General features: G+C 68.6%; 56 protein-coding genes and 2 pseudogenes (1 of these 58 only partly in view). 24 read left to right on the top strand and 34 right to left on the bottom strand.

What is annotated here, in order from left to right:
- Positions 1-244: 244 nt before the first annotated feature.
- Both G6N07_RS19680 and G6N07_RS04280 read right to left on the bottom strand, forming a co-directional pair.
- Positions 245-388, bottom strand: a complete 144-nt coding sequence (locus G6N07_RS19680) for an Rv1535 domain-containing protein (protein ID WP_165756760.1) — start codon at positions 386-388, stop codon at positions 245-247.
- Positions 389-644: 256 nt separating this feature from the next.
- Positions 645-1124 carry an Lrp/AsnC family transcriptional regulator gene (locus tag G6N07_RS04280; protein WP_085190318.1) on the bottom strand — a complete coding sequence of 160 codons (480 nt, stop codon included), beginning with the start codon at positions 1122-1124 and terminating at the stop codon, positions 645-647.
- A 117-nt stretch (positions 1125-1241) separates the two neighbouring features.
- Here G6N07_RS04280 and amaB point away from each other — a divergent pair, with 117 nt between their 5' ends.
- A complete protein-coding gene (amaB, locus tag G6N07_RS04275; protein ID WP_085190228.1) occupies positions 1242-2813 on the top strand; it encodes an L-piperidine-6-carboxylate dehydrogenase in 1572 nt (523 codons plus the stop codon).
- A gap of 181 nt (positions 2814-2994) precedes the next feature.
- Here the strand turns inward: amaB and G6N07_RS20150 are convergent, their stop codons facing one another.
- Positions 2995-3216, bottom strand: a complete 222-nt coding sequence (locus tag G6N07_RS20150; protein ID WP_235849692.1) for a hypothetical protein — start codon at positions 3214-3216, stop codon at positions 2995-2997.
- Positions 3217-3335: 119 nt separating this feature from the next.
- Here G6N07_RS20150 and G6N07_RS04265 point away from each other — a divergent pair, with 119 nt between their 5' ends.
- From G6N07_RS04265 to narI, 8 genes are all read left to right on the top strand, one after another.
- Positions 3336-4145 carry an SDR family oxidoreductase gene (locus tag G6N07_RS04265; RefSeq protein WP_085190239.1) on the top strand — a complete coding sequence of 270 codons (810 nt, stop codon included), beginning with the start codon at positions 3336-3338 and terminating at the stop codon, positions 4143-4145.
- Positions 4146-4189: 44 nt separating this feature from the next.
- A complete protein-coding gene (locus G6N07_RS04260) occupies positions 4190-8761 on the top strand; it encodes an ATP-dependent helicase (RefSeq protein ID WP_085190241.1) in 4572 nt (1523 codons plus the stop codon).
- 48 nt (positions 8762-8809) lie between these two features.
- A complete protein-coding gene (gene nei2 / locus G6N07_RS04255; protein ID WP_085190243.1) occupies positions 8810-9583 on the top strand; it encodes an endonuclease VIII Nei2 in 774 nt (257 codons plus the stop codon).
- Between the two features lie 79 nt (positions 9584-9662).
- On the top strand, positions 9663-10883 hold the full coding sequence (locus tag G6N07_RS04250) for a nitrate/nitrite transporter (RefSeq protein ID WP_085190245.1): 1221 nt from the start codon (positions 9663-9665) through the stop codon (positions 10881-10883).
- Positions 10880-14569: a nitrate reductase subunit alpha gene (locus G6N07_RS04245; RefSeq protein WP_085190247.1), complete on the top strand. Its 3690-nt coding sequence runs from the start codon at positions 10880-10882 to the stop codon at positions 14567-14569. Before G6N07_RS04250 ends, G6N07_RS04245 begins: the two co-directional genes overlap by 4 nt.
- Positions 14566-16221 carry a nitrate reductase subunit beta gene (gene narH, locus G6N07_RS04240; RefSeq protein ID WP_085190249.1) on the top strand — a complete coding sequence of 552 codons (1656 nt, stop codon included), beginning with the start codon at positions 14566-14568 and terminating at the stop codon, positions 16219-16221. The genes G6N07_RS04245 and narH overlap by 4 nt, the downstream gene beginning before the upstream one ends.
- Positions 16218-16868: a nitrate reductase molybdenum cofactor assembly chaperone gene (gene narJ, locus G6N07_RS04235; RefSeq protein ID WP_085190251.1), complete on the top strand. Its 651-nt coding sequence runs from the start codon at positions 16218-16220 to the stop codon at positions 16866-16868. The genes narH and narJ overlap by 4 nt, the downstream gene beginning before the upstream one ends.
- 1 nt (position 16869) lies before the next feature.
- Complete coding sequence (narI, locus tag G6N07_RS04230) at positions 16870-17601, top strand: respiratory nitrate reductase subunit gamma (protein WP_085190253.1); 732 nt, start codon at positions 16870-16872, stop codon at positions 17599-17601.
- Positions 17602-17613: 12 nt separating this feature from the next.
- On the opposite strand, the pseudogene G6N07_RS04225 reads toward narI, so the two are convergent.
- The 21 genes and pseudogenes from G6N07_RS04225 to G6N07_RS04130 form a co-directional block, all read right to left on the bottom strand.
- Positions 17614-18120, bottom strand: a pseudogene (locus G6N07_RS04225) (fatty acid desaturase); the annotation flags it as partial.
- Positions 18121-18130: 10 nt separating this feature from the next.
- The gene (locus G6N07_RS04220) at positions 18131-18307 is read right to left on the bottom strand and encodes a hypothetical protein (RefSeq protein WP_163784086.1); all 177 of its coding nucleotides are present in this window, start codon (positions 18305-18307) and stop codon (positions 18131-18133) included.
- Positions 18308-18430: 123 nt separating this feature from the next.
- Positions 18431-19618 carry an alpha-D-ribose 1-methylphosphonate 5-triphosphate diphosphatase gene (locus G6N07_RS04215; protein ID WP_085190254.1) on the bottom strand — a complete coding sequence of 396 codons (1188 nt, stop codon included), beginning with the start codon at positions 19616-19618 and terminating at the stop codon, positions 18431-18433.
- A complete protein-coding gene (locus G6N07_RS04210; protein WP_085190256.1) occupies positions 19603-20262 on the bottom strand; it encodes an ABC transporter ATP-binding protein in 660 nt (219 codons plus the stop codon). Before G6N07_RS04210 ends, G6N07_RS04215 begins: the two co-directional genes overlap by 16 nt.
- Positions 20259-21131, bottom strand: coding sequence for an ATP-binding cassette domain-containing protein (locus G6N07_RS04205; RefSeq protein ID WP_085190258.1), 873 nt, complete (start codon positions 21129-21131; stop codon positions 20259-20261). Before G6N07_RS04205 ends, G6N07_RS04210 begins: the two co-directional genes overlap by 4 nt.
- Positions 21128-22003 (bottom strand): alpha-D-ribose 1-methylphosphonate 5-phosphate C-P-lyase PhnJ, encoded by an 876-nt coding sequence (locus G6N07_RS04200; protein ID WP_085190260.1) that lies wholly within the window; start codon positions 22001-22003, stop codon positions 21128-21130. The genes G6N07_RS04205 and G6N07_RS04200 overlap by 4 nt, the downstream gene beginning before the upstream one ends.
- On the bottom strand, positions 22000-23028 hold the full coding sequence (locus G6N07_RS04195) for a carbon-phosphorus lyase complex subunit PhnI (protein WP_085190320.1): 1029 nt from the start codon (positions 23026-23028) through the stop codon (positions 22000-22002). The genes G6N07_RS04200 and G6N07_RS04195 overlap by 4 nt, the downstream gene beginning before the upstream one ends.
- The gene (locus tag G6N07_RS04190) at positions 23028-23591 is read right to left on the bottom strand and encodes a phosphonate C-P lyase system protein PhnH (protein WP_085190262.1); all 564 of its coding nucleotides are present in this window, start codon (positions 23589-23591) and stop codon (positions 23028-23030) included. The genes G6N07_RS04195 and G6N07_RS04190 overlap by 1 nt, the downstream gene beginning before the upstream one ends.
- A complete protein-coding gene (locus G6N07_RS04185; RefSeq protein ID WP_085190264.1) occupies positions 23588-24004 on the bottom strand; it encodes a phosphonate C-P lyase system protein PhnG in 417 nt (138 codons plus the stop codon). The genes G6N07_RS04190 and G6N07_RS04185 overlap by 4 nt, the downstream gene beginning before the upstream one ends.
- Positions 24001-24717 carry a GntR family transcriptional regulator gene (locus G6N07_RS04180; protein ID WP_235849698.1) on the bottom strand — a complete coding sequence of 239 codons (717 nt, stop codon included), beginning with the start codon at positions 24715-24717 and terminating at the stop codon, positions 24001-24003. Before G6N07_RS04180 ends, G6N07_RS04185 begins: the two co-directional genes overlap by 4 nt.
- 17 nt (positions 24718-24734) lie before the next feature.
- Positions 24735-25568, bottom strand: a complete 834-nt coding sequence (gene phnE, locus G6N07_RS04175) for a phosphonate ABC transporter, permease protein PhnE (RefSeq protein ID WP_235849700.1) — start codon at positions 25566-25568, stop codon at positions 24735-24737.
- A complete protein-coding gene (gene phnC / locus G6N07_RS04170; protein ID WP_085190270.1) occupies positions 25565-26368 on the bottom strand; it encodes a phosphonate ABC transporter ATP-binding protein in 804 nt (267 codons plus the stop codon). The genes phnE and phnC overlap by 4 nt, the downstream gene beginning before the upstream one ends.
- Position 26369: 1 nt before the next feature.
- Positions 26370-27368, bottom strand: a complete 999-nt coding sequence (locus tag G6N07_RS04165) for a phosphate/phosphite/phosphonate ABC transporter substrate-binding protein (protein WP_235849701.1) — start codon at positions 27366-27368, stop codon at positions 26370-26372.
- Positions 27369-27421: 53 nt separating this feature from the next.
- Positions 27422-27916 carry a metallophosphoesterase family protein gene (locus G6N07_RS04160; protein ID WP_085190274.1) on the bottom strand — a complete coding sequence of 165 codons (495 nt, stop codon included), beginning with the start codon at positions 27914-27916 and terminating at the stop codon, positions 27422-27424.
- 4 nt (positions 27917-27920) lie between these two features.
- A complete protein-coding gene (locus tag G6N07_RS20145) occupies positions 27921-28223 on the bottom strand; it encodes a zinc ribbon domain-containing protein (protein ID WP_263858021.1) in 303 nt (100 codons plus the stop codon).
- Positions 28224-28349: 126 nt separating this feature from the next.
- The gene (locus G6N07_RS04155) at positions 28350-29168 is read right to left on the bottom strand and encodes an RNA-guided endonuclease InsQ/TnpB family protein (protein WP_244949046.1); all 819 of its coding nucleotides are present in this window, start codon (positions 29166-29168) and stop codon (positions 28350-28352) included.
- Between the two features lie 4 nt (positions 29169-29172).
- Positions 29173-29571, bottom strand: a complete 399-nt coding sequence (gene tnpA, locus G6N07_RS04150; protein WP_163784081.1) for an IS200/IS605 family transposase — start codon at positions 29569-29571, stop codon at positions 29173-29175.
- A gap of 202 nt (positions 29572-29773) precedes the next feature.
- Positions 29774-30100: an RNA-binding protein gene (locus tag G6N07_RS04145; RefSeq protein WP_163784291.1), complete on the bottom strand. Its 327-nt coding sequence runs from the start codon at positions 30098-30100 to the stop codon at positions 29774-29776.
- A gap of 91 nt (positions 30101-30191) precedes the next feature.
- Positions 30192-31055 carry a pseudouridine synthase gene (locus G6N07_RS04140; RefSeq protein WP_085187070.1) on the bottom strand — a complete coding sequence of 288 codons (864 nt, stop codon included), beginning with the start codon at positions 31053-31055 and terminating at the stop codon, positions 30192-30194.
- Entirely contained in the window at positions 31052-32791 is a 1740-nt protein-coding gene (locus tag G6N07_RS04135) for a glycerol-3-phosphate dehydrogenase/oxidase (RefSeq protein ID WP_085187072.1), read from the bottom strand. The genes G6N07_RS04140 and G6N07_RS04135 overlap by 4 nt, the downstream gene beginning before the upstream one ends.
- A 20-nt stretch (positions 32792-32811) precedes the next feature.
- Positions 32812-34224 (bottom strand): NAD(P)H-quinone dehydrogenase, encoded by a 1413-nt coding sequence (locus G6N07_RS04130; RefSeq protein WP_085187147.1) that lies wholly within the window; start codon positions 34222-34224, stop codon positions 32812-32814.
- 76 nt (positions 34225-34300) lie between these two features.
- On the opposite strand from G6N07_RS04130, the gene G6N07_RS04125 reads away from it, so the two are divergent.
- Positions 34301-34780 carry a gamma-glutamylcyclotransferase family protein gene (locus G6N07_RS04125; protein ID WP_085187075.1) on the top strand — a complete coding sequence of 160 codons (480 nt, stop codon included), beginning with the start codon at positions 34301-34303 and terminating at the stop codon, positions 34778-34780.
- A 159-nt stretch (positions 34781-34939) separates the two neighbouring features.
- Here the strand turns inward: G6N07_RS04125 and G6N07_RS04120 are convergent, their stop codons facing one another.
- Both G6N07_RS04120 and G6N07_RS04115 read right to left on the bottom strand, forming a co-directional pair.
- Complete coding sequence (locus G6N07_RS04120) at positions 34940-36112, bottom strand: amidohydrolase (protein ID WP_085187078.1); 1173 nt, start codon at positions 36110-36112, stop codon at positions 34940-34942.
- A complete protein-coding gene (locus tag G6N07_RS04115) occupies positions 36109-37290 on the bottom strand; it encodes a M20 family metallopeptidase (RefSeq protein ID WP_085187081.1) in 1182 nt (393 codons plus the stop codon). The genes G6N07_RS04120 and G6N07_RS04115 overlap by 4 nt, the downstream gene beginning before the upstream one ends.
- Positions 37291-37346: 56 nt before the next feature.
- Between G6N07_RS04115 and G6N07_RS04110 the strand changes: the two genes are divergently transcribed.
- Together G6N07_RS04110 and G6N07_RS04105 are read left to right on the top strand one after the other, a co-directional pair.
- Complete coding sequence (locus G6N07_RS04110; RefSeq protein WP_085187084.1) at positions 37347-38141, top strand: purine-nucleoside phosphorylase; 795 nt, start codon at positions 37347-37349, stop codon at positions 38139-38141.
- Positions 38142-38243: 102 nt separating this feature from the next.
- Positions 38244-39881, top strand: a complete 1638-nt coding sequence (locus G6N07_RS04105; protein ID WP_085187087.1) for a phospho-sugar mutase — start codon at positions 38244-38246, stop codon at positions 39879-39881.
- Between the two features lie 4 nt (positions 39882-39885).
- Here G6N07_RS04105 and upp read toward each other — a convergent pair whose 3' ends face one another.
- The gene (upp, locus tag G6N07_RS04100; RefSeq protein WP_085187089.1) at positions 39886-40509 is read right to left on the bottom strand and encodes a uracil phosphoribosyltransferase; all 624 of its coding nucleotides are present in this window, start codon (positions 40507-40509) and stop codon (positions 39886-39888) included.
- A gap of 75 nt (positions 40510-40584) precedes the next feature.
- Between upp and G6N07_RS04095 the strand changes: the two genes are divergently transcribed.
- From G6N07_RS04095 to satS, 4 genes are read left to right on the top strand one after another with little or no spacing between them, the layout of a single operon-like run.
- On the top strand, positions 40585-40878 hold the full coding sequence (locus tag G6N07_RS04095) for a hypothetical protein (RefSeq protein WP_085187091.1): 294 nt from the start codon (positions 40585-40587) through the stop codon (positions 40876-40878).
- Between the two features lie 2 nt (positions 40879-40880).
- Entirely contained in the window at positions 40881-41972 is a 1092-nt protein-coding gene (locus G6N07_RS04090) for a C40 family peptidase (protein WP_085187094.1), read from the top strand.
- Positions 41929-42279, top strand: a complete 351-nt coding sequence (locus G6N07_RS04085) for a YbaB/EbfC family nucleoid-associated protein (RefSeq protein WP_085187097.1) — start codon at positions 41929-41931, stop codon at positions 42277-42279. Before G6N07_RS04090 ends, G6N07_RS04085 begins: the two co-directional genes overlap by 44 nt.
- 10 nt (positions 42280-42289) lie before the next feature.
- Positions 42290-43561, top strand: a complete 1272-nt coding sequence (gene satS, locus G6N07_RS04080) for a protein export chaperone SatS (RefSeq protein WP_085187100.1) — start codon at positions 42290-42292, stop codon at positions 43559-43561.
- Positions 43562-43708: 147 nt separating this feature from the next.
- Here satS and G6N07_RS04075 read toward each other — a convergent pair whose 3' ends face one another.
- Genes G6N07_RS04075 through G6N07_RS04065 form a run of 3 tightly spaced genes read right to left on the bottom strand, consistent with a single transcriptional unit; the run spans position 43709 to position 46640 of the window.
- Entirely contained in the window at positions 43709-44797 is a 1089-nt protein-coding gene (locus G6N07_RS04075; protein WP_085187150.1) for an adenosine deaminase, read from the bottom strand.
- A 26-nt stretch (positions 44798-44823) separates the two neighbouring features.
- On the bottom strand, positions 44824-46215 hold the full coding sequence (locus tag G6N07_RS04070) for a thymidine phosphorylase (protein ID WP_085187103.1): 1392 nt from the start codon (positions 46213-46215) through the stop codon (positions 44824-44826).
- Entirely contained in the window at positions 46212-46640 is a 429-nt protein-coding gene (locus G6N07_RS04065) for a cytidine deaminase (RefSeq protein ID WP_085187153.1), read from the bottom strand. The genes G6N07_RS04070 and G6N07_RS04065 overlap by 4 nt, the downstream gene beginning before the upstream one ends.
- A 230-nt stretch (positions 46641-46870) precedes the next feature.
- Here G6N07_RS04065 and sdhC point away from each other — a divergent pair, with 230 nt between their 5' ends.
- From sdhC to G6N07_RS04045, 4 genes are all read left to right on the top strand, one after another.
- Positions 46871-47299 carry a succinate dehydrogenase, cytochrome b556 subunit gene (sdhC, locus tag G6N07_RS04060; RefSeq protein WP_085187105.1) on the top strand — a complete coding sequence of 143 codons (429 nt, stop codon included), beginning with the start codon at positions 46871-46873 and terminating at the stop codon, positions 47297-47299.
- Positions 47300-47342: 43 nt separating this feature from the next.
- A complete protein-coding gene (locus G6N07_RS04055) occupies positions 47343-47819 on the top strand; it encodes a succinate dehydrogenase hydrophobic membrane anchor subunit (protein ID WP_085187108.1) in 477 nt (158 codons plus the stop codon).
- A gap of 13 nt (positions 47820-47832) precedes the next feature.
- Positions 47833-49626: a succinate dehydrogenase flavoprotein subunit gene (sdhA, locus tag G6N07_RS04050; protein ID WP_085187110.1), complete on the top strand. Its 1794-nt coding sequence runs from the start codon at positions 47833-47835 to the stop codon at positions 49624-49626.
- Between the two features lie 91 nt (positions 49627-49717).
- Positions 49718-50506, top strand: coding sequence for a succinate dehydrogenase iron-sulfur subunit (locus tag G6N07_RS04045; protein WP_085187113.1), 789 nt, complete (start codon positions 49718-49720; stop codon positions 50504-50506).
- A gap of 5 nt (positions 50507-50511) precedes the next feature.
- Here the strand turns inward: G6N07_RS04045 and G6N07_RS04040 are convergent, their stop codons facing one another.
- The gene (locus G6N07_RS04040) at positions 50512-51678 is read right to left on the bottom strand and encodes an AI-2E family transporter (RefSeq protein WP_085187115.1); all 1167 of its coding nucleotides are present in this window, start codon (positions 51676-51678) and stop codon (positions 50512-50514) included.
- Between the two features lie 108 nt (positions 51679-51786).
- Positions 51787-52179, bottom strand: a complete 393-nt coding sequence (locus tag G6N07_RS04035; RefSeq protein ID WP_085187118.1) for a hypothetical protein — start codon at positions 52177-52179, stop codon at positions 51787-51789.
- Positions 52180-52460: 281 nt separating this feature from the next.
- Here G6N07_RS04035 and G6N07_RS04030 point away from each other — a divergent pair, with 281 nt between their 5' ends.
- From G6N07_RS04030 to G6N07_RS04010, 4 genes and pseudogenes are all read left to right on the top strand, one after another.
- Entirely contained in the window at positions 52461-52982 is a 522-nt protein-coding gene (locus G6N07_RS04030; protein WP_085187121.1) for an Lrp/AsnC family transcriptional regulator, read from the top strand.
- Positions 52979-53494: pseudogene (locus tag G6N07_RS04025) on the top strand (aminotransferase class III-fold pyridoxal phosphate-dependent enzyme); the annotation flags it as partial. The gene G6N07_RS04030 and the pseudogene G6N07_RS04025, both read left to right, overlap by 4 nt.
- A gap of 201 nt (positions 53495-53695) precedes the next feature.
- Positions 53696-54703 (top strand): SMP-30/gluconolactonase/LRE family protein, encoded by a 1008-nt coding sequence (locus tag G6N07_RS04015; RefSeq protein WP_085187156.1) that lies wholly within the window; start codon positions 53696-53698, stop codon positions 54701-54703.
- A 96-nt stretch (positions 54704-54799) separates the two neighbouring features.
- Positions 54800-56029: a D-alanyl-D-alanine carboxypeptidase family protein gene (locus G6N07_RS04010; protein WP_085187124.1), complete on the top strand. Its 1230-nt coding sequence runs from the start codon at positions 54800-54802 to the stop codon at positions 56027-56029.
- A gap of 92 nt (positions 56030-56121) precedes the next feature.
- Here the strand turns inward: G6N07_RS04010 and G6N07_RS04005 are convergent, their stop codons facing one another.
- Together G6N07_RS04005 and G6N07_RS04000 are read right to left on the bottom strand one after the other, a co-directional pair.
- Entirely contained in the window at positions 56122-57306 is a 1185-nt protein-coding gene (locus G6N07_RS04005; protein ID WP_085187159.1) for an agmatinase family protein, read from the bottom strand.
- Between the two features lie 112 nt (positions 57307-57418).
- Positions 57419-57671 carry the 3' portion of an amino acid permease gene (locus tag G6N07_RS04000; RefSeq protein ID WP_085187127.1) on the bottom strand. Its footprint extends 1301 nt past the window's final position, so only the last 253 of its 1554 coding nucleotides appear in the window; its start codon lies beyond the right edge, outside the window; it ends in the stop codon at positions 57419-57421.

Here is a 57671-nt window from a genome sequence, read left to right as displayed (position 1 = left end):
AGGGGTAATCAGACCTCGCGGCGTCGGATTGTTGACCGCGCTACTGTCGCGCGCATTGTCGCTGCCGCAACTACTGACGCATTGTCGCTGCCGCAACTACTGACGCATTGTCGCTGCCGCAACTACTGAGCACCGCCGCTGCCGCAACTACTGAGCACCGCCGCTGCCGCACCTACTGAGCACCGCCGCTGCCGGCGCCCGCGATCGCGCCGGCGCTGCTGGAATGCCCCACCGGCACGCGGCGTCAGTCGTCGTCGATGACGACGACCCCGGCGCGGACGAGGACGGCGTAGATCTCGCACAGCGGCGGGGTGAGCACCCGGACAGCGCCGTCGAGCAGCGCATCCTGGCCACTGCTTCGAACGAGGCCGGCAAGTAGGTTCGCCATGACCGATGACGCTAGATCGAACCGACCAACGGAAGGTGACGCCGAGGTGGCCGGTGCCCCATTACATCGTGACGTCCAGGCTAGGGCGGCCGGTGCCGATCCCGCGCCCCGACCAGCTGCTATTTCTACGCCGCACTGGCGGGGCCGGGCGCGGTGGAACTCGGGGAGTGGCCGGTCGCCGTGGCGATCGGCGCAGGCATCCCCTGGTCAGCCAAAGTGGCGATAGGCGCGCCCCGGCTAGGCGGTGACGGAAATTTTATGGCACGTGCTGACGACCTTCGTAAAATGTCTGTAGGATGATCGTGCTTCGGGTCCGCACGTTCGCCGCCGTGCGGATCTGCTGCAGCAGATCCTCGAGCGCTCGCGCCGATCCGACCCGCACCAGCAGCACATAGCTCTCGTCGCCGGCCACCGAATGGCAGGACTCGATCGCCGCAATGTGCTCGAGCCGCGCGGGCGCATCATCGGGTTGAGACGGGTCGAGAGGGGTGATCGCGACGAACGCCGACAGTTGGTGTCCGACGGCTTCCGGGCTGAGCTTCGCCTGGTATCCGGTGACGACTCCGCGCGCCTCCAACCGGCGCACCCGTGACTGGACCGCCGACACCGACAGGCCGGCGCAGGCCGCCAGATGCGCCAGGGTGGCCCGCCCGTCGGTCACGAGTTCACGCGCCAGAATGCGGTCGATCTCGTCGAGCGGCGTTGCCGGATGCGGGTGCTCGTCGGGTTCCCCCATGGCGGCACTGTAGCCGAGCGCACGACACAGGAAATGCCCACGACCCTCCACCGACCACTCACCACTCACGACCACTCACCACTCACGACCACTCACCACTCACGACAAGGACCAGTGATGGCCACCACTTCCCCCGCGGCTTCCCGTGCGACCCAGGTGCTGCCCACCGCCGACGAGTTGAGGGATCGAGTGAGGGCCGCCTTCGAGGCGATCGGTGCGACGTCCCGTCTCGGCGCGCCCGGTGACGACGGCCTGCCCGCCAGTACCCCGATCACGGGCGAGGTCCTGTTCACCGTCGAGGAGAGTTCGCCCGCGCAGACCGAGGCTGCGATCGCGGCGGCGGCCGACGCGTTCACGCGGTGGCGGACCACCCCCGCGCCGGTACGCGGCGCGCTGGTCGCCCGGTTGGGCGAACTGCTCGTCGAACACAAGGCGGCGCTGGCGACCCTGGTCACCGTGGAGGCAGGCAAGATCACCTCCGAGGCGCTCGGTGAAGTGCAGGAGATGATCGACATCTGCCAGTTCGCCGTCGGCCTGTCGCGCCAGCTGTACGGCCGGACGATCGCCTCGGAGCGGCCCGGACACCGGTTGATGGAGACCTGGCATCCGCTGGGCGTCGTGGGGGTGATCACGGCGTTCAACTTCCCGGTGGCCGTGTGGTCGTGGAACACCGCCGTCGCCCTGGTGTGCGGAGATACGGTCGTGTGGAAGCCGTCCGAACTCACCCCCCTTACGGCGATCGCCTGTCAGGCCCTGCTGCTGCGGGCCGCCGCCGACGTCGGCGCGCCGGCCGCCGTCGGCAGGCTGGCGCTGGGTGGACGCGCCATCGGCGAGACGCTGGTCGACGATGCCAGGGTCGCGTTGCTGTCGGCGACCGGTTCGGTACGGATGGGCCAGCAGGTCGGCCCGCGGGTGGCGCAGCGGTTCGGTAAGGCGTTGCTGGAACTCGGCGGCAACAACGCCGCGATCGTGACGCCGTCGGCGGATCTCGACCTGGCGGTGCGGGCGATCGTCTTCTCGGCCGCGGGCACCGCAGGTCAGCGCTGCACCACTTTGCGCAGGCTGATCGTGCATCGGTCGGTGGCCGACGATGTCGTCGAACGGGTAGCGGCGGCCTATCGACAACTGCCGGTGGGTGATCCGGCTTGCGGGGGGACGCTGCTCGGGCCGCTGATCCACGAGACCGCATACCGTGACATGGTGGCCGCACTGGAGATGGCGCGCGCCGACGGCGGTGAGGTGATCGGCGGTGAGCGCCGCCACTTCCAGGGCGACAGCGCTGAGACGTCCTTCTACGTCACACCGGCGGTCGTGCGAATGCCCGCCCAGACGGCGGTGGTGCACACCGAGACGTTCGCCCCCATCCTCTACGTGCTGACCTACGACGACCTGGAACAAGCCATCGCCTTGAACAATGCGGTGCCGCAGGGACTTTCGTCGGCGATCTTCACCCTGGACGTGCGTGAGGCCGAGCAGTTCATGGCCGCCGACGGCTCGGACTGCGGGATCGCCAACGTCAACATCGGCACCTCGGGAGCCGAGATCGGCGGCGCGTTCGGCGGCGAGAAGCAGACCGGAGGCGGCCGCGAGTCCGGTTCGGATGCATGGAAGGCCTACATGCGCAGAGCCACCAATACGGTCAACTACTCCGCGGAGTTACCCCTGGCTCAAGGCGTGCACTTCGGGTAGACGACCGGCGGATCAGATGGCGTTCGGCCAGATCCGCTCCGCGCGACATCCCGCCGCCGGCGGCGAACCCCGCAGACACGGGCACTCCGCGAGCCAGCGCCTTCTGGGGGTGGCGCCCATACCGCCGTGGGTGATTGCACAGAGGACCGGTCAAGCACCGTCCCGTGCGGCAGAAAGCCGGTCACCGTGGCGTTGGCCGGACCGCGATTCCGGCGGGTACACCGGCGGGATAGGTCGCGATGACCTGGGTGTCGGACCGGGCGAACGCGGTCAGCGCGGTGGCGACGAGCCCGGAATCGGCCTGCTTCACCGACGATGTGGTGACCGGGACCACCGCATCCCAACCCGGGTGCGGGTACTCGAACGGTTCGCCGCCCACCAGCATCAGTGGCGCGCGGCGCACGACGGCGTCGACGTCGCGCAGGGCGGCGAGTCCGCGGCGTGCGCGGAAGCCCTTCCTCGAAAGGGCGCCGGAGCACCCCGGCGCACGGCCGCGCCACGCACGTTCGGCAGGATCGGGCCATGGACGTCGACAGCACCGTCGTGGCGATCACCGGCGCCGGTTCCGGGATCGGGCGCGCACTCGCGGAGTCGTTCGCCGCCGCAGGCGCCCGCCTGGTGCTCGGCGACGTCGACGAGCCGGCGCTGACGGAGACCGCGGAGCGTCTCACCCTTTCCGGGGCGGACGTCACCGCTCGGCAGGCGGACGCCAGTTCGGCCGACGACCTCGCGGCCATGATCGCCGGGCGACCGGTGGACGTCTTCGTCGCCAACGCCGGCGTCATGGGCGCACCGGGTCTGGGCGGCGAAGCGGACTGGGACCGCGTCCTCGAGATCAACCTGCGCGCACACGTCCGCGCCGCCACGCTGCTGGTGCCGCAGTGGCAGGCCCGCGGCCGCGGCCATTTCGTCGCGGTCGCCTCGGCCGCGGGGCTGCTCACCCAGATCGGTGCGGCGGGCTACGCGGTGAGCAAGCACGCCGCGGTGGGGTTCGCCGAATGGCTGGCCGTCACCTACGGCGACGACGGCATCGGCGTGACCTGTGTCTGTCCGATGGGCGTCGACACCGCGCTGCTGAACGCGATCCGCGATTCGACCGATGCCGCGGTGCGGTTGGGCGCGGACGCCGTGGTCAGCGCGGGCACCGTGCTGAGCCCGACTGAGGTGGCCGAACAGACCGTCGCCGCGGTGCGCGACGGCCGGTTCCTGGTGCTGCCCCACCCCGAGGTGGGCGACATGCTGGCCGGCAAGGTCGCCGATTACGACCGGTGGATCGCCGGTATGCAGCGCTACCAGCGGTCGCTGCGCGCCCAAGCCTCACCGTCGGCGTAACCGCGCCACCGCGATTTGTCGGTGGCAGTTGTCACCATGGAGGGGTGACGCAACCCCTGGCGGCCCGCGATGGCCTCTCCCGGTTCAGCCCGCTGACCCGGGAATGGTTCGCGGGTACCTTCGTCGAGCCGACGCCCGCGCAGGCGCAGGCCTGGTCGGCGATCGCCGACGGGGACAACACGCTGGTCATCGCACCCACCGGCTCGGGTAAGACGCTCGCGGCGTTCCTGTGGGCGATCGACCGGCTCGCGTCGTCGGAGCCAAGGCCGGCCGGCGCAGGCACCCGGGTGCTGTACGTGTCGCCGCTCAAGGCACTCGCGGCCGACGTCGAGCGCAACCTGCGCACCCCGCTGGTCGGTATCGCCCGCATCGCCGAACGCCACGGCCACACGCCGCCCGCCATCAGCGTCGGAGTGCGCTCCGGGGACACCACCCCCGCGCAGCGGCGGGAACTCGTCACCCGCCCGCCGGACGTTCTGATCACCACCCCCGAGTCGCTGTTCCTGATGCTGACCTCGGCGGCCCGCGACACCCTCGCCGAGGTGCAGACGGTCATCATCGACGAGGTGCACGCGCTGGCGGCCACCAAACGCGGCGCGCATCTGGCGCTGTCGCTGGAACGGCTCGACCAGTTGTTGGAGCGGCCGGCGCAGCGCATCGGACTGTCGGCGACAGTCCGGCCGCCCGAGGAGGTCGCCCGCTTCCTGTCTGGCCACGCCCCGACGACCATCGTCGCGCCGCCGGCGGCCAAGACGTTCGACCTGTCGGTGCAGGTGCCGGTGCCCGACATGGCGGACCTCGAGAACAACACCATCTGGCCCGATGTCGAGGAGCAGATCGTCGACCTCGTCGAAGCGCACCGCTCCTCGATCGTATTCGCGAATTCGCGGCGGCTCGCCGAGCGGCTGACGTCGAGGCTCAACGAGATCCACGCCGAGCGCACCGGCACCGAACTCGACGGCCGCAACGCCGGGGTCGGCGGCGGTGCGCCGGCCCAGCTGATGGGCAGCGGTCAGAGCTTCGGCGCCGAACCGCTGCTGGCCAAGGCCCATCACGGATCGGTCAGCAAGGAGCAGCGGGCCCTGGTCGAAGAGGACCTCAAGAGCGGGCGAATCAAGGCCGTAGTCGCCACGTCCAGCCTGGAACTCGGTATCGACATGGGCGCGGTGGACCTGGTCGTCCAGGTGGAGACCCCGCCGTCGGTGGCGAGCGGTCTGCAGCGGGTGGGCCGCGCTGGCCATCAGGTCGGCGAGATCTCCCAGGGCGTGTTGTTCCCCAAGCACCGCACTGACCTGATCGGCTGCGCTGTCACGGTGCAGCGCATGCTGACCGGCCAGATCGAGACCATGCGGGTGCCCGCCAACCCCCTCGACGTGCTGGCCCAGCACACGGTGGCGGCCGCCGCACTCGAACCGCTCGACGCCGACCGCTGGTTCGACGCGGTGCGGCGTAGCGCGCCGTTCGCGACGTTGCCCCGCAGCGCGTTCGAGGCAACCCTCGACCTGCTGTCGGGTAAGTACCCGTCGACCGAGTTCGCCGAACTGCGGCCGCGGCTGGTGTACGACCGCGACGCCGGGACGCTGACCGCGCGGCCGGGGGCCCAACGCCTCGCCGTCACCTCCGGCGGCGCGATCCCCGACCGCGGGATGTTCACCGTGTACCTCGCCACCGAATCCGAGAAGCCTTCGCGCGTCGGCGAACTTGACGAGGAAATGGTCTACGAATCCCGGCCCAGCGATGTGATCTCGCTGGGTGCGACGAGCTGGCGGATCACCGAGATCACCCACGACCGGGTGCTGGTCATCCCGGCACCGGGTCAGCCCGCACGGTTGCCGTTCTGGCGTGGCGACGGCGTGGGGCGGCCCGCCGAACTCGGTGCGGCGGTCGGCGCGTTCACCGGTGAACTCGCCGCGCTGGGAGCCGATGCGTTCGCCAACCGTTGCCGCACAATCGGTTTCAACGACTACGCCACCGACAACCTGCACCGGCTGCTCGACGATCAGCGGCAGGCCACCGGCACCGTGCCGACCGACACCACCTTAGTCGTCGAGCGGTTCCGCGACGAACTCGGAGACTGGCGGATCATCCTGCACTCCCCCTACGGCCTGCGGGTGCATGGCCCGTTGGCGCTCGCGGTGGGACGCCGGCTGCGTGAGCGCTACGGCATCGACGAGAAGCCGACCGCATCCGACGACGGCATCATCGTCCGGCTGCCGGACACCGACTTCGGATCCGGCGGTACGGCGACGTTCGCGGACCTGTTCGTGTTCGACGCCGAGGAGATCGAACCCATCGTCACCGCAGAGGTCGGCGGATCGGCGTTGTTCGCGTCCCGCTTCCGCGAATGTGCGGCACGTGCGCTGCTGCTGCCGCGGCGTCATCCCGGTAAGCGGTCCCCGCTGTGGCATCAGCGCCAGCGGGCGGCCCAACTGCTCGACGTGGCCCGCAAGTACCCGGACTTCCCGATCGTGCTCGAGGCCGTGCGGGAGTGCCTGCAGGACGTCTACGACGTTCCCGCCCTAGTCGAGCTGATGCACCGGATCGCCCAGCGCCGGCTGCGCATCGTCGAGGTGGAGACCACAACGCCGTCCCCGTTCGCGGCGTCACTGTTGTTCGGCTACGTCGGCGCGTTCATGTACGAGGGCGACAGTCCGCTGGCCGAGCGGCGCGCGGCCGCGCTGTCGTTGGACAGCACGCTGCTGGCCGAACTGCTCGGCCGGGTAGAACTGCGCGAGTTACTCGACGCCGACGTCATCGCCGCCACCTTCCGCCAACTGCAGCACCTCGCCAAGGACCGCCGCGCGAAGGACGCCGAGGGGGTCGCCGATCTGCTGCGCCTGTTGGGACCGCTGACCGCCGAGGAGATCGCCGAACGCTCCACCACAGACGACGTCGGCGGCTGGCTCGAGGGGCTGCTGACGGCGAAACGGGTGCTCACGGTGTCGTTCGCCGGACAGAACTGGTGGGTGGCGATCGAGGATGCGGGCCTGCTGCGCGACGGTGTCGGGATGGCGGTGCCGGTCGGTGTCCCGCTGTCGTTCCTCGATCCGGTGGTCGATCCGCTCGGTGAGCTGATCGGCCGCTACGCCCGCACCCACGGACCGTTCACCACCGTCGAGGCGGCCGCACGGTTCGGTCTGGGCCTGCGGGTCACCGCCGACGTGCTGGGCCGGCTGGCCGTCGACGGCCGGCTGCTGCGCGGTGAGTTCACCGACGTCCCCACGGGAGATTCCGCGGGCAACGAACAGTGGTGCGACGGCGACGTCCTGAAGATCCTGCGCCGCCGGTCACTGGCCGCGCTGCGCGCACAGGTCGAGCCGGTCAGCACCACCGCGTACGCCCGGTTCCTGCCGGCCTGGCAGCACGTCGGGTCGGCGCATAGCGCGGGGGTCGACGGGCTGGCCTCGACGATCGACCAACTCGCCGGTGTGCCGATCCCGGCATCGGCGGTCGAGCCGCTGGTGCTGTCGCAGCGGGTCGGTGACTACCAGCCCGCGATGCTCGACGAACTGCTGGCCAGCGGCGAAATCATGTGGTCCGGTGCGGGTTCGATCGGTGGCGGTGACGGCTGGATCGCCTTCCACCATGCCGACTCGGTGCCGTTGACGTTGACCGCCCCGGTGGAACTCGAGTTCACCGACACGCACCGCGCGATCATGGAGACGCTGGCCGCCGGCGGCGCCTTTTTCTTCCGTCAGCTCGCCGATGGCGATCCCGAGGCGTTCAAAACCGCGCTGTGGGAACTCCTCTGGGCCGGGTGGGTCACTGGTGACACCTTCGCCCCGGTCCGCGCGATGCTCTCGGGCAGCCGGCGGTCCACCGGCACGCGCGGCGCCCCGGCACACCGGCAGCGGGCCCGCCCGCCGCGGTTGAGCAGCTACAGCATCGCGCACGCCCAGACGCGCGTGAGTGATCCGACGGTGGCCGGGCGGTGGTCGGCGCTACCCGCCGCGGAGACCGATTCCACTGTGCGCGCACATTTCTCGGCTGAACTACTGCTGAACCGCTACGGCGTGCTCACCAAGGGCGCGGCCGTCGCCGCGGGCATATCGGGCGGGTTCGCGATGCTGTACAAAGTGCTGACCGCGTTCGAGGACGCGGGCCGGTGCCAACGCGGCTACTTCGTCGAATCGCTGGGCGGGGCGCAGTTCGCCGTCGCCTCGACGGTGGACCGCTTGCGGACCTATCTCGACGAGGTCGACCAGGAACGCCGTGAGTACCACGCCGTGGTGCTGGCGGCCGCCGACCCGGCCAACCCCTACGGCGCCGCGCTGCCGTGGCCGGCCCGCACCGCCGACGGCGAGGCAGAGGGTTCTCACCGCCCCGGCCGCAAGGCGGGAGCGCTGGTGGCGCTGGTCGACGGTGAGCTGGCCTGGTTCCTGGAACGGGGCGGCCGGTCGCTGCTCAGTTTCACCGACGACGCCGAGGCCCAAATGGCGGCCGCCTCGGCGTTGGCCGATCTGGTCGGCCGCGGCCGGGTGCAGTCGCTGCTGGTCGAGAAGGTCAACGGGGTGACGGTCTTGGAACCGGCGCAGGGCAAGGTGCGCGCTGCGGTGCACGACGCGCTGACCGGCGCCGGTTTCACGCGGACCCCGCGCGGCCTGCGGTTGCGGTGACGGTTGGTCCCTCGACCGGGTGCCGCGACGTGATTGGTTCAATGACATATGCCTGAAGGCGACACCGTCTACCGCACCGCGACCGCCCTGCGCGAAGGCCTCGAAGGCAAGACGCTCACCCGGTGCGATGTCCGCATACCCGGCTACGCCACCGTCGATCTCACCGGCCACGTCGTCGACGAAGTGGTCAGCCGCGGCAAGCACCTGTTCATCAGGGTCGGCCCGGCCAGCATCCATTCGCACCTGAAGATGGAGGGCAGCTGGAAGGTGGTCCCGGCGTCGCGGCCCAGCCGGGCCGGCTACCGCATCCGCATCATCCTCGAGGCCGGTGAGGGTGAGCAGGCGGTGCAGGCCGCGGGCATCGATCTCGGTGTGCTGGAGATCCTCGAACGGGAACACGACATGGACGCCGTCGCCCATCTCGGTCCAGACCTCCTCGGTGACGACTGGGAGCCCCGCGTCGCGGCACAGAACCTGAGCGCCGACCCGGACCGCCCACTGTCGGAGGCCCTGCTCGATCAGCGCCTGATGGCCGGTGTCGGCAACGTCTACGCCAACGAACTGTGCTTCGTCACCGGGCACCTGCCGACCGCACCGGTGGGATCGCTCAGGGATCCGCTGAGGATGGTGCAGCGCGCCCGGGACATGCTGTGGCTGAACCGGTCTCGCTGGAACCGCACTACCACCGGGGACACCCGTCCCGGCCGGGACGTGTGGGTGTACGGCCGGGCCGGGAAGCTGTGCCGGCGCTGCGGCACCCCGATCCGCCGTGACGGCAACGGCGATCGGGTGTCGTACTGGTGCCCGCACTGCCAACGCTGACCGGCGAACCGACTTCCTTTAACGCAGAAGTTTCCGCAATTCCATGTGAGTGCCACGGCCAGATGATTCCCTGGCTGGTGTGAACACGGCCACCACGCCGGACACAGGCGCACGCCGAGGCGTGAACCTCGTCCTGTCCACCTGGGTTTCCGCGATCAACTTCTGGGCCTGGAACATGATCGGCCCGCTCTCGACCACCTACGCCGGTGACCTGTCGCTGAGCAGCACCCAGGCCTCGATGCTGGTGGCGACTCCCATCCTGGTGGGATCGCTGGGCCGGATCGCCGTCGGCTCACTCACCGACCGGTTCGGCGGCCGGGTGATGTTCATCGCGGTCTCGGTCGCCTCGATCATGCCGGTGCTGGCCGTCGGCGTCGCCGGAAGCGCGGGGTCGTATCCGTTGCTGCTGGTGTTCGGCTTCTTCCTCGGTATCGCGGGCACCATATTCGCCGTCGGCATCCCGTTCGCCAACCACTGGTACGAAGCGTCGCGCCGCGGTTTCGCCACCGGCGTGTTCGGCATGGGCATGGTGGGAACCGCGATGTCGGCATTCTTCACCCCGCGATTCGTCAACTGGTTCGGCCTGTTCACCACCCACTTGATCATCGCGATCGCCCTGGCGCTGACCGCGGTGCTGTGCCTTTTCATGATGCACGACTCCCCCGATTTCACGCCCAACACCGATGCGGTGTTGCCGAAGTTGAAGGCGGCCGCCAAACTCCGCGTCACCTGGGAGATGTCGTTCCTCTACGCGGTGGTGTTCGGCGGGTTCGTCGCCTTCAGCAACTACTTGCCCACCTACATCAAGACCATTTACGACTTCTCCACGGTCGACGCAGGCGCGCGCACCGCCGGTTTCGCGCTGGCCGCCGTGCTGGCCAGGCCCGTGGGCGGTGCGCTCGCAGACCGCATTCCACCCAAATACGTCGTGCTCACCTCGTTCGCAGGCACCGCTGCGCTGGCGCTGGTCGCGGTGTTCCAGCCGCCGCCGGATCTCTGGTCGGCCGTAACGTTCATCACGTTGGCGGTGTTCCTCGGCGTCGGCACCGGCGGCGTGTTCGCCTGGGTGGCGCGCCGCTCACCGCCGAAGTCGGTCGGCTCCATCACCGGCATCGTCGCGGCCGCAGGCGGACTCGGCGGGTACTTCCCGCCGCTGGTGATGGGCGGCACCTACGACCAGGTCGACAACGACTACACGGTCGGGTTGCTGCTCCTGGTGGCCACCGCGCTGATCGCGCTCGCCTACACCGCGCTACGGCTGCACGCCCACGAACCGCAACCCAAGGAGGCCCCGACGTGAGCAGCCCTCATCGCACCGGCGGCAAGGTCGAAGAACTGCTGGAGCGCAGCGGCCGGTTCTTCACCCCCGGTGAGTTCTCCGATGATCTGCGTACCGTCACCCGCCGCGGCGGCCGCGAAGGCGACGTCTTCTACCGCGACCGGTGGAGCCACGACAAGGTGGTGCGCTCCACCCACGGCGTCAACTGCACCGGATCGTGCTCGTGGAAGATCTACGTCAAGGACGGGATCATCACCTGGGAGACCCAGCAGACCGACTATCCGTCGGTGGGTCCCGACCGCCCCGAGTACGAGCCGCGCGGGTGTCCGCGCGGGGCGGCGTTCTCGTGGTACACCTACTCCCCGACCCGGGTGCGCTACCCCTACGCGCGAGGCCTGCTGGTCCAGATGTACCGGGAAGCCAAGGAACGCCTTGGCGATCCGGTGCTGGCGTGGGCCGACATCCAGGCCGATCCGCAGCGCAGGCGCCGCTACCAGCAGGCCCGCGGTAAGGGCGGCCTGGTGCGGGTGACGTGGGGAGAGGCCACCGAGATGATCGCCGCCGCACACGTGCACACCATCAAGACCTACGGCCCCGACCGGGTCGCCGGGTTCAGCCCGATCCCAGCGATGTCGATGGTGAGCCACGCGGCGGGTTCGCGGTTCGTCGAGTTGATCGGCGGCGCGATGACGTCCTTCTACGACTGGTACGCCGATCTGCCGGTGGCCTCGCCGCAGGTGTTCGGCGACCAGACCGACGTCCCCGAGTCCGGTGACTGGTGGGATGCGTCGTACCTGATGATGTGGGGCTCCAACGTCCCGGTCACCCGGACCCCGGACGCGCACTGGATGACCGAGGTTCGCTACCGCGGCACCAAGGTGGTCAGCGTCAGCCCCGACTACGCCGACAACACCAAGTTCGCCGACGAGTGGATGCCGTGCGCGGCCGGTACCGACGGCGCGATGGCGATGGCGATGGGCCACGTCATCCTCACCGAGTTCTATGTGCGCCAGCGCCTTCCGTTTTTCGTCGACTACGTGCGCCAGTACACCGACCTGCCGTTCCTGATCAAGCTCGAGGAGCGCGACGGCGCCCTGGTGCCCGGCAAGATGCTCACCGCGGCGGATCTGGGCCGCCACGTGGAGAACGCGCCGTTCAAACCTGTACTGCTTGACGGGCCCACCGACGACGTGGCCGTCCCGCACGGCTCCCTCGGGTTCCGCTACGGCGACGACGGCATGGGCAAGTGGAACCTGGACCTCGGTGAGCTGTCCCCGGCGCTGACCGTCGCCGCCGACAGCGTTGAGACCGTGGCGATCACGCTGCCGCGCTTCGACACCGTCGACGGGCACGGCGCCACCCTGACCCGCGGCGTGCCGGTGCGTCGGGTTGGTGAGCACCTGGTGTGCACGGTGTTCGACCTGATGCTCGCCCAGTACGGGGTGGCGCGGCCCGGCCTGCCAGGCGACTGGCCCGGCGGCTACGAGGACGCCGAACAGCCGTACACCCCGGCGTGGCAGGAGCAGATTACCGGTGTCTCGGCCAACCAGGTGGTCCGGATAGCACGTGAATTCGCCCGCAACGCCGAAGAATCCGGCGGCCGGTCGATGATCATCATGGGTGCGGGCATCTGCCAGTGGTTCCACGGCGACGCCACCTATCGCGCCGTGCTCGCGATGCTGATGCTGACCGGGTCGATGGGCCGAAACGGCGGCGGTTGGGCGCACTACGTCGGCCAGGAAAAGTGCCGGCCGGTGACGGGTTGGGCGACCATGGCGATGGCGACGGACTGGGCGCGCCCCCCGCGGCAGATGCCCGGCACCTCGTACTGGTACGTCCACACCGACCAGTGGCGCTACGACGGCTACCGCGCCGATGCGCTGACCAGCCCGACCGCCCGTGGCCGATTCACCGGTAAACACACCATGGACGTACTCGCCGCGGCGACCGCGATGGGCTGGATGCCGTTCTACCCGCAGTTCGACCGGTCCAGCCTCGACGTCGCCGACGAGGCGCGGGCGGCAGGCCGCGAGATCGCCGAGTACGTCGCCGAACAACTGGCCGAAGGCGCCCTGAAACTGGCGGTCACCGATCCGGACAACCCGGCGAACTGGCCCCGCGTGCTCAACGTGTGGCGGGCCAACCTGCTTGGTTCATCGAGCAAGGGCAACGAGTACTTCCTCCGACACCTGCTGGGCACCGCATCGAATCTGCAGGCGACCCCGACCCCTGAGGCATTGCGGCCCAGTGAAATCTATTGGGGCGACGACATCCCGGAGGGCAAACTCGACCTGCTGATGTCGATCGACTTCCGGATGACGTCGACGACGTTGCTCTCCGACGTGGTGCTGCCCGCCGCAACCTGGTACGAGAAGGCCGACCTCAACACCACCGACATGCATCCCTACGTCCACGCGTTCACCGCCGCCATCGACCCGCCGTGGGAGACCCGGTCGGACTTCGAGGCGTTCGGCGCGATCGCGCGGGTGTTCTCCGCGCTGGCCAAGACGCATCTGGGCACCAGAACCGACGCGGTGCTCGGTGCCATGCAGCACGACACGCCGGGAGCGATGGCTTATCCCGCTGGGGTAGAGCACGATTGGCGCACTACGGGGGAGACACCGGTGCCGGGCAAGACGATCGGGCCCATCGCGGTGGTCGAGCGTGACTTCACCGCGATCGCCCACAAGTGGGGCAGCCTGGGGCCGCTGGTGGACCGGCTCGGCGTCACCACCAAGGGTGTGACCACCCATCCCGAATCCGAGGTGGCCGAACTGGCTGCCAAGTTCGGGGTGCTCGGTTCCGGTGCGGCCGCGGGCCGGCCGGCCATCACCACCGCCGAACGCATGTCCGACGTCATCCTGGCGCTGTCGGGCACCTCCAACGGCCGGCTCGCGGTGGAGGGGTTCCACGAACTGGAACGGCGTACCGGTCGACCGCTGGCGCACCTGGCCGAGGGCAGCGAGGAACGCCGCATCACCTACGCCGACACCCAGGCCCGTCCGGTGCCGGTCATCACCAGCCCGGAGTGGTCCGGCAGCGAGACCGGCGGCCGCCGCTATGCGCCGTTCACCGTGAACATCGAAGAGCTCAAACCGTTCCACACCCTGACCGGCCGCATGCACTTCTACCTCGACCACGACTGGCTCGAGGAACTCGGCGAGCAACTGCCCGTCTACCGGCCGCCGCTGGACATCCACCGGCTGTTCGGCGAACCGGAACTGGGCGCCGAGGGGACGGGCGGGGTCGGGCTGACCGTCCGGTACCTGACCCCGCACTCGAAGTGGTCGATTCACTCCGAGTATCAGGACAACCTGTTCATGCTCTCGCTGTCGCGCGGCGGGCCAACGATGTGGATGAGTCCGGCCGACGCCACGAAAGTAGAGGTCCGCGACAATGATTGGGTGGAGGCAGTCAACCGCAACGGTGTGCTGGTGTGCCGGGCGATCGTCAGCCACCGGATGCCCGAGGGCGTGGTGTTCGTCTATCACGCCCAGGAGCGGGTGATTGACGTGCCGCTGAGCGATACGACCGGAAAGCGGGGCGGCATCCACAACTCGCTGACCCGGTTGCTGATCAAACCGAGCCACCTGGCCGGCGGGTACGCCCAGATGGCGTTCGCGTTCAACTATCTCGGCCCGACAGGAAACCAGCGCGACGAGGTGACGGTGGTACGACGCCGATCACAGGAGGTGACCTACCAGTGAAAGTGATGGCCCAGATGGCGATGGTGATGAACCTCGACAAGTGCATCGGGTGCCACACCTGCTCGGTGACGTGCAAACAGGCCTGGACCAACCGGCCGGGCACCGAGTACGTGTGGTTCAACAACGTCGAAACGCGCCCGGGCCAAGGCTATCCGCGCACCTACGAGGATCAGGAACGCTGGCGGGGCGGTTGGGTGCGCGACAAGCGCGGCCGGCTGCGGTTGCGCGGCGGCGGTCGGTTGCACAAGCTGCTTAACATCTTCTCCAACCCGAAGCTGCCCAGTATCAACGACTACTACGAACCGTGGACCTACGACTACGAGAACCTCACCAACGCACCGCTGGGTGAACACATGCCCGTCGCGGCGCCGCGCAGCCTGATCAGCGGTGAGCCGATGAAAGTGGAGTGGTCGGCCAACTGGGACGACAACCTCGGCGGCTCAACGGAGATCGTGCCGGGCGACCCGGTACTCAAAGAGGTCAGCGAGCGGATCCAGCTCGAACTCGAGCAGACGTTCATGTTCTATCTGCCCAGGATCTGCGAGCACTGCCTCAACCCGTCGTGTGTAGCGTCGTGCCCGTCGGGAGCGATGTACAAGCGCTCCGAGGACGGGATCGTGCTGGTCGACCAGGACCGCTGCCGCGGCTGGCGGATGTGCGTGTCGGGCTGCCCGTACAAGAAGGTGTACTTCAACCACAAGACCGGCAAGGCCGAGAAGTGCACGCTGTGTTATCCGCGCCTCGAGGTCGGGTTGCCGACGGTGTGTTCGGAGACGTGTGTGGGCCGGCTGCGCTATCTGGGCTTGGTGCTCTACGACATGGACCGGGTCCTCGAGGCGGCGTCGGTCGAGGACGACAAGGACCTCTACGAGGCGCACAAGTCGATACTGCTCGATCCTCACGACCCCGAGGTGGTCGCCGGAGCGCGCGCCGAAGGCATCTCCGACGAGTGGATCGAGGCCGCGCAAGGCTCCCCCGTCTACGCGCTGATCCACACCTACCAGGTGGCGCTGCCGCTACATCCCGAGTACCGCACCGTGCCGATGGTCTGGTACATTCCGCCGCTGTCGCCGGTGGTCGACGCGGTCAGCCGCGACGGGCACGACGGGGAGGACATCGGCAACCTGTTCGGCGCGCTGGAGGCGCTGCGCATCCCCATCGACTATCTCGCCGGGCTGTTCACCGCCGGGGACACCGCCGTCGTCGACAACGTGCTGCGCCGGCTGGCCGCGATGCGCTCCTATATGCGGGACATCAACCTCGGGCGCGACACCCAGCCGCACATCCCGGAGTCGGTCCGGATGACCGAAGAGCAGATGTATAACATGTACCGCCTGCTGGCGCTGGCCAAGTACGACGAGCGCTACGTCATCCCCACCGCGTACGCGGCGGTGGAACCCTGGTCGCTGGAGGAGCCCGGGTGCTCGTTGTCGTTCGAGGGCGGCCCCGGGATGTACGCGTCCGGGCCGTTCGGTGAGGCCAGCGGGCAGCCGGTGCCGGTGGCCGTCGAGACCTTCCACGCGTTGCAGCAGCGGCAGACCTCCGAGGGCATTGCCGCCAACGAGAGTCGCCCGTCGCGGGTCAATCTGCTCAACTGGGATGGCCGCGGCAGCCCGGAGGGGATCTTCCCGCAGAACGGGGAACCGCGATGAGGCTGCTGCGCAAACACAGCACACCGGACCTCGATCAGCGGCTGGTGTGGCAATGCGCGTCGCTGCTGCTGAGCTATCCCGACGAGGGCCGGCTCGACACCGCCGGACAGCTGCTGGCGCAACTGGACGGGCCCGTCGCCGAACATCTTTCGCTCACCGTGACCGCGCTGCAGGCCGCCGACCCGCTGCAGGCCGCACAGGACTACGTCGCCAGCTTCGACCTGCGCCGCCGCGCCACGATGTACCTGACGTACTGGACGGCCGGCGACACCCGCAACCGCGGCGGCGCGATGCTGTCCTTCGCGCAGGTGTACCGGGGCGCCGGGGTCGCCCCACCGGCCGATGAGGCCCCCGACTACCTGCCCGTGGTGCTGGAGTTCGCCGCCACCGTCGACCCCGAGGCCGGGTTGCGTCTGCTCGCCGAACACCGCGTGCCGATCGACGTCCTGCATCAGGCCCTGTCGGAGAAATCGTCGCCGTACTCCCATGCCGTGGCCGCGGTACTCGCCACGCTGCCCGCCGCCACCGAGACCGACATGCGCCGGGCCCGCACGCTGGCCGCCGACGGACCTCCCGCCGAAGCCGTTGGGCTGCAACCATTCACGCTGACCGTGCCGCCCCGGCGGACCGGAGAGGAGAGCAGCTGAGATGTCGGGATGGGAAATCTTCTGGGACGTGGCGCCGTACGTCACCCTGGCCGTCGTCGCCGTGGGGATCTGGTGGCGTTACCGCTACGACAAATTCGGCTGGACCACCCGGTCGTCGCAGCTCTACGAGTCACGCCTGCTGCGCATCGGCAGCCCGATGTTCCACTTCGGCATCCTCGTCGTCATCGTGGGCCACGTCATCGGACTGTTCATCCCCGAATCGTGGACGTACGCGATCGGTGTGAGCCAACACGCCTACCACGTGCAGGCCCTGGCCCTCGGAGGCATCGCCGGCGTCACCACGTTGACGGGTATCGCGCTGCTGATCTATCGGCGCCGCACGACCGGTCCGGTGTTCATGGCCACCACGGTCAACGACAAGGTGATGTATCTGGTACTGGTCATGGCCATCATCGCGGGGTTGGCGTGCACGCTGATCGGCGCGACGCCGGTGGGCGCCGAACACGACTACCGCCAGACGGTCGCGCCGTGGTTCCGGTCGATCTGGATATTGCAGCCCCGCGGTGACCTGATGGCGTTGGCGCCGTTGTGGTTCCACATCCACGTGATCATCGCGCTCGTGCTGTTCTGCCTGTGGCCGTTCACGCGGCTGGTGCACGTGTTCAGCGCACCGATCGGCTACCTGTTCCGGCCCTACATCGTCTACCGCAGCCGCGACGTCGCCCGCAAGGGTGAGCTCGTTGGATCGCACCCGCCCCGCCGGGGCTGGTGACCTGGCCGCGGCGTTGTACGGCAACCCGTAGCGGCGGCAGATGTCACGCACCGCAGGAGCGAGTTCGGCGTGCCGGTGGGCGGGAACGTCCGGGAACAGGTGGTGTTCGATCTGGACCGACAGGTTGCCCGACAGCAGGGGGAAGAGCTTGCCGCCAATGAGGTTCGCCGAACCGAGCACCTGGCGGAAGTACCACTGGCCGCCGGTTTCGGCCTTGGCCGGTTTCGGCCTTGGCCTCCTCGATCGAGAACTCCTGCACGTCTTCGGGGAAGTGCCCGCGAAAGATGATCAGTCCGGCCATAGGTTGCGTATGAGGTTGACGGTCAGGTTTCCCGCGAACACCCACGGCGCGAACGGTCCGGCCAGCAGCGGGAAGGCCACATAGTTCTTGAGCGTCTGCTGCTTGGTGTTATGCCAGATGCCCTGCAGGATCTCGCGTTCTCGGCGATGCTGGTTCTCGCTCAGCCGCACGTCTTGCCGGCGACGGCCTTCTCGCCACCGTTGGGAGTGGGTTGCATGGTGGTGACGGTCATCTACTCCCCTCGAGTTCGCTCGCGCGCTCCCCGGCGGCCAGCGAGGTGTTCAGCGCGCGCTGCAGCTTGGCCGTCAGTTCGTCGGCCGACGGCACCGGCTGGGCGACGGCCACACCGGTTGCGGCGAAACCTCCGATGACCAGGGTGGCGGTCGCAATCATCAGGGCGCGCATGGACGCAAACTGTCGTTCGAGGACGGGTAGCACGCCTCACCAGATCATCACCCCGCCCGGCACGGGTCAAGACCTACGTCCGCGTGCCCACCTCGTCGTCATGATCGCCAGACTAACCCCCGACTACCGTGCGAGCGCCAATGTCCCCGACGGGTTCCGGCTGAACACCAGCCGTCCGTCTCGCCACAGCGCCGTTCCCACCTGGGCACCCTTTTCGGCGGCGCCCGGGGTGAAATGCTGTACTCGCCTAAGGGATGCGGTGAGGTGCTGACCGACGTCGATCGTCACCGGCGCCACTCCGAGCGCCTTCGCCGGATTCGTCGACACCAGATCGATGGCCTCGGTCAGTGGCACGTTGTGCTCACTGGCCAGTACGTGCGGCGCGGCGTGCATCGCCGACGGTAGATAGTCCGAGCAGAGCACATCGCACACTCCGGCGGCGATGGCGTCTGCAGCCAGCAGGTTGTCCGACGACGTCGACTTCCCGCGCACGGCGTTCGGAGCCCCCAGCACAACGGTCATGCCGAGTTCGTGCGCGCGGTGCGCGGCATCCATGGTGAGCGGGAACTCTGCGACGCGCGCTCCGAACGCGAACGCCTCGTCGATGTGTTGGGCGTTCCGATCGTCGTGGGAGGCAAGGACGACGTTGTGGTCCCGGGCCAGCGCTGCAACGGCTCTTCGGCGCTCCGCCACACGGCTGAGTTGCTGGTCGTCGACCGTGAACACCTCCGTGACCTCGGCCTCGGACACTCCCCAGTCCTGGGCGTAGAAGGCCTGGGTCTCGGCGAGGGTGGAGAACCTGCTCCGCTGGACGGAGGTTTCGATCATCGAGATCAGGGCGACTCGTGACGACACCGCGAGCACAGTGTGCAGCGCATCGACGGCGCCTTCGTCGGTGAGCTCGACTCGTGCGTGAATTCGCCAGTCGCAGCAGAGCATCGGTGCGAGTTCTTCGAGCACTCCGGCCAGCACGGCGGCATCGGTGATCGCGATGCCTTTGCGTGGTGAGTCCTCACAGCGTGCGGCTATGCAGACCGTGGCAATTCCGGCCGCCGCGCATTCTGCGTCGAGTACCGATATGACGGCCGCGTGGTCGAGGGACACGGTGGCGCGGGGCCGGCGTCGCTGCAACAGGTTGTCCAGGTGTAGGTCGACCGCGCCGGGGACCAGGTAGAGGTCTTGACCTGCGGCCGCGTCGGGGACGATCTCTTCGACCCGTCCTTGCGCATCGAGCGCCACGACCGCATTGGGGATCGCGTCGCGCCCAGCACCCGGTATGACCGTTACGCCCTCGATCACGTTGTATGCCAAGAGATCACTCCTTTTCGCAGATCGCCGATCGTGGTTGCGATCGACTCGAGCGGACTGTCCGTGGCGGCGGTGACGATCAGCGCCGCGCCAGCCGCGGTCGCCTCCAGCAGCCAGGTGGCCAGCGCATCAGACGGGATGTACTCGCCGGGACCGTCGAGCACGATGAAGGAACGTTCGGACAGCAGAGCGGCAACCAGTGCGACAGCGCGTCCTTCGGCGGCGCGCAGACGTCCCAGCGGCCGCTGTGCGACACCGGCGAGGCCGAGCCGGGCCAAACCGGTCACCGCCGCGGCAGACGTGCAGCCCGCTGCCCGCGCGACCGCGTCCTCGGCGCTCAGTGTCGGGGCGGTGGCGAGTGGACCGTCGAACGCGGCGATGTGGTGCGCGCGCAGCCACGCGACCGTGCGCGGGTCGGCGGCGGTCAGCTCGACTTCTCCTCGGCTGTCGAGCCGCAAAGTCACCTCGCCGGCGTCGGGTCGGTACACCCCCGTAAGGCACCTGGCCAGCGTGGTACGGCCCGAACCGGCCGAACCTCGGATCAGCGTCAGGCGGCCGCCGGTGGCGGTGAGCTCTGCGCCGTCGAGCACCTCGGGCCCGTCGTCGAACCGTTTCCGAAGCCGGGTGGTGGTGATCGTGGTGGTCACGTCAACCTCGAAGACACCAGCAGTTGGGTGTAGGGATGCTTTGGATCTTCGAGCACCTGCTCGGTGATCCCCTGCTCGATGATGCGTCCGTGGTGCAGCACGAGGACCCGTGAAGCCAGGATCCGCACGGCAGCCAGGTCGTGAGACACGACGATGGTCGCCGATCTCAGCGATTCGGTCACCCGGGCCACGACTCCTAGCAGGTCGGCCTGCACCGACGGGTCGAGCCCGGTGGTGGGCTCGTCGAGCAGCAACAGTTGTGGTGGATCGACGAGCGCGCGTGCGAGCTGCACTCGTTGTTGCATGCCGCCGGAAAACGTCATCAGTGCGTCGTTGTGCCGTTCCGGTCGCAAGCCGAGTTCGCCGAGGAGTTCACCCGCTTTGGCATGGATGTCCTCGAACCGACGTGCCCCCCCGCCGAGCAGTCGTTCGGCCACGTTGGTTGTCGCGGCCAGCCGAGGGTGAAGCCCTGCGGCCAAGGCGTTCTGGTGCACCATCACCACGGTGGAGCGCTTGAGTTCGGAAGTGTGGCCGGCACGGAACAGGTCGCCGTGCTCGCCGACGATCATGGAACCGTTGTCGGGTGCGAGGTCGAGGTGAAGGCAGCGCAACAGCGTGGTCTTGCCGGATCCGGACTCTCCCACGACACCCAGCACCTCGTGGGCACCGATCTCGAACGATGCGTCGTGCACCGCCACAACTGCCCCGCAGTTCCGGCATCGATTGGTGCCGGACTCTTCCCCGGTGAGCTCGACGCACCGGCCGCAGCCCGGCCCGAAGCGGTGTGACACACCGATGACGGAGACCACCGGTGGCGGAGGATGCAGGGCGGGCGCGATCGTCCGGCTCGGCAGGGCGTCGGCGGTCATATCGCTGTCGCCTCACGGCTGCGGCAGGCGTCGGTGTCGCTGCAGCACCACACCAGCACGCCCGAGCTCTCGGTGGGCACCCGGAAGGACGTCTCGCTGCCGCAGTGCTGGCAGGGGCCTCCGGCTTCCTCCGGCGCCAACGCGACGTCGTCGAAAGCCAGTGGCTGCACCGAGGTGTACGGCGGCAAGGCGGTGAGCCGGGCTCGCCGACCGGCGCCGAGCAGGATGGGATGTGGTCGCCGGTCCAGTCGCAGGACGTCGTAACGCGGGATGGGGCTTGGACTCATGAGCCGGGTGTCGGCAACCAGCACCGGGTGGTCGGCTCCGGTGCGCGGGCCGCCGAGACGGGCCTGGGCGTCGTAGAGATCCAGCCAGGCGGGCGTGTAATCACCTTCGGCGTGACAGTTCAGCGCCGCCAGCTCGTCGGGCACGACGCGCCGCAACGGCTCGGGATGGGGCACCTGGAGCACCAGAAGCTGGTCGGGCCTCAGACCGATCTCCGGGATGCGGTGGCGGCTCTGGATGATCGTGGCTGCGGAGGTGCTAGTGGTGGCCGCACACTGCGCCGATGTGCTGATCAGAGCGCGCATGCCGGCTGCGTTGACCGACATGTCGTCACCCTGATCGATCACCTTGACGGTGTCGGTGGGCCCGACCACTGACAGCGTCACCTGCAGTCCGCCGCTCCCCCAGCCACGTGCCACCGGCATCTCGCGGGACGCGAAGGGCACCTGCCACCCGGGTATGGCGAGTGCCTTCAGGATTGCCCGTCGCACATTGCGTTTGGTGTCTTCGTCGAGATATGCGTATGCCTCGCGCCGTCCGTGCGCGGCGGCGAGCGAGGCCACCGTCGTCGGCGGATCGGTCGTCATCGTCGCTCCTTCGTGGCGGCTTGCGCGAGGTAAGCGGTGAAGCCGGCGTAGTGGGGTAGCCGGAGGTGCTCCACGAACCCGTTGGTGGCGGGGCCGTCGGTGGCCGCGATGATGGTCTGCGCGTCGAGCATCAACGGCTCGGCGAAGTCACCGTCGGCAAGGATGGCCGCGTCCAGCAGGGCAAGCGAGATGGCGCGGCGTTCCACAGTTCCCAACGTGGCGCCCCACCCGAGCGCCAGGCCGGGGCGGCCGTCGACATCGGCATCGATCATCACTTCGACCTCGGTGATCGGAAGCGTGGCGACGGCAATCGGAATACCGCTGCGAGGATGCGGGATTCGCACGGTGGCCACCGCGACGGTCAATTCGACCAGCACCGCCTCTTGCCGTCGTCCCAGGATCATCGCGGCCAGCGCGACCAGAGCACCGGTTTCACCGCGGGTGAGCATGGCGAGCCGGTTGGTTCTGCTGTACGGCGGCACCAGCACCGCACGTGCCGGGTCGCCACCGGCCCCCTCCGCCGGGGGTGTCACCGTCGACACACCTTGGATGAGGTCGCGTACCCGCACCGTGTCAGCACGTCGCGGAGCGTCTGTTGACGGCGACGGCCCTTCGGGGAGCCGCGGATTAGTGTCTGTCGGCGGATCGTCGCCTCGGTTGGGATTCGATCCCCAGTCCAGTCGGCGATCGAGCAGTTCGGGAGCGAACCCAAGCCATTGGCCGCCGGGGATCTGCGGGTAGGCCGACGACAAGCGCCGGGTCACCACCACGTCCTCCGGTTGCACCGTCAGCGCGTCGAGGTGCGGTTGAGTCGCCGCCCAGACCCGCAGGACGGAAACCGCGTGAGAGGGATCACCGTGTGCCTGATCGAGCGCTCGCCGCGCCGCGACGGGTTCCCACAGGCCGGCTTCGGCACAGATCTGCTCCTCGAGGATCGCGGTGCTGATGCCGCTTGCGGCGTGCCGCGTTCGCGCGATGAGACGGGCCGCGTCCAGCGCCTCGTTCTCATGCATGCTGGCATACATCAGGACACCCACTGGACGGAGACGCTTCGTGGCAGGCCGATCAGGCACTCCGGGGTGATGATTAGCAGGTCGACGCCCGTCGGCGGGTTCGACTTCGCGGCCGTCAACGCGTGCAGGGCGACGGCATCGAGTGGAATGAAGCACGTTGTCGGCTCAGGTAATCCCGGACCGGACAACATCAACGCGCGCGCCTCGCCGGTGGTGGCGATCACCAGCGTGGCACCGTCCTCGGGGGCGCCGCGAGTTCCGCGCCGCGCCTGCGATATCGCCGTGGCGGGAGGCCCGTGGACCACGACCCAATCGGCTGCACCGACGTCGACCAGCGAGGCACCGGTCAGGGTGCATGCTGTCGCCGCCACGCGGCGGACCGCGTCATCACCGGAAAACCCGAGTCCCAGTCCGCGATCGAGCAGCGCGAGCAGGACGGCGGCGGCGCGGTCGAGCTCTGGGTGTCCGGACAATCCTGGCACGCAGGACAACTCGATGGGCGTCCCGGGCGAGCACAGGGCCCGCATACAGGCCAGAAAGGCGGTCCTGCTGTCGTGCACCATATCCCACGTCATGACTGCTCCAATCGCGTCCTTACGGCCAGGCCAGCACGGACGCGACCGCGTTCAGCACGCGCCTCCAGGGCTGCGCGGCAAAGCTCCAGGACGCTGTGGGCATGCGGCCCACGCCGCTCGCACTCGGCATCGCAGATCGCCGCGGCGACGGCACCCGCAGGGTCGTAACCAGCCCGGACACCGTCACCACGTGTGCCTCCCAGTTCGACGGTGCACCGGGTCAGCGCTACATGGCCCAAGACCGTCGTGGTGTTGTCGGCGTCCGGAACCGGTACCCTGACCGGCGCGCTGACCGACTCGGGACCGGTGGTCACCGACACCACCACTGCGGTGGCCAGGATGTCGTCGGCAAGGCGTTCCAGGGTCTCTGCATCGGCATCGCAGAGCGCCTCGAAACGTGTTTCGGGCCTCACTTGAGATCCACCGTGAACTGGACGTGGTCGCCGCGGAATCGGTGTCGCACGGCGGCGATCGGAAGACCGTCCAGATCGACGTTCAATCCTCGCATCTCCAGGATCGCGGCACCGACTCGAATCATAAGATGTTCCGCCTCGGCGGGTTCGGCGAGGCTGGCGACGAACGTTCGGGACGCGCGTCGCATGCGCACGCCATAGGTGTCGTGCAGGTAGTCGAACAGTGACGTGTCTCCTGCCCAGTCGCGCGCCAGCTGCGGAAAACGTTCGGTCGGGATCGACGTCGTCGACACGGACCAAGGCTCGTCGTCGACCAGCCGTAGGGTCCTGCAGACGAAAAGCGCTCCGCGGGTGTGCAGTTGCTCCCGTAGGTCCGCCATTTCGACGACTTCTGACGACAGCACCCTGATGCCCACCCGGTGACCGGATTGGAGCATGGTGCGGGTAAAGCTGGCATCGCGTCCTGCCGACATGTCGTAACGCATCCGCGGGGTGGCGACGAACGATCCCTTCCCGCGAACGGTTTCGATGAGGCCGCGCTGGTTCAGTTCGTCGAGGGCGCGCCGCACCGTAAGCCGGTTGACCTCGAACTCCTGTGACAGTTCGGCTTCGCTGGGGAGTTTGTCGCCGGGTTGAGCCTGTTGCGCCAGCCGAGTCTCGAGCACATTGCTGAGCTGACGGTAGAGCGGCTGACCGGCGTACCTGTTGATCATGTCCAAATCGTGGTTCCTCATCGGTCTGTCGGTCCCAGGACGCGCCGACGAATCGCGGCAGATACCCTTTCGAACGCCACGACCACCAGGAGTATCGCAAGGATGATCGTCGCCGCTTCGTCATAGCGCAGCAGCGTCATCGAGGTGGCGAGTTCGATGCCGATGCCGCCTGCCCCGACCAGGCCCAGCACCACAGAGGACCGCGCCGAGGATTCCATCGCGAACATGGACGTCGTGACGAATGAGGGCATACAGGCGGGGAGCACACCCCCGACTAGGATTCCGAAGCGCGGCGCTCCCAGCGCCTGCAGCCCTTCGATACGCCCGGGGTCGATGTCCTCGATGCTCTCGGCGAAGAACCGCCCGCAGAATCCCATCACGTCGACAGCGATGGCCAGCACACCGGCTTCGGGGCCCAGCCCGACGGCGATGACGAAGATCAGGCCCCACACCAGGTCTGGAATGGTCCTGCTGACGGTGATGATGCCCCGGCTGACTGCGTACAGCGACCGGTGCGGCGTGGTGTTGCGCGCAGCCAGGACGGCCAGCGGCAGGCTCAGCAGGACACCGATAATCGTGCCGAGCAGTGCCATTTCAACGGTGACGAGTAGGGCTTCGAGGATGGGACCGAGCCGGTGAGCGTCCGGTGGAACGGCCGCGGACAGGAAGTCACCGAGCCGGAACACCCCTGTGGCCAGAGAGTCGGGCTGTATGCCGACCCCTTGCGTCCATCCATGGGCCAGCAACCCGCCGACGATGAGCAGGACGACCAGCGCGAGCAGGCTGGGCTGCCGGAACCGTGGCGGAACCGGGGGCGTGCCGGTCGGCGGTGGGCTCGTCGCTCGACTCACGAAGCACCGTCGGCGAAGATCGGCGCCAGCTGCGCGGCGTCGCATTCGCTGACGAGGCGGTCGAAACTGACCGCGCCGCGGTTTAAACCGACGACCCGATCGGCGTAACGCAGGGCCAGATCCATCTGGTGCAACGCCATGACAACGGTGACACTGCGCTCGGCAGCGATGGACGTCAGCAGTTCCATGACCCCGGTCGCCGAGGCGGGATCCAGGCTGGACACCGGCTCATCGGCAAGGATGACGCTCGGCCGTTGCATGAGCATCCGCGCGATGGCGACCCGCTGCTGCTGGCCGCCGGACAAGGTGTCCACCCGGCGCTCGGCGAAACCGGCCATACCCACCCGTTCCAGGCTCTCCATCGCTTCCCGGCGCACCTCGGCCGGGCTGGTCAACGGCCACGCGCAGCGCGTTCCGTGCCTACCCATAGCACCGTGAACGACGTTGTGCAACACCCCGAGTCGCGGAATCAGGTGGAACCGTTGAAAGACGAACCCGATGTCTCGGCGGATGACACGCAGCGCGCGTCTGGAGGCCGATGTGACATCGGCGCCTGCGAGAGTCACGGTGCCACCGGTGGGTTCGACCAGTCGCACGAGGCACCGCAGCAGGGTAGACTTTCCCGCCCCGTTGGTGCCGATGAGCGCGACGATCTGCCCCTCATTCACTCGCAGGTGAACCCCGTTGAGGACGTCGGCGTTGGCGCCGCGATACCGTAGCTGCAGGTCCTCGACCTGGATCGCTACGTCACTGCGGATGCCATGGCGTACTTGGCCGGAGAGTTGGGCGGGCACGGCCATGTCAATTGCCGAGGAAGTTCGAGAAGTCGTTGACGCCGACGGACTCGTACATCGCCCGGACTCTGTCGTAATCCTGATCGGAGACCTCGACCAGTTTGGCCTTGGCGAACTTGGCGTTGTCCTTGCCTTCAAGCATGGCGTTCAACAGGTCGTCGAAGTGGTCCTTGAACGTGGTCTGAATCGTCGTGACCGTCTCAGCATCAAGGCCGTTGCGGCCAACCAGGAGATCAGGCGGCAGGATGGGGCCTTCCTCAATCACCCGGTACTGGGCGGGATCATCGGTTGCCATGAACTCCTCGTAGTCGTGGCACCCGATCCCAACCGCCTCGACGTCGCCGCGCTGCAGTGCAGCGTGCACGGTGTCTCCGACGGTCAGCACCTCCACATCGGTGGTCGGTTCGACGCCTGCGTCCTTGATCATCTGCGATGGGCCGAGATGGCCACTTGTCGAGCCAATGTCGGACATCGCCACCTTCTTGCCGCGAAGCTGATCAAGCCTTTCGATCCCGCTGTCCGCTCGGGTGTAGATGCAGGAGCGGTAGCCGTCGCGTTCGATGGCCACGATGGGCTCCGCCCCGGTTCGTTCGTGGATCACCACGTACTCGGCCGGTCCGGTGAACACCACGTCCAGTCGGTTTGCCTGCAGCGCCGCTGCCGCGGCGGTGCGGTCGTTGACCGCGAAGAATTCGACGTCGAGCCCGGAGCGCTCCTCGAATGCCGTCTCGAAGGCCCCGTATTCGCGCTGCAGCTCTTCCATTCCTTGGAGGTCGGTGACAGCCAGCCGAATGGTGCCGGCTTGCTCCTCCCCGGAGGGCTCACTGCTACAGCCCGCCGCGAGTGTGGCCCCAAACAGTAACGCAACAGCACCTCTGACGATCGTGCGTCCCGACATCGAATGTTCCCATCTGTTGCTCTTCGAGTTGCTGTGTACATGTCTAGACAACTGCGGCGAAGTGCGCGTTAACGGGAACCGACGGATGAGGCAACGTCGCGCGGACACCTCAAACCGTCCATTCGGCGACCGCGGAGCGGCTCGAGCGACCCGGTCGGCGTCTAGTGCAGGCAGAACTCGTCGAACTTCACCGCACCGGCCGTCGGATCGGCCATGTCGACGTACCAGCTGGTCACGCAGCCCGTACCGGTATGCAGGGCCTGCACCACGACGATGTGGTTGTCGGCGATGTAGGGCAGCGGCCGGCCCGCGTCGTCGCGCAGGGGTGAGAGGTTCGGCACGGTCGGGCTCAGGCCACCCGGATCACCTTGCGCAGCAATATCATCGGCGCTCCACGGCGAGGGCGGCACCGGTCGACTGCGTTTGGAGACGTCCAGGAAGGCGCCGAAGCTGTTGCCCGTGTTGGACGCCTCGAGATAGTGCACACCCGCGGGTGAGGTGAAGCGGTTCCACAGGTGGTTGTGGCCGCTGTACACCAGGTCGACGCCGGCACTTTCGATCAGTGGGACGACGCCGCGCAGCAGGACGTTCTCGGTTCTCGCCGACGGATAGTCGTTTGACGTTCCTCCCCACGGCTGAAAGCCGGGGGATTTCAACCTGTTAGACGGGTTGGAGCAGTAATTCCTCGCGGTTTCCTGCTGGTTCCTGCGTCGACGTCACCGCAACACCCGCAGGCGCTGTGGTTTCTCGGCAGGCGGTGACCGCAAGCCCTGCGGCCAATACATTCTTGGCGGCGTTCACATCAGCGTGTACGGGCCCGTGCGGGCAGTTTGTGCACCGAAACACCGCTTGGCTCTCACGGGACTTCGGGTCAACATGCCCACACACCGGACACCGTTGCGACGTGAAAGCCGCCGGAACCTTGATCACCTGTGTCCCGGCATAACGCGACACAGACATCAACGGTTGCTCGAACCGAATACCATCCTTTCCCCAGTACAGCCCGATTCAAACCTGATTTACTCGACGCGCCGTTCGGCAGGAACGCCCCGGCGTTGCCGGGATCTTCGACCCGAGCAGCACGGCGCGTCATGTTGCGGGTCTTGAGATCTTCGAGCACCACGACTGCGTTCGACTGGGCCAGGCGGTGCGCGGTCTGGACGCAGAAATCCTGGCGGCGGTGCCGCTCAGCGGCCCGCAACTTCGCCAGAGCCGCCGGGTCTTGTTGCGGTTTGCCGACCCCTTGGCCGCGCGGGACAACTTGCGTTGCAGCGCTACCAGGCGGCGGCGTTCACCGGTCGTGACGAACTCCCGGTCAGCCAGCTCACCGTCGCTGGTGGCCACCACCACACCACGATCCACCCCCACCGCGGTCCCCGGGGCGGCGTGCTCTGCCGGGGCCGCGATCCCGTCGTCGACGAGCAACGACACGAACCAGTGCGCACCGTCCCACGACAGGGTGGTCGAGCGGACGGTTTCCCCCTGCAGGCTGCGTGACGCCCGGAATTTCACCCACCCAAGCTTGGGCAGCTTCACCCGCGCATGTTTGCAGCTGAGCTTCTCCACCACCATCTTGTTGCCCTCGGGGAACCGGAACGACGGCGCCCACCGCCGACCCGCACGCCAATGCACCCGAAACGTCCCGTGCTCACGGCACGCCTTATCCAGATCCATCAGTGTCTGCTGCAGGCAGTGCCCCGAAACGTCTCTGAGCCACGAATGCTCCGTCTTGGCTTCGGCCAACTCTTTGGCCTGGGGCCCGTAGTTCATCCACGCCCCGCGCCGGCGGTATTCACCGCGCTGCTCCAACCCGGTGTTCCACACCGCCCGACACACTGCCCCGATCTGCTCGGCGAACACCGCCTGCGCGTCGGTGAACTCCACCCGAAACCGCCGCCCCGTCACCACGATCTCAACGATCCTTCTGCGACTCGACGTAGCGGTTGATCACCGACAACGGTGCCCCACCCACCGTCGCCACGAAATACGAGTTCGTCCACAATGTCGGCAACCGCGATTTCAGCCACGGGAACTCCTGCCGCAGCAGCCGCGAGGACCTGCCCTTGATGGCCTTCACCAGCTTGTGAACCCCCAACTGCGGGTCGACCTCCACCAGCAGATGCACGTGCTCAGGCATGGTCTCCATCTCGATCAACCATGCCCCCTTCTCCTCGATCACCTCGACGATGATGTCCTTGAGCCGCTGCTCCATCCGCCCGCCGATCACCTTGCGTCTGTATTTCGGGCACCAGACGACGTGATAGGCGCACCGGAACGCGATATTCGCGTTCGTCCGCAACGTAACACCCACACCCGACACCCGACAACATTAGACAGCGATCAACCATCTAATGTTTCAACACGCCGGAACCGTACCCGCGCAGTGGCCACCCAAAGCAGGAACTTGACGCGCTCACCCCCACGCCTGAAAGCAGGGGTCCGCCGCGCTACCTACTTTCGATCGAAGAGGCGGTCGAACTTCGCATGGTCCCCCGGGTCAGTGAACCACGCCGTCAGATGCAGCCGCTGACACTCACCCGCCTGCCGACGCTGGCGCACACGTCGACGTTCGGTGCCGGCGGAATGTACACCGGTGGTGGAGGCGGTGGCGGTGGCGGTGGCGGCGCACCAGGCGGGGGCGGCGGCGGCGGGGGTGGGGGCGGAGGGGGTGGGGGCGGCAGCGCGTCGTTGAGGTAGGAAAGCGGATCCGCGCATCCGGTGACGTCGACGAATCTGCCACCGATGGACCCGCAGAGCGTGGCGTCCGCGGTGGGGGCGGCCGGGCTCAGAACCCCGGCGAACATCAGCAGCGCGGCACAGGCGCCGGACAGCGGCCACATTATTCGCACGTGCCAATTGTGGGGCCGTCGCACCGAGTTCGGGGGTTTTCGGGGTGTTTGGTCGCGCTGGGCGCGACAAACCAGACCGAAATCACACAACGCGCTCGGTGACGAAGCGATGCGGTGTGGCGGTCAACGGGTCGACGAATTCCAAACTGTGGGCCAGCAACCGCAACGGGTTGGCGAAGTCGTCGGGCGCGACGTCGACGATCTGCGGGTACAGCGAATCGTTGCGTAGCGGCAGGCCCAGCGACGCCATGTGCACCCGCAGTTGGTGAGTGCGTCCGGTTCGCGGTGTCAGCCGGTAGAGGTCGTCACCGAGATCTTCGACCAGCGTCTCGGCGTTCGGCTCTCCTGGCTCCTCGAAAGCCTGTAGCCGGCCGCGTTCTTTGATGATTCGGCTGCGAACAACCGTCGGCAGGTCGACGGTGGGCCGGCCGGCGGAGCGCGCCAGGTACACCTTGGTGACCGCACCGTCGGAGAACAACCGCTGATAGCTGCCGCGGATCTCTCGGCGGGTGGTGAACAACAGCACGCCGGCGGTCAACCGATCCAACCGGTGCGCCGGCGACAGTTCCGGTAGATCGAGTGCGCGGCGCAACCGGACCATCGCGGTCTCGGCCACGTGGCGGCCGCGCGGCATCGTCGCCAAAAAGTGCGGCTTGTCCACCACCACGATGTTGTCGTCGCGATAGCGCACCGGCATCTCGAACGGCACCGGAACCTCGACCGGCAGATCACGATAGAGGTAGACGTGCGCGCCCGGCGGCAGCACGGTGGCCGCCGTGACGACGCTGCCGTCGGCAGTCACCACCTCGCCGTCGAAGACCTTCGCCGCCACCGCCTCCCCGAACCGGGAGTCCAACTCCACGAGCACCGCACCGCCGCGCAACCGCACTCGCGCCGGCCCCAGCCCGTCGCGCACCGGTAGCGACGCGGGCCGCATCCGGCTCATCGCAACGGGACGGGTTCGAGGATTTCCGCCCTGGCCTCGGGCGCCGCCGCGCGCAGCGCATCGGCGGACTCGTCGTCGGGTTGCTGTTGGCTGCGCACCTCGGCGTCGACCCGCGCGCAGTAGGTGTCCACCTCGCGGGTGACGTCCTCGGCGCTCCAACCCAGAATGGGCGCAACGACTTCGGCGACCTCGCGGGCGCAGTCGACACCGCGGTGCGGGTACTCGATGGAGATCCGCATCCGCCGGGCCAGGATGTCTTCGAGGTGCAGCGCCCCCTCGGCGGCCGCGGCGTACACGGCTTCCACCTTGAGATAGACGGGCGCCTCGGTGATCGGGGTGAGCAGTTCGGGTCTCCCATCGGCGAACGCCAGCACCTCGCTGATCAGCGAACCGTACCGGTCGAGCAGGTGACGCACCCGATAGGGGTGCAACCCGTAATGGGCGCCGACACTCTGAGTTTGGTTGATCAGCGCGAAGTATCCGTCGGCACCCATCAACGGCACCTTCTCGGTGATCGACGGCGCCACCCGCGCGGGCACGAATTCGGCGGCCGCGTCGATGGCGTCCTCACCCATCACCCGGTAGGTGGTGTACTTGCCGCCGGCGATGGCGACCAGGCCCGGCGCCGGGCTGGCGACGGCGTGCTCACGGGACAGCTTCGAGGTCTCCTCGCTCTCCCCCGCCAGCAGCGGACGCAGGCCGGCGTAGACGCCGTCGATGTCGTCATGGGTGAGCGGAGTGGCCAGCACGGTGTTGACGTGGTCGAGGATGTAGTCGATGTCGGCCTTGGTCGCGGCCGGGTGTGCCAGGTCCAGATTCCAGTCGGTGTCGGTGGTGCCGATGATCCAGTGCGTCCCCCAGGGGATGACGAACAGCACGGATTTCTCGGCTCGCAGGATGATCGCGACCTCGCTGACGATCCGGTCACGGGGCACCACGACGTGCACACCCTTCGACGCCCGGACGCGGAACCGGCCGCGTTGCCGTGACAGCGCCTGGATTTCGTCGGTCCACACGCCGGTCGCGTTGACCACGACGTGGCCGTGGACGTCGGTGACCGACCCGTCCTCGCTGTCGCGCACGACGACACCGATCACCCGGTCACCTTCCCGAAGCAGGTTGACCACTTGCGTCGACGTGCGCACCACCGCGCCGTAGTGCGCGGCAGTGCGGGCCACGGTCATGGTGTGGCGCGCGTCGTCGACGACGGTGTCGTAGTAGCGGATCCCGCCGATCAGAGAGCTGCGTTTGAGTCCGGGGGCCAGCCGCAGCGCCCCGGACTTGGTGAGATGTCGCTGCGCCGGAACGGATTTGGCGCCGCCGAGTTGGTCGTAGAGGAAGATGCCCGCCGCCACGTAGGGCCGCTCCCACCAGCGGTTGGTCAGCGGGAACAGGAACGGCAGCGGTTTGACCAGGTGCGGCGCCAGCGTCGTCAGCGACAGCTCGCGTTCGTGCAGCGCCTCGCGGACGAGACCGAACTCGAGCTGTTCGAGGTAGCGCAGACCGCCGTGGAACATCTTGCTGCTGCGGCTGGACGTCCCGGAGGCATAGTCCCGCGCCTCGACCAGGGCGACCTTGAGCCCGCGGGTGGCGGCGTCGAGCGCGGCGCCGGCGCCCACCACACCGCCGCCGATCACCACGACGTCGAATTGTTCGCTGCCGAGCCGCTGCCAGGCCTCGGCCCGCTGCTGCGGTCCGAGCAAAGTCTGCCCGTTACCTGCGATCGGGTCACTCATCGTTCCCAGGCTACGGGTATCTAGTCCAGATCGTCGTGCGCCATGAGGCGACGCGCGGCCTCGACGATCGAACCGGACAGCGACGGATACACCGACAGTGTCTGCGCCAGGTCGGTCACCGAAATGCGGTTCTGCACCGCCAGCGCGATCGGCAGGATCAGCTCCGAGGCGATCGGCGCGACCACGACGCCACCGATTACCACGCCGGTGGCCGGCCGGCAGAAGATCTTCACGAAGCCGTGCCGCAGCAGCGACATCTTGGCGCGGGCGTTGGTGTTCAGCGGCAGCATAAGCGTGCGGGCCGGCACACCGCCGTCGTCGATCGCGGTCTGCGGGATGCCGACGGCGGCGATCTCGGGACGGGTGAACGTGGCCGAGGCGACGGTGCGCAGCCGGATCGGTGCCACCCCCTCACCGAGAACGTGGTACATCGCGATGCGGCCCTGCATCGCGGCCACCGACGCCAGCGGCAGCAGGCCGGTGCAGTCGCCGGCGGCGTAGATGCCCGATGCCGGTGTGCGCGACACCCGGTCGACGGGGATGTACCCGCCGCGGCCCAGTTCGACTCCGACCCGCGCGAGGCCGAGACCCTCGGTGTTGGGCACCGAGCCGACCGTCATGAGCGCGTGGCTGCCCTCGACGCAGCGGCCGTCGGCGATCTGCACCTTCACCCCCGTCTCGGTGCGGGTGACCGATTCGGCACGGGCGTTCTTGACCAGGGTCACGCCGCGTTCGGCGAACACCTCCTCCAGGGCGGCGGCGGCGTCGCTGTCCTCGTGCGGCAGGATCTGGTCGCGGCTGGCGACGACGGTCACCGTCACACCGAGTTCGGTGTAGGCGTTGCAGAACTCGGCGCCGGTGACACCAGAGCCCACGATCACCAGGTGCTCGGGCAGCTCGGTCAGGTCGTAGAGCTGGCGCCAGGTGAGAATCCGCTCGCCGTCGGGCACCGCGTTGGGGAGCACGCGCGGGCTGGCCCCGGTCGCGATGAGCACCACGTCGGCCTTGAGGACGCCGGTCTTACCGTCGCGGGTGGTCACCCGTACGCGGTGTTGCGCCAACCCGGGCGCGTCGTCGACCAGTTCCCCGCGGCCGGCGATGACCGCGACACCTTCGCGCAGTAGTTGGCTGCCGATGTCGGCGGACTGCGAGCGCGCCAGCGTCTTGACCCGGTGATGGATCTGCGGCAGCGAGATTCTGGCGTCTTCGACACTGATGTCGAAACCCAGGCCGGTCGCGCGGCGCAATTCGGTGCGCACCCCGGTCGAGGCGATGAAGGTCTTCGACGGCACGCAGTCGTAGAGCACGCACGCCCCACCCATCCCGTCGGAGTCGATCACGGTCACGTGGGTGTCCGGGCCTCTGCCCGCGGCGACGAGAGCCGCCTCATATCCGGCGGGGCCGCCGCCGATGATTACGATGCGGGTTGGCACGAGCATAATCTAGCCGTTCGCCGCCGAAGCCCGCTTCCGGTCGCGGCAGGCCGGTCGCCGGTTAAGCTGTCCTACCGTGCCGCTCTACGCCGCCTACGGGTCGAACATGCATCCCGAGCAGATGATGGAGCGCGCACCGCATTCGCCGATGGCCGGGACCGGCTGGCTGCACGGCTGGCGACTGACGTTCGGCGGCGAGGACATCGGCTGGGAAGGTGCGCTGGCCACCGTCGTCGAGGATCCCCTGTCGAAGGTGTTCGTTGTGCTCTACGACATGACGAAAGAGGACGAGGAGAACCTCGACCGCTGGGAGGGTTCGGAACTCGGCGTCCACAAGAAGATCCGCTGCCGCGTCGACCGGCTTTCGTCGGACACGGACACCGACCCGGTGCTGGCGTGGCTGTACGTGGTCGACGCCTGGGAGGGCGGGTTGCCGTCGGCGCGCTATCTCGGGGTGATGGCCGACGCGGCCGAGATAGCCGGCGCGCCAGCCGAATACGTGCACGACCTGCGGACCCGCCCGTCGCGCAGCGTCGGCCCGGGCACCCCGGGCTAGCCCGTTTTCGCGAGCGTGCGCTTGTGCACCCGACACGCCGCAGTTCGATGAGCTTTTCGTCACCCTCGCGCAGTGCGGAGGTGACAGGCTGCAGTGATGGCAGAACCCCGAGAACGGATGCGCACCCCCGGTGCCGGCCTGGACCACTGAGCGCGGTGGTCAGAGCAGGGCGGCCTGTTCGATGATGTTGACCATCGCCCGCACACCGACACCGAGTGCGCGCTCGTCGAGGTCGAACGTCGGCTGATGCAGATCCAACTGCGGCCCCCGACCGCTCCACACACCGAGCCGTGCCATCGCCCCCGGCACCTCCTCGAGGTACCACGAGAAGTCCTCGCCGCCACCGGACTGGTGGGTGTCGGCGAGCACGTCCGGGCCGATCGCCTCGATCGCGTGGGTGAGGATGCGCGTGGAGACCTCTTCGTTGACCACCGGGGGCACACCGCGGCGGTACAGCACGGTGTGTTCCATCCCCAACGGCGCCAGCAGCGACGAGACAATCTCGCGGACAATGCCTTCCAGCGTCAGCCAGGTCTGCCGAGACGCGGTGCGGATTGTTCCGGCCAGCGTGCCGGTCTGCGGGATCGCGTTGGCCGCCACCCCGGCGTTGACCGCACCCCACACCATCACGGTGCTGTTGCGCGGGTCGATGCGGCGCGACAACACACCGGGCACCCCAGTGATCAACGTGCCGAGCCCGTAGACCAGGTCACCGGTCAGGTGCGGGCGTGACGTGTGCCCGCCGGGTGAGTGCAGCGTCACCTCTATCTGGTCGGCCGCCGACGTGATCGGCCCCGGCCGCACCGCCACCCTGCCCACCGCCAGCCGCGGATCACAGTGCAGCGCGTAGATCCGCGACACCCCGTTCAAGGCGCCGGCCGCGATCGCATCGATCGCGCCACCGGGCATCAGTTCCTCGGCGGACTGGAAGATCAGCCGCACCCCGATGGGCAACTCGGGCACCGACGCCATCGACATCGCCGCGCCCAGCAGAATCGCGGTGTGTGCGTCGTGGCCGCAGGCGTGCGCGATGTTCGGCACGGTAGACGAGTACGGCAGCCCGGTTCGCTCGGCCATGGGCAGCGCGTCCATGTCGGCGCGCAGCGCGATCCGCGGACCGTCCTCGCGGCCGAAATCGCACGTCAGTCCGGTTCCGCCGGGGAGAATCTTCGGGTTGAGCCCGGCGTCGGCGAGGTGGGCGGCGACGAACTGGGTGGTGGCGAACTCCTGTCGGCCCAGTTCCGGGTGGGCATGGATGTGGCGGCGCCAGGCGACCAGTTCGTCGGAGTGCTCCGACAGCCAGCGTGCGGCGGCGTGTTTCAGCACACTCATGACGCCCGCCTCTCCTGCCGCTCCAGCACCCGGTCCCGCTCGGAGCAGGTCTCGGCGAGACGCACCACCGTGCGTGCCAGCATGATCGCACCCTCGACGACGGCCCGGTCGGCGCTGGGTCCCGCCGCAGCGCCGGCGAACGCCGACTGGTGGATGGACGCACCGCCGGCGTCGATGCCCACCACCGGGTGGATACCGGGCACGACCTGCGTGACGTTGCCCATGTCGGTGCTCCCGAGCGGCAGCGCCGCCTCGACCTCGGCCGGCACCGGGGTGCGGCCGACCCGCTCCATCTCGTCGCGGAACGCCTCGGCCAGCCAGCGGTCCGGGGTCAGTTCGGCATACGCCGGCGCGGTCTCGGTGACCTCATAGCCGCAGCCGGTGGCGACGGCGCCGGCCTGGAAGCAACCCGCCATCCGGTCCTCGAGTTCGTGCAGCGCCGCCGATTCGGCGGCGCGCATCGTGTAACGCATCCGGGTGCGGGCCGGGATGACGTTGGTGGCCACGCCACCTTCGGTGACGATCCCATGCACCATCTGTCCCGGCGCCAACTGCTGGCGCAGCAACCCGATCGCGACCTGCGCGACGGTGACGGCGTCGCCGGCGTTGATGCCGAGATGTGGCGCGACTGCCGCGTGCGATTCCCGGCCGGTGTAGGTGACGTCCACCTCCGACAGCGCCAAGGACCGGGCAGCGGCGATGTCGACCGGTCCGGGGTGCAGCATCACCGCGACAGCGATGTCGTCGAAGGCCCCCGCCTCGAGCAACAGGACCTTGCCGCCGCCCGCCTCCTCGGCGGGTGTGCCGACCAACACCACCGTCAGGCCGAGCTCGTCGGCGACCTCGGCCAGCGCCAGCGCGGTGCCGACGGCCGACGCGGCGATGATGTTGTGGCCGCAGGCGTGTCCGATGTCGGGCAGCGCGTCGTACTCCGCGCAGACGCCGACCACCAGCGGGCCACTGCCGTAGGACGCGAGGAAGGCCGTGTCGAGGCCACCGACTGCGGAGGTCATCTCGAAGCCGTACTCGGCGACCAGCGCCTGGGTCTTCGCACAGCTGCGGTACTCGGCGAACGCCAGTTCCGGCTCGGCGTGGATGGCGTGTGACAACTCGACGAGATCTCCGCGGCGGCGGTGGACGGCGTCTTCCACGCTCGTCGACGCGGTGGCGGAGGGCATTGACGCAGTATCTCACTGCCAGTCCGGCGGTACTTCGACAGCTAAGCTCGCACACCGTGACAAGCCCGGCCGAGGTGGCCCAGCAAGCGGCGGCGGCGATCCGCGACCGCACCGGCGTCGACCAGCACGACGTCGCGGTGGTGCTCGGATCCGGCTGGGCACCCGCGGTGGACGCCTTCGGCACCGCCACCGCGACCGTGCCGATGGTCGAGCTGCCCGGGTTCACCCCGCCGACGGCCGCGGGACACGGTGGCGTCCTGTTGTCCGTGCCGATCGGTGGGCACCGGGTGCTGATCCTCGTCGGCCGGATCCACGCATACGAGGGCCACGATCTGCGCCACGTCGTGCATCCCGTGCGGGCGGCGTGCGCAGGGGGAGTGCGCACGGTGGTGCTGACCAACGCCGCGGGCGGCCTGCGGGACGACTTCACGGTAGGGCAGCCGGTGCTGATCAGCGACCACCTCAACCTCACGGCCCGCTCACCGCTGGTCGGGGCGCAGTTCGTCGATCTGGTCGACGCCTACGCACCGCGGTTGCGGACGCTTGCCAAGGCGATCGACCCGACACTGGCCGAAGGGGTCTACGCCGGCCTGCCCGGCCCGCACTACGAGACCCCGGCCGAGATCCGGATGCTGCGCACGGTCGGTGCCGACCTGGTCGGCATGTCGACCGTGCACGAGACGATCGCGGCGCGGGCCGCAGGGGCCGACGTGCTGGCGATCTCGCTGGTGACCAATCTGGCCGCGGGCATGACCGGGCAGCCGCTGTCGCACCCGGAGGTGCTGGAGGCGGGCCGTCGGTCCGCGATGCGGATGGGTGCCTTACTGGCCGGCGTGGTTGCCTCAGTCTGATCGGCGGGGTGACGGCTCAGCCGCCGGTGCACTGCTCGACGCGGAGCGCGACCGAGTGCGGCGCATGGCATTAATCGACGGCAAAGCGGGCACCCTTTCTCCATGACTTCCTCGGCGATCTCGACGGCCGTGCAGGAGTGGATTGCGCACGACCCGGACCCGCAGACAGCGGCGGAGTTGTCCAAGTGCAGTCCAGAGGAACTCGACCAGCGGTTCGCCCGCTCACTGACGTTCGGGACGGCGGGGCTGCGCGGGCCGCTGCGCGGCGGCCCGAACGGCATGAACCTGGCAGTTGTGCTGCGCGCGACGTGGGCGGTCGCCAAGGTGCTCAAAGACCGCGGCATGGCGGGTTCCCAGGTCGTCGTCGGCCGGGACGCCCGGCACCGGTCCGACGAATTCGCCCGCGCCGCCGCCGAAGTGCTGGCCGCCCAGGGATTCGAGGTGATGCTGCTGCTGGCGGCCGTACCGACCCCGGTGGTGGCGTTCACCGTCCGACACATGCACGCCGCGGCGGGCATCCAGATCACCGCATCGCACAACCCGCCGACCGACAACGGGTACAAGGTATACCTCGACGAGGGTCTGCAGATCGTCGGCCCCACCGACACCGACGTCGAAGCGGCGATCGCCGAGGCGCCGTTCGCCGACGAGATCCCCAGGGCTGAGGTCCGAACCGGCGGGATGGGGGAGATTGCCCACTACGTCGAACGAGCGGCCAACGTCCGGTACGGGAAGGCGCCGGTGCGCGTGGCATTCACGCCGCTGCACGGGGTGGGCGGCGAGTACGCGATGGACACGTTCGTCCGCGCCGGTATCGTCGACGTGCACGTGGTCGACAAACAGTTCTCCCCCGACCCCGACTTCCCCACGGTCTCGCTGCCGAACCCCGAAGAGCCCGGCGCGGTCGAAGCGCTGCTCGAACTGGCCGCCGACGTTGACGCCGACGTCGCGATAGCTCTCGACCCCGACGCCGACCGCTGCGCGGTGGGAGTGCCGACACCCGAGGGGTGGCGGATGCTGTCCGGCGACGAAACAGGTTGGCTGCTGGGCGATTACATTCTCACCCAGGTAGAGCCCGGCGAGGTGATGGATGCGACGGTCGTGGCCAGTACCGTGGTGTCCTCACGGATGCTCTCGGCGATCGCCGCCGCCCACGGCGCCCACTACGTCGAAACGCTCACCGGCTTCAAGTGGCTCTCCCGTGCCGACGAGGAGCTGCCCGGCAAGACGATGGTGTACGCCTACGAGGAGGCCATCGGACACTGCGTCGATCCGGCCGCGGTGCGCGACAAGGACGGGATCAGCGCGGCGGTGCTGTTCTGCGACCTCGTCGGTGTGCTCAAGGAGCAGGGTCGCACGGTGCTCGAGATCCTCGACAACCTGGCGCTGCGCCACGGCGTCCACGTCACCGCGGCCGTGAGCCGACGGGTCCGCGACGCCGAGGAGGCCGCCGGGCTGATGGCCCGGCTGCGGGACACCCCGCCGGACCGCCTGGCCGGACACCAGGTCACCGTCACCGACCTGAGCACCGCATCGGAGGCGATGCGCTCCGATGCGCTGATCCTGACCGGCGGGGACGCCGACACCTCGGTCCGCATGGTGGTCCGGCCGTCCGGGACGGAGCCAAAAGTGAAGTCCTACATCGAAGTTCGGCGATCCTGCACCGGTGACGTGCAGCGGGCGCGCGCCCAGGCACGCCAGCTGCACGACGAGTTGGTGGCGCTGGCGCAGCAGTTGTGAGCGTTCAGCGCGGGCCGAACTGCCGGTCCCCCGCATCCCCGAGCCCGGGAACGATGTAGGCGGCCTCGTCGAGGCAATCGTCTATCGTCGCGGTGAACAACCGCATGTCCGGGGCGGCACGCTGCAGGGTGGCGATGCCCTCCGGCGCGACCACCACACAGATGGCGGTGATGTCGACGGCCCCGCGCGCCTGCAACAGACCGACGGTGTGGGCGAGCGACCCGCCGGTGGCGAGCATCGGGTCGAGCACGAACACCGGCTGGGTGCTCAGATCGGCGGGCAGCGACTCCAGATACGGCGTCGGCTCGTGGGTTTCCTCGTTGCGGGCCACGCCGACGAACCCCACCCGCGCCTCGGGGATCAACGCGTGCGCCTGGTCGACCATCCCCAGCCCGGCCCGCAGGACCGGGACCAGCAGCGGCGGACGCGCCAGCCGAGACCCATTGGTCACCGCCAGCGGTGTGCGTACCTGGACTTCCTCGCGGGGGGCGTCGCGGGTGGCCTCGTACACCAGCATCAGCGTGAGATCGCGCAGCGCCGAACGGAATGCCGCGTTGTCGGTGGCCTGGTCGCGCAGCGTGGTCAGCCGCGCCGCCGCCAGCGGGTGGTCGACGACGCGCACATCCATGGCGCCGACCTTAGCGGGAACCGCCCATTTCGCCCGGCGACGGAACCGCACCGCCGTCCACGACGTCCTAATCGCATGCTTGCCGACACCGAGGCCATCCGCGCGCTGGCCCGCACCGACACCGCACACTCCGCCGACCTCGCCGCCGCGGCGGCCGAGCTGGCCGCCGTCCCGGTCACGACCGCGGCGCCGTCGCTTGGCCCGGTCGGCGCGCGATTCCTCACCGCGCTCTCCGATGCGGCCGCCGCCGGATCCGCCGAGGCCGCCGCCCTAGCGGAGAGCTTCGCCGGAGGATCGGCGGCCGCCCGATCTTCGGCGGCGGCCTATGACGAGGCGCAGCTCCGCGCCGCCGCACTGCTCGGGAGCTGACCGTGCCCAGCACGCTGGTGGAAGCGCTGTCCGCACCGCTACACGAGGTGCGCTCGCTCGTCGGCCCCGGCTGGCCGGACGGTTCCGGTGGCGCGCCTGCCGCCGCGCTCGCCAGGGTGCGCGATGCGCTGGCCGGGCTGTCGACCGCCGCACCCACGACGTGGCAACGCACCGGCGAGAACTGGTCGGGCGCGGGCGCCGACAGTGCGGGTGCGTACGCCGCGGCCACCACCGCAGCGGTCGCAGAGTTGGCCGACCGTACCGGCCGACTGACCGTGAGCACCCGGGAAGCGGGCGCTGCCGTCGCCCGGGCCGCTGCCCGCCTGCAGGACATCGTCGAACGCTTCGAGGCTCGGGCGGGCGTGCTCGAATCTCAGCTGGACACTCCGGGCGTCGCCGAGGAACTGCTCAGTGAGGGGCAACGCGCCCTGCGCGACGCCGTCGCCATCGTCGAGCAGTTGCGCGCCGAACTCGACGGCCAGGCGGGTGCGCTCACCGGAACCGCTGCGGCACCGGGCGCGGCACCGGGGATTGCGTCGGCGCCGATCGTTCCCGGCGGCTTCGGTGGGGGTGCGCCGGGCGCACTCGGCGCGGCGGCCCCGATGGCCTCCCTGGCGTCGCTGGCCTCGAGAGCCTCACCGGCGGAGGCGGCCTCGCGGTGGGAGGTGTCACCACGGCCGGACCCCGGGATGTTCGGCGATGGCGTGGCGGTGCGGTTGCCCGACGGCAGCACCGCCACCGCGCCGAACGCGGTGGCCGCAGGCGCGGTGCGTAACGCGCTGACCCAGCTCGGCGTGCCGTACCAGTGGGGCGGCACCACCCCGGGTGTCGGGCTGGACTGCAGCGGCCTGACGCAGTGGGCCTACCGTGAGGCCGGGCTCGACCTCCCCCGGCTGGCGCAGGAGCAGGACGTCGGCGCCGCCGTCGACGCCGGTTCGCTGCGGCCGGGCGACCTCGCGGTGTGGGACGGCCACGTCGCGATGATCGTCGGCGAGGGTGTGATGGTGGAGGCGGGCGATCCGGTCAAACTCTCGGCAGTCCGGACGACGAATGCGGGACAGGGGTTTCAGGGTTTCTGGCGACCGACCGCCTGACGTCTCTGCCGACACCGCGGTCGAGGTCGCCCTGCACCGCGCCCGCCGCCGGCTGGCCGTACTGGACGAGGCGCTCGAAGCACTGGCGGCGTCAGGGGGGCGGGCGCGCTCGGCCGACGGTGTCGTCGAGGTGGCGGTCGACGGCCACGGCCGGTTGGTCTCCGTCGCATTCGCCGAGGCGGTCATCCGGATGCCGGCGGCGCGCATCGCGGCGTTGGTCGTCGAGACGACGCAGGCGGCGGCTCGCAAGGCGTCCGCACACCGGCAGGCGGTGCTCGGCGACGTGGTGGCAGACCTCGGTCGTTAGGCTGTGCCGCATGGCTGCTGACATCGTGCCGGTTCGGCTCGGGCTGACCAAGGGCGACCTGTACACACTGTGGGCTCCGCGTTGGCGGGACGCCGGTGACGAATGGGAGGCCTTTCTCGGCAAGGACGACGACCTCTATGCCTTCGGGTCGGTGGCCGATCTGGTGGCTTTCGTGCGGACCAACACCGACCACGACCTCACCGACCATCCGGCCTGGGAGAAGCTGACCGAGGCGTCGGCGCACCGGCTCAAGCCGGCCGAGGACCGCGAATACGACCTCGTCGGCGTGCCGGAGGCGGCGGCCGAGAAGGCCAGCGAGACAGTCGTCGACACCCTACACCGCACGCTCGCGATCGCATCGTCGATCGGTTCGGTGTGCGATCTGCCCGCGGTGACGAAATTCTTCAACGGAAACCCGCAGCTCGGTTCGGTGGGCGGTGGCGCCGAGGCGTTCAAGGGCCGCAGCGGTCGCAAGCGCTGGGCTGACATCGAGGCGGTGATCGCCCGCAGCTGGGACGGCGTCCTCGACGCGATCGACGAGATCGTCACCACCCCCGACGTCGACGCGGCGGCATCGCAGAAGGCGGCCGCCGAACTCGAAGCGCCAGCGCCCGAACCTGAAGAGGACGAGACCGACGCGGCAGCCACCGCCGAGGAGCACGAGGAGGCCGAACCGGCCGCCACGGAGGCCGATGCGCTCCAATCACCCGCGGCCGCGGCGGTACTCGGCAGCGACGAGGATTTCTGGCTCAAGGTCGGCATCGACCCGGTGCGGCTGATGACCCGGTCAGGCACGTTCTACACGCTGCGCTGTTACCTCGACGACGAGCCGGTGTTCCTCGGCCGCAACGGGCGCATCAGTGTGTTCGGCTCCGAGCGCGCGCTGGCCCGCTATCTGGCCGATGAGCACGACCACGACCTGTCGGACCTGGCGACCTACGACGACATCCGCACCGCGGCCACCGACGGCTCCCTCGAAGTCGACGTGATCGACGAGAACGTCTATGTGCTCAGCGGCCTGGCCGATGACATCGCCGACGGCCCCGACACGATCGACGGCGACCAACTCGGGCTGGCACTCGAACTGCTGCGCGATGTCGGCCGGTACGCCGAGGACAACACCGTCGAGAAGACACTGGACCCCGGCACCGCGCTCGGGTCGTTCGTCACCCATGCGCTCGACCCGGACGCCGCCGACCGCCCCGAGCCTCCCTACGCCGAGGCGGTCCAGCAGTGGGAAGCGCTGGAGGCCTTCGTAGAGTCCCGCCTACGCCAGGAGTGACCTCCCCGGAGCAGCTTCACCACCGGCAGCGAACTGTTCGTCGACGGCGGTGAAGAACAGACCGGCGGTGAAGACCAGACGGAGCTGAGTCAGGGCGGCGGCCGCGGCCGGTGCTCCTCGTCGTCGCTCACGTCGGCGACCGCCCGCTTACCCGAGCAGCACCGCGTAACGGGGTTTGATGACGTCGTCGATCAGCGCCAGCCGCTGGTCAAATGGGATGAACGACGACTTCATGGCATTGATGGTGAACCGCGCCAGATCGCTCCAGCCGTAGCCGAACGCCTCGACCAGCCGCAGCATCTCCTGGCTCATCGTGGTGTCGCTCATCAGCCGGTTGTCGGTGTTGACCGTCACCCGGAACCTGGTGCGGGCCAGCAGGTCGAACGGGTGCTCGGCGATGCTGGGGACCGCGCCGGTCTGCACGTTGGAGCTCGGGCACAGCTCCAGCGGGATGCGCTTGTCGCGCAGGATCGCGGCCAGCCTGCCCAGTTTCACCTCGCCGTCGGGCGCGACGGTGATGTCGTCGACGATGCGGACCCCGTGGCCCAGCCGGTCGGCGCCGCAGAAGGCGATGGCCTCATGGATGGACGGCAGGCCGAACGCCTCGCCGGCGTGAATCGTGAAGCGGGCGTTGTTGCCTCGCATGTACTCGAACGCGTCGAGGTGGCGGGTGGGCGGATAGCCCGCCTCCGCGCCGGCGATGTCGAACCCGACGACGCCCCGGTCGCGGAACCGGATGGCCAGTTCGGCGATCTCCTGCGAGCGGGCGGCGTGGCGCATCGCGGTGACCAGGCATCGCACCGTGATCGTGCGGCCCGCACTGGCGGCGGCCTTCTCCCCGTCGGCGAATCCGGTCAGCACGGCGTCGACGACCGCGTCCAGGTTCATCCCGGCCTCGATGTGCAGCTCCGGGGCGAACCGCACCTCGGCGTAGACGACGTTGTCGTCGGCGAGATCCTCGACGCATTCGAACGCCACTCGGTGCAGCGCCTCCGGCGTCTGCATCACCCCGACGGTGTGGGCGAACGGCTCGAGGTAACGCACCAGCGAACCGCTGTGGGCGGCAGTGCGGAAGAACGTCGCCAACCCGTCGATGTCATGGGCGGGTAGATCGTCGTAGCCGTACTGCCCGGCCAGGTCGAGCACCGTCGACGGTCGCAGACCGCCGTCGAGGTGATCGTGCAGCAGCGCCTTGGGCGCTTGGCGGATGTTCTCCAGCGTCAGCGGCGTCGTCATCGGCACGTCCTCCTCACGTTCCCTCGTCAGACCGTCGCCGCGATCCGATCGATGATCAGCGGACGCACCGGCGGGGCGCTCTCCCCCACGGCCCATGCGCCCTCGAGTTCGGAGCGAGCGGGCCCGACCCTGGCCGGGGTGTCGGTGTAGAGGGTGAACACGGGGTCGCCCGCTTGCACCGGCTCACCGGGACGACGGTGTATGCGGATCCCGGCGCCGGACTGCACCCGCTCACCGGGGGCCGAGCGGCCCGCGCCGAGTCGCCACACCGCCAGACCCACCGCCATCGCGTCGATGTCACCCATGGTGCCACCACGCGGTGCCGTGATGGTGTCGGAGTGCACACCGATGGGCAACGCGCCGGTGGCCGGTTCGACAGACAGGACCGTGAGGTCGCCGCCCTGGGCCGCGACGAGCGCACGGAAGCAGTCCATGGCGGTGCCGTCACGCAGCGTCTCGGCGGGGTCCTTGGCGTCGAGACCGGCGGCGTCGAGCATCTCGGCCGCCAGCGCCAGCGTCAGCTGCACCACATCATCGGGCCCGCCGCCGGCGAGCACCTCCAGCGATTCGACCACCTCGATCGCGTTGCCGACGGCGCGACCGAGCGGCACCGACATGTCGGTCAGCAGCGCGCGGGTCACCAGACCGTGCGCATGGCCCAACTCGACCATCGTGCGGGCGAGTTCCCGGGCCTCGGCCTCGGTGGGCAGGAAGGCGCCGGAGCCCACCTTGGTGTCGAGCACCAGCGCCCGCGCGCCCTCGGCGATCTTCTTGCTCATCACCGAGCTGGCGATCAACGGCAACGATTCGGTGGTGGCGGTGACGTCGCGCAGTGCGTAGATCTTGCGATCCGCCGGGGCGAGCTCACCCGCGGCGAAGATCGCCGCACCGATCTCCCGAAGTTGTCGGCCGATCTGGCTTTTCGTCAACTCGGCAGAGAACCCCGGGATGGCTTCGAGTTTGTCGAGGGTGCCCCCGGTGTGGCCGAGCCCGCGACCGGCGGCCTGCGGCACCGCACCGCCGCAGGCCATCACCACCGGCACCAGCGGGATGGTGATCTTGTCACCGACGCCGCCGGTGGAGTGCTTGTCCACCAGCGCGAGCGGTCGGCCGTCGCAGTCACGGCGTAGATCGGTGAAGTCGAACCGTTCCCCCGAGGCGACCATGGCCGCGGTCCAGCGGGCGATCTCCTGGCCCGTCATCCCCCGCAGGAAGATCGCCATCAGCAGGGCCGACATCTGCTCCTCGGCCACCTGTCCGCGGGTGTACGCGTCGATCACCCAGTCGATCGCCGCCTCGGAGAGCACGCCGCCGTCACGCTTGGTCCGGATGACCGTCGGAGCGTCGAGACGCGACCACGCGCTGCGCGCGTCGGGTCGCGACCACGCGCTGCGCGCGTCGAACGTGACGTGCGTCATGGCTTCTCCTCGGTGGCCGGTGACCGGTGAGTCCGCGCCAGGTCGTCGGGTCCGAACGCGTCGGGCAGCAGCTCGCCCAGCGGTCGCGGGCCGAGCGGATGGTCGATGAGCAATCCGGGTCCGCCGTGTTCAAGCAACACCTGGCGGCACCTCCCACACGGCATCAGGACCTCCGCGTCGCGTCCCACACAGGACAGCGCGACGAGCCGTCCGCCGCCGCTGGAGAACAGGGCGCAGACCACACTGCACTCGGCACAGAGACCCAGGCCATATGAGACATTTTCCACATTGCTTCCGGTGATCATCCGGTCATCGTCGACCAGCGCGGCCGCCCCGACCGGGAAGCCCGAGTAGGGCGCATACGCCTGCGATGCGGCGTTAACGGCCTTGCGGCGCAACGCTTCCCAGTTGATTCCGGAAGACATGTCCACTCCTTCACCCTGCCTCTGAATGGATTCCGAAGACGACGCCGGACGACCCCGCGCAACGGATAGGCGCCCCAACTTCAGTCCTCTGAGCGGGGCGTATGGCAACACGCTAGTTCGTTCGGCAGTACAAAGGGGATTAGAGTCGCCCCGAGGTTTGGGGCAGTGGTTCAGGCCAGCAGAGGTTCTCGTACCCGCCCCAAGCGTCCATCGATGGCGTTGGAGGACCGATGAGTACTGCGACAACGGCGGATACCGACGTTCCGTCGCCACGATCCAAACCACCCCGCCGCCGCACCCTCTACCGCGGCGACCCAGGGATGTGGTCCTGGGTGCTGCACCGTATCTCCGGTGCGACCATCTTCTTCTTCCTGTTCGTCCACGTCGTCGACACGGCGCTGGTGCGGGTCAGCCCCGATGCCTACAACGCCGTCATCGAGACGTACAAGACGCCGATCATCGGCCTGATGGAGATCGGCCTGGTCGCCGCGGTGCTCTACCACGCACTCAACGGCATCCGCGTCATCCTGATCGACTTCTGGTCCAAGGGCGCGCGCTACCAGCGGCAGATGCTGTGGGTCGTGGCGGGCGTGTTCATCACAGTCATGATCGCGTCGCTGGGCGTGATCGGCATGCACATGGCGGAGCGTTTCCTATGAGCACCCCCGAGGGCAGGAGCGCAGCGACCGGGGGAGCGTTGAAGTGATCGCGGAGAACCCGTACGACCACATCGGTGACCGCGGCGGACCTGCGCCGGTACTGCAGCGCAGCCACGACCGGCCCCCCAGCCTGGACAACCCGCGCGCACCCAAACGCGCCACCGGTATGCCGAACTTCGAGAAGTACACATGGCTGTTCATGCGGTTCTCCGGGCTGGTCTTGGTGTTCCTGGCGCTGGGCCACCTGTTCGTCATGCTGATGTGGGAAGACGGTGTGTACCGCATCGACTTCAACTACGTCGCGCAGCGGTGGTCCTCGCCGTTCTGGCAGACGTGGGACCTGCTGCTGCTGTGGCTGGCCCAGCTCCACGGCGGCAACGGCCTGCGCGTGATCATCGCCGACTACGCCCGCAAGGACTCCACACGGTTCTGGCTGAACTCGCTGCTGGCGCTGTCGATGATCTTCATCCTCGTCCTCGGCACCTACGTGCTGTTGACGTTCGACCCGAACATCTCCTAAGGACTCGGCTCACATGTTGATCGAACATCGCTACGACGTGGTCATCGTCGGGGCCGGAGGCGCGGGTATGCGCGCCGCGGTCGAGGCAGGACCCCGCGCCCGCACCGCAGTGCTGACCAAGCTCTACCCGACCCGCAGCCACACCGGCGCGGCCCAGGGCGGCATGTGCGCCGCGCTGGCCAACGTCGAAGAGGACAACTGGGAGTGGCACACCTTCGACACCGTCAAGGGCGGCGACTACCTCGCCGACCAGGACGCCGTCGAGGTCATGTGCAAGGAAGCCATCGACGCGGTGCTCGACCTGGAGAAGATGGGGATGCCGTTCAACCGCACCCCCGAGGGGCGCATCGATCAACGCCGCTTCGGCGGGCACACCCGCGACCACGGCAAGGCCCCGGTGCGCCGGGCATGCTACGCCGCCGACCGCACCGGCCACATGATCTTGCAGACGCTGTACCAGAACTGCGTCAAGCACGACGTCGAGTTCTTCAACGAGTTCTACGCCCTGGACATCTCGCTGACCGAGACCCCCGGTGGCCCCGTGGCCACCGGTGTGATCGCCTACGAGCTGGCGACCGGCGACATCCACGTGTTCCACGCCAAGGCGGTCGTGTTCGCGACCGGTGGTTCGGGCCGGATGTACAAGACCACGTCCAACGCCCACACGCTGACCGGTGACGGACTGGGCATCGTCTTCCGCAAGGGTCTGCCGCTGGAGGACATGGAGTTCCACCAGTTCCACCCGACGGGCCTGGCCGGCCTCGGCATCCTCATCTCCGAGGCCGTGCGCGGCGAGGGGGGCCGCCTGCTCAACGGCGACGGCGAACGGTTCATGGAGCGCTACGCCCCGACGATCGTCGACCTCGCGCCGCGCGACATCGTCGCCCGCTCGATGGTGCTCGAGGTGCTCGAGGGCCGCGGCGCCGGGCCGAACAAGGACTACGTCTACATCGACGTGCGCCACCTCGGCGAGGACGTGCTCGAGGCGAAACTGCCCGACATCACCGAGTTCGCCCGCACCTATCTCGGAGTCGACCCGGTCAAGGAACTCGTGCCGGTCTACCCGACGTGCCACTACGTCATGGGTGGCATCCCGACCACCGTCCACGGGCAGGTGCTGCGCGACAACACCACGATCGTGCCGGGCCTCTACGCCGCAGGCGAGTGCGCTTGCGTGTCGGTGCACGGCGCCAACCGGCTGGGCACCAACTCGCTGCTCGACATCAACGTGTTCGGCCGCCGCGCCGGTATCGCCGCGGCGAATTACGCGCTCGGCCACGACTTCGTCGACATGCCGGAGCGGCCCGCCGAGATGGTGGTCAACTGGGTCGGCGACATCCTCTCCGAGCACGGCAACGAGCGCGTCGCCGACATCCGCGGTGCGCTGCAGCAGTCGATGGACAACAACGCAGCGGTGTTCCGGACCGAGGAGACGCTCAAGCAGGCGTTGACCGACATCCACGCCCTCAAGGAGCGGTACTCGCGAATCATCGTGCAAGACAAGGGGAAACGCTACAACAGCGACCTGCTTGAGGCCATCGAGCTGGGCTTCCTGCTGGAGCTGGCCGAGGTCACCGTCGTCGGTGCGCTCAACCGCAAGGAGTCCCGCGGCGGCCACGCCCGCGAGGACTACCCCAACCGCGACGACACCAACTACATGCGCCACACCATGGCCTACAAGGTTCCAGGAGGTGCGAGCGAAGCGACCGGGGGGACAAACCGAGCCACCGACCTGCTCTCCGACATCCGCCTGGACTACAAGCCCGTGGTGCAGACCCGCTACGAGCCGATGGAACGGAAGTACTGACGATGAGCGCTTGCGCGAAGAGCGAGGACCCGATGAGCGCTTGCGTGAAGAGCGAGGACCCGATGAGCGCTTGCGCGAAGAGCGAGGGCCGATGAGCGCACCAGCAATCACCCAGGACGAAGCCACCACACCGCCGGTGCCCCAGGGCGCGGTGATGGTGACACTCAAGATCGCTCGGTTCAACCCGGAGGATCCTGACGCGTACTCGGATTCAGGCGGCTTCCAGAGCTTCCGGGTTCCGTGTCTGCCCACCGACCGGCTGCTCAACCTGCTCCACTACGTGAAGTGGTACCTCGACGGCACGCTGACGTTCCGCCGGTCGTGCGCGCACGGCGTGTGCGGGTCCGACGCGATGCGGATCAACGGGGTCAACCGGCTGGCCTGCAAGGTGCTGATGCGCGACATGCTGCCGAAGAATCCGACGAAGCAGCTGACCATCACGATTGAGCCGATCCGCGGCCTACCCGTGGAGAAGGACCTCGTTGTCGACATGGAGCCGTTCTTCGACGCCTACCGCGCAGTGAAGCCGTACCTGATGACCAGCGGTAACCCACCGACCAAGGAACGCATTCAGAGCCAGGTCGACCGCGCGCGTTACGACGACACCACCAAGTGCATCCTGTGCGCGGCGTGCACCACCAGCTGCCCGATCTACTGGACCGAGGGTTCGTATGTCGGCCCGGCCGCAATCGTCAACGCCCACCGGTTCATCTTCGACAGCCGTGACGAGGGTGCGGCCGAGCGCCTCGACATCCTCAATGACGCCGACGGGGTGTGGCGCTGCCGCACGACCTTCAACTGTACCGAGGCCTGCCCGCGTGGCATCCAGATCACCCAGGCGATCCAGGAGGTCAAGCGCGCGCTGATGTTCGCGCGTTAGGACCGCTACGCCTCGCTCTTGCGGACGTCGCCGCTCGCGTCGATGCTGGTGTCCGGGGCGTCCTCGGGCCCTTCGGGAGGTGGGTTCTCACCGGTCCGCTCACCCACCTGCTCGTCGTAGTAGCGGATGATCACCGCCGCCGCGGCCGCCACCGGGACCGCCAGGAACGCGCCGACGACACCGAAGGTCGAGCCGCCCAGTGTCACGGCCAGCAGGACGATCACCGCGTGCAGCTTCATCGCCTTGGACTGCAGCCACGGCTGCAGCACGTTGCCTTCCAGCTGCTGTACCGCGAGAATGATCCCCAGCACGATCAGCGCGTCCACCGGACCGTTCGACACCAGCGCGACCAGTACGGCCAGCCCACCGGCGACGAACGCGCCGACGAACGGCACGAACCCGCCGATGAAAGTGATGATCGCGAGGGCGTACGCAAGCGGTATGCCGAGGATGACCAGACCGGCTCCGATGAGCACCGCGTCGACCAGGCTGACCAGCGCCTGCGTGCGGATGAAACCGCCGAGGGTCGACCAGACACGCTCGAGGACCTCGGCGACATGCGGTGCCGCCGGTTCCCCGACGGTACGGCGCAGCCACGGAATGAACCGCGGCCCGTCCTTGAGCAGGAAGAAGGTGACCACGACGGCGGTGAACGCGGTGACCAGCGTGGACGTCGCGGCGCCCACACCGGTGAAAACCCCCGACGCGATCTGTGCGCTGCTCTGGTTCAACCGATCGGTGATCGCGTCGACCGCCGAATCGAGTTGCGCCTCACTGATGTTCAGCGGCGGACCGCCGAGCCAGTCGCGTACCTGAACGACACCGGCGGTGGCCTGCTGTGCCAGCTCGGTGGACTGCTCGACGATCGCCGGCGCCACCGCGGCGACCACACCGCTCAGCACCATGACAGCGAGGACCAGCGTCAGCAGGACGGCCGCCGCCGCAGGCAGCCCCTTTCCGCGCAGCCAGCGCACCGGTGGCCACAGCACCGTGCACACGATCAGCGCCAGCAGCACCGGGAGCAGAATCACCCATGCCCTGCCCACCACCCATGCCAGCACCCACAGCGCGGCGGCGACCGCGATGAACTGCACCGCCACCACCGCACCGGCCCGAAGATGGGCACCGTAGACCGCCCCGCGATTGGGGTCCGTACTCGTCCGCTCCTGCACCCCCCTTCATTACCCGTCGATGGCCCCGGCACTCAACCCTTCTGCCATCAGAGACAGAATCGCCCTCTGCCCCGCGGGAAGAGGGCGACTGCAGGGTCGGTTGGTGCTTTAGATGACGACTACCGGGACGAACACCCCGAACATCCAGAATCCCCAGGACCGGAAGCCCGGATCCCAGATCGGGCTGACTCGGTAGCCCCAGTAGTCGATGAACTCCGGCGGATGGCCGCGCCAGTGCAACGGCGGAGGCGGTCCCCCGCCCCACGGGGGCCGATCGTCGTTGCGCCACTTGTTGTCACGCCACCATTTGTCCCAGTCCCGGTCGTCGCCACGCCAGCCGCGGTCGTGGTCGTTCCATCCCCGGTCCACCCACTGGTCGTGGCGGTCCTTGTCGGGCTTCCAGCCCGGGTCTGCGCCGACCGGAGCCACCCCGGCACCCAATGCCGCCGCGGTCAGGGCGCCTGCGACGACGCCTCCCGCGACGACTCTCTTCACTGTCATGTGCGACTCCTTGTCTGCGTGGAAGACCCGGATCGCCCCGACTCGATATTGACTCGTCTATAGCTTATCGTCGCTCACCGGATCGTCACCTCGACTGCTGACTACCGCTTCGTGAAAACGTGCGGTGCCACTCCCTTGTCGGCGACGGCGGCGATATGGGGTTCAACGCGATCGGACCCACATCACCTCTGCTACGCATCCCGCATACCGTCACCGTTCTGAACGAACGATTGCATAGATCTGGTTGCCGCAGGCGACGAATTCCGTGCAGAATGCCACGTATGGCCAACGCCGACGGAGAGCAGAACAGCCAACCGGTGTCGCTGCGCGTGAGCCGGTCCCGCCCAGGCGCGTACTTCCAACTCGACGAGCTCTCCAAGGCGATCATCGAGAAGCTGCAGCAGGACGGCCGGCGATCGTACGCGGGGATCGGCAAGGCGGTCGGCCTGTCGGAGGCCGCGGTACGCCAGCGCGTCCAGCGCCTGGTCGACGCCGGGGTCATGCAGATCGTCGCGGTGACCGATCCGATGCAACTCGGGTTTGCCCGGCAGGCGATGATCGGCATCCGCTGCACCGGCGACACGACGAAGATCGCCGAGAAGCTGGCGGCCATCCCGTCCGTCGACTACGTGGTGCTCACCGCCGGCTCCTTCGACGCCATCGTCGAAGTGGTCTGCGAGGACGACGACGACCTTCTCGACCTGCTGAACACGAGAATCCGCCCGCTCCCTGGAGTGGTGTCCACGGAGACGTTGCTATATCTGAAGCTGGTCAAGCAACAATACAATTGGGGAACACGATGACGCAGTCCCAGATCACAGAACCCGTCGGGACCGAACCGGGGGCGAAAGCCAACGGCCACCTGTGGGGATATTTCGCCCGCCACGGCGAGGGGATCACGCCGCCGATCATCACCCGCGGTGAGGGCGTGCGGATTTGGGACGACAAGGGTCGCAGCTACATCGACGGACTGTCGGGCTGTTCGTGGTCCAGGTGGGCCACGGCCGCAAGGAATTCGCCGAGGCGGCGGCCAAACAGGCCGAGACCCTGTCGTTCTTCCCGCTCTGGTCGTACGCCACCCCGCCCGGCGGATCGAACTGGCCGAGCGCATCGCCAACCACGCGCCGGGAGATCTGAACCGGGTCTTCTTCACCACCGGTGGCGGCGAGGCGGTAGAGAGTGCGTGGAAGCTGGCCAAGCAGTACTTCAAGCTGACCGGTAAACCCGGTAAGCACAAGGTGGTCTCGCGCGTGATCGCCTATCACGGCACCCCGCAGGGGCCCTGGCGATCACCGGCGTCCCGGCCTTCAAGGCCGGTGGTCCAGCCGGCCCCGCCGCTGATCAGCGGGCAACCAGAGTTCGACGCGATCTACGACGTCCTGCAGGGCGTGCTCAGCGAGGCGGCTCGCCGGCTTTGACGCGATCACGCCGAGCCTGCTGGGAGACCACCGATCCGTACGGAAAGGCGATATGACAGCAGGATCGGCGGCGTAGCGTCAGCGGTGTGCCGCCGCTGATGCCACGCCGCAAACCGCCGATCGAACCGGTCCGCTGGCAGCCCCCGCCCATCGAACAGCTGGCGGCGCTGCCCGCGCCGGCGGTGACCGTCGTACCGGTGCCCGGCCACGCCCCTGAAGACGTCGTCGTCGACGCGTCCGGGCAGTTGTGGACCGGTGTGGACGACGGCCGCATCCTGCGGCTGGATCCCGACGGTCGGGACGCCACCGTGGTCGCGAACACCGGAGGACGGCCGCTCGGACTGGCGGTTGCCCGCGACGGCCGGCTGCTGATCTGTGACAGCCCGCGCGGGTTGCTGGCGCTCGAACAGGACACCGGCGCGGTGGAGCCGCTGGTCGAGAGCATCTCTGGGCGGCACCTGCAGTTCTGCTCGAATGTCACCCAAACAGTCGACGGCACAATCTTTTTCACCGAGTCGACCAGCGCGTTCACCTACGAGCACTTCAATGGTGCGGTGCTGGAGTCGCGTGGCCGCGGCAGCCTGTTCCGCCGCGATCCCGACGGCACGGTCACCACGCTGGCCGACGGGCTGTACTTCACCAACGGCGTGACCGTCACCGCCGACGGGTCGGCGCTCGTGTTCGCCGAGACGCTGGGCCGGCGGCTGTCGAAGTACTGGCTGAGCGGTCCACAGGCCGGCACCATCACCCCGTTCGTGCAGTATCTGCCCGGCCACCCCGACAACATGTCCACCGGCGCCGACGGGCGGCTCTGGGTGGCGATGGTGTCGACGCCGAACCCGACCGCCGACTGGCTCGCGCCGCGGGCGCCGGTGCTGCGCCACCTGCTCTGGCTGCTGCCCGACCGGTTGGCGCCGCAGATCGCGCCGGAGGTGTGGGCGGTCGCGTTCGACCCGGACAGCGGCGACGTCGTCGCCGGACTGCGCACCAATCACCCGGACTTCGCGAAGGTCACCGGGCTGGTCGAGTCGGGTGGGCGGCTCTGGCTGGCGTGCATCGGGGCGTCGGCGCTGGCGTCGGTCGACCTCGCCGACGTCGTGCTCTGACGTTTCACCGCGACACGGCAGCAGTCGACAGCAAATCACATCCGTCACAGCGTGCCTCCGCGGGGCGCCCGCGAAAATCACCTAGTGTGCGCGGTGATGGCGAGCACACCGACCCTCTCGACGCGCGCCGCCGCGCTGACCGCGGCGGTTGCGGTGCTGATCGCGCCCGCAATGGTCGCCGCGCCCGGTGCCGGCGCACAGCCCGCACCGGAATCCACGACGTGCCCGTACCGCGTGACGACGCCGCCCGCTGTCGACGCCTCCGAGGTGCCCAAGCCCGGGCAGGATCCGCCCCTCGCACTGCCGGTGCCCGCCACCACGCTCGGCGGTGAGGCGTTGTCCGACTGCGGCATCATCACCGCCCCGGGCGCCCCGCCCGCGCCCGGCGACGTGTCCGCCGAGGCGTGGCTGGTCGCCGACATGGACAGCGGTGACGTGATCGCCGCACGCGATCCGCACGGCAGGCACCGCCCGGCCAGCGTTATCAAGGTGCTGACCGCGATCCAGTCGCTCGAGGAACTCAACCTGGCCAAGGCCGTGCCGGGCACCGCCGAGGACGCCGCGGCCGAGGGCACCAGCGTCGGTGTCGACGTCGGCGGCCTCTACACGGTCAACGATCTGCTGCATGGGCTGCTGATGTACTCGGGCAACGACGCCGCCCACGCCTTGGCCCGCCAACTCGGCGGCATGGACACTGCGCTGCTCAAGCTCAACGGGCTGGCAGGCAAACTCGGCGGCCGCGACACCCGCGTGGCCACTCCGTCCGGCCTCGACGGCCCAGGCATGAGCACCTCGGCCTACGACATCGCGCTGTTCTACCGATATGCCTGGCGCAACCCGACGTTCGCCGAGATCGTCGCGACCCGCACGTACGACTTCCCGGGCCGCGACGGCAACCCGGCGTACCCGATCGAGAACGACGTCAAGCTGCTCTACAACTATCCGGGTGCGCTGGGCGGTAAGACGGGCTTCACCGACGACGCCGGGCAGACCTTCGTCGGAGGCGCCGAGCGCGACGGCCGCCGCCTGGTGGCGGTGCTGCTGCGCGGCACCCGGCAACCGATCGCGCCGTGGGAGCAGGCCGCCCGCCTGCTCGATTACGGCTTCGGCCTGCCGCAGGGCACCAAGGTGGGCTCGCTGATCGAACCCGATCCGTCCCTCGACCGCACCCTGGACACCGCGGAGACCGAGGCAGCGGCGCAGGCGGCCGCGGTGCTGCCCGCCGCCGACGCCATGCCCGTGCGAGTCGGTGTGGGCGTGATCGGCAGCATCATCGTGTTCGCGCTGATCATGGCGGCCCGTTCGCTCAACCGGCGCCCGCAGTGACTGACGGTCACATCCAGCCGCGCCGCAGCCCCTCGGCGTCGAGAGCTTGATCACCGGCATCTGTGGACGCTAACGTCCGGCGATTGGGTGGGTCACAAGTCGGTTTGCGGCCCCCAGGCGTGCCTGTCCTGCTTGGCCGCGCGCTTGCCGAGCTTTCCCTCGGCCACCATGACCGCGAGGCTGTCGAGCACGATCCGCGAACTGATCAGCGCGGTCTGTTCGGCCCAGTCATAGGGAGGGGCGCACTCGACCACCTCCAGGCCCGCGAGTCCCTCCGCGGAGATCATCCGAACCAGGTTGATCGCCTCGCGCGGCAACAGCCCACCCGGCTCCGGCCAGCCGGTGCCCGGCACGAAACCGGCGTCGATGACGTCGATGTCGAACGACAGGTACACCGCCTTGGCACCCTTCCACGCTGTCTCGAGCGCCAACTCGACGACCTTCTCCAGACCAACCCTCTCGATGTCCCCGATCGAGATGACGGTGGTTCCCCGTTCTCGGCCCACCTTGACGCCGGCGCGCGGTGCCTGCCATCCGCCGATGCCGACCTGCACGAGATTCGTCGCAGGAGCGTTGCCGATGTTGGTCGCGTGGAACCAGGGGGTAGTGTGCATGCGCTCGTCGAGATCGGTCTCCTGGGTGTCGACGTGACGGTCGAAGTGGATGATCCCGATGTTGCCGTCGACGTGGGGCGCGATGCCGCGGATGGTGGGATAGCCGATGGAGTGGTCGCCGCCCAGCACGACGGGGAACACACCCCGGCTGTAGACGTGCGAGATCGCCTGGCTGATCTGGTCGAACGACTTCTCCAGATTGCCGGGAATGGTGAACACGTCACCGATGTCCACCATGTTGAGCTGTTCGCGCAGATCGACGCCCAGTTCGTAGCAGTAAGTGCCGAACAGATTGGTCGAGCGGCGGATGCCCTGCGGGCCGAAGCGGGCGCCGGGCCGATAGGTGGCGCCGGAGTCCAGGGGGGCGCCGAAGATCGCCACCTCCGCGTCGGTGACCTCGTTGACGTCCTCGAGGTACGGGCAGTTCAGGAAGGTACCCCGCTCCCCGGCGAAGTGCGGCAGCTCGCCGCGGGAGAACGTGGGTATGGTTCGGTCCACCAGGGTGGGCGAGCCCTGCAGGCCGAAGGCCAGACCTCGCTGTATTTCCTCCTCGTGGCGATGCAGCGAGATGAGCGCCTCGGCCTCCTGAGCCCATCGGCCCTGGCTTGCGGCGAACCCGTCACTGTGCGAATGGGGGGTGCCGCCGTGCCGGTGGCGGTGCACCGGTCCGCCCGGCTGGTGGGCATGCGTCTCCGGGTCGTCCTTGTCGGACACGATGGGGCTCCTCTCGACGGTGGCTCACGCTACCGCCTCGCTGGGACGTGGTGGGGCGCGGTTACTGCACCAGTGCGTCGGCGGGACGCGGTGCTCCGTCGCGATCCTTGACCACCCGGTACGCGACCAGCCCCACAGCGACGATCAGCGCCACGAAGATCAGGGCGAAATACTGCAGGAACAGCGAATCACCGGCGGGGTTGTACACCTCCTGGCGCGGCCACCCGATATTGATCACGAGTAGGCCGCCCATCACGACGGCGATCAGGTTGATCGGGATGCCCCACTTGCCCAGGTCGAGGATCGGCTTGCCG

It is taken from the genome of Mycolicibacterium doricum (genome assembly GCF_010728155.1).
GTDB lineage: Bacteria > Actinomycetota > Actinomycetes > Mycobacteriales > Mycobacteriaceae > Mycobacterium > Mycobacterium doricum.
This window is presented reverse-complemented; position numbering and strand designations above follow the sequence as displayed.

Bases quoted from the DNA above. Each gene is read 5' to 3' on its own strand.
- G6N07_RS19680 (WP_165756760.1), bottom strand. From the start codon at position 388: ATGGCGAACCTACTTGCCGGCCTCGTTCGAAGCAGTGGCCAGGATGCG.
- G6N07_RS04280 (WP_085190318.1), bottom strand. From the start codon at position 1,124: ATGGGGGAACCCGACGAGCACCCGCATCCGGCAACGCCGCTCGACGAG.
- amaB (WP_085190228.1), top strand. From the start codon at position 1,242: ATGGCCACCACTTCCCCCGCGGCTTCCCGTGCGACCCAGGTGCTGCCC.
- G6N07_RS04265 (WP_085190239.1), top strand. From the start codon at position 3,336: ATGGACGTCGACAGCACCGTCGTGGCGATCACCGGCGCCGGTTCCGGG.
- nei2 (WP_085190243.1), top strand. From the start codon at position 8,810: ATGCCTGAAGGCGACACCGTCTACCGCACCGCGACCGCCCTGCGCGAA.
- narJ (WP_085190251.1), top strand. From the start codon at position 16,218: ATGAGGCTGCTGCGCAAACACAGCACACCGGACCTCGATCAGCGGCTG.
- narI (WP_085190253.1), top strand. From the start codon at position 16,870: ATGTCGGGATGGGAAATCTTCTGGGACGTGGCGCCGTACGTCACCCTG.
- G6N07_RS04220 (WP_163784086.1), bottom strand. From the start codon at position 18,307: ATGCGCGCCCTGATGATTGCGACCGCCACCCTGGTCATCGGAGGTTTC.
- G6N07_RS04205 (WP_085190258.1), bottom strand. From the start codon at position 21,131: ATGACCGCCGACGCCCTGCCGAGCCGGACGATCGCGCCCGCCCTGCAT.
- G6N07_RS04200 (WP_085190260.1), bottom strand. From the start codon at position 22,003: ATGACGACCGATCCGCCGACGACGGTGGCCTCGCTCGCCGCCGCGCAC.
- G6N07_RS04195 (WP_085190320.1), bottom strand. From the start codon at position 23,028: ATGTATGCCAGCATGCATGAGAACGAGGCGCTGGACGCGGCCCGTCTC.
- G6N07_RS04190 (WP_085190262.1), bottom strand. From the start codon at position 23,591: ATGACGTGGGATATGGTGCACGACAGCAGGACCGCCTTTCTGGCCTGT.
- G6N07_RS04180 (WP_235849698.1), bottom strand. From the start codon at position 24,717: ATGATCAACAGGTACGCCGGTCAGCCGCTCTACCGTCAGCTCAGCAAT.
- phnC (WP_085190270.1), bottom strand. From the start codon at position 26,368: ATGGCCGTGCCCGCCCAACTCTCCGGCCAAGTACGCCATGGCATCCGC.
- G6N07_RS04145 (WP_163784291.1), bottom strand. From the start codon at position 30,100: ATGTGGCCGCTGTCCGGCGCCTGTGCCGCGCTGCTGATGTTCGCCGGG.
- G6N07_RS04140 (WP_085187070.1), bottom strand. From the start codon at position 31,055: ATGAGCCGGATGCGGCCCGCGTCGCTACCGGTGCGCGACGGGCTGGGG.
- G6N07_RS04135 (WP_085187072.1), bottom strand. From the start codon at position 32,791: ATGAGTGACCCGATCGCAGGTAACGGGCAGACTTTGCTCGGACCGCAG.
- G6N07_RS04120 (WP_085187078.1), bottom strand. From the start codon at position 36,112: ATGAGTGTGCTGAAACACGCCGCCGCACGCTGGCTGTCGGAGCACTCC.
- G6N07_RS04115 (WP_085187081.1), bottom strand. From the start codon at position 37,290: ATGCCCTCCGCCACCGCGTCGACGAGCGTGGAAGACGCCGTCCACCGC.
- G6N07_RS04105 (WP_085187087.1), top strand. From the start codon at position 38,244: ATGACTTCCTCGGCGATCTCGACGGCCGTGCAGGAGTGGATTGCGCAC.
- upp (WP_085187089.1), bottom strand. From the start codon at position 40,509: ATGGATGTGCGCGTCGTCGACCACCCGCTGGCGGCGGCGCGGCTGACC.
- G6N07_RS04095 (WP_085187091.1), top strand. From the start codon at position 40,585: ATGCTTGCCGACACCGAGGCCATCCGCGCGCTGGCCCGCACCGACACC.
- G6N07_RS04085 (WP_085187097.1), top strand. From the start codon at position 41,929: ATGCGGGACAGGGGTTTCAGGGTTTCTGGCGACCGACCGCCTGACGTC.
- satS (WP_085187100.1), top strand. From the start codon at position 42,290: ATGGCTGCTGACATCGTGCCGGTTCGGCTCGGGCTGACCAAGGGCGAC.
- G6N07_RS04075 (WP_085187150.1), bottom strand. From the start codon at position 44,797: ATGACGACGCCGCTGACGCTGGAGAACATCCGCCAAGCGCCCAAGGCG.
- G6N07_RS04070 (WP_085187103.1), bottom strand. From the start codon at position 46,215: ATGACGCACGTCACGTTCGACGCGCGCAGCGCGTGGTCGCGACCCGAC.
- G6N07_RS04065 (WP_085187153.1), bottom strand. From the start codon at position 46,640: ATGTCTTCCGGAATCAACTGGGAAGCGTTGCGCCGCAAGGCCGTTAAC.
- sdhC (WP_085187105.1), top strand. From the start codon at position 46,871: ATGAGTACTGCGACAACGGCGGATACCGACGTTCCGTCGCCACGATCC.
- sdhA (WP_085187110.1), top strand. From the start codon at position 47,833: ATGTTGATCGAACATCGCTACGACGTGGTCATCGTCGGGGCCGGAGGC.
- G6N07_RS04045 (WP_085187113.1), top strand. From the start codon at position 49,718: ATGAGCGCACCAGCAATCACCCAGGACGAAGCCACCACACCGCCGGTG.
- G6N07_RS04035 (WP_085187118.1), bottom strand. From the start codon at position 52,179: ATGACAGTGAAGAGAGTCGTCGCGGGAGGCGTCGTCGCAGGCGCCCTG.
- G6N07_RS04030 (WP_085187121.1), top strand. From the start codon at position 52,461: ATGGCCAACGCCGACGGAGAGCAGAACAGCCAACCGGTGTCGCTGCGC.
- G6N07_RS04015 (WP_085187156.1), top strand. From the start codon at position 53,696: ATGCCACGCCGCAAACCGCCGATCGAACCGGTCCGCTGGCAGCCCCCG.
- G6N07_RS04010 (WP_085187124.1), top strand. From the start codon at position 54,800: ATGGCGAGCACACCGACCCTCTCGACGCGCGCCGCCGCGCTGACCGCG.